This window comes from Janthinobacterium sp. AD80 (assembly GCF_002878455.1).
Classification (GTDB): domain Bacteria; phylum Pseudomonadota; class Gammaproteobacteria; order Burkholderiales; family Burkholderiaceae_D; genus Janthinobacterium.
Window position 1 is genome coordinate 1 of sequence record NZ_NRDQ01000020.1, and the last position, 55,910, is coordinate 55,910.

At 63.6% G+C, this 55,910-nt stretch carries 55 protein-coding genes, 4 tRNA genes and 1 pseudogene (1 of these 60 running past the window's edge); 22 read left to right on the top strand and 38 right to left on the bottom strand.

The features are described 5' to 3' along the window. Positions 1–359 (bottom strand): TetR/AcrR family transcriptional regulator (locus JaAD80_RS04645; RefSeq protein ID WP_146012253.1); only part of this gene is annotated, 359 nt, incomplete at its 3' end. A 126-nt stretch (positions 360–485) separates the two neighbouring features. Between JaAD80_RS04645 and JaAD80_RS04650 the strand changes: the two genes are divergently transcribed. Both JaAD80_RS04650 and JaAD80_RS04655 read left to right on the top strand, forming a co-directional pair. Then, positions 486–1,463 (top strand): SDR family oxidoreductase, encoded by a 978-nt coding sequence (locus tag JaAD80_RS04650; protein WP_102293100.1) that lies wholly within the window; start codon positions 486–488, stop codon positions 1,461–1,463. Between the two features lie 3 nt (positions 1,464–1,466). Continuing rightward, positions 1,467–2,381: a Ku protein gene (locus JaAD80_RS04655; protein ID WP_102293101.1), complete on the top strand. Its 915-nt coding sequence runs from the start codon at positions 1,467–1,469 to the stop codon at positions 2,379–2,381. Positions 2,382–2,396: 15 nt separating this feature from the next. Here the strand turns inward: JaAD80_RS04655 and JaAD80_RS04660 are convergent, their stop codons facing one another. The 3 genes and pseudogenes from JaAD80_RS04660 to ligD all read right to left on the bottom strand — a co-directional run bounded on the left by JaAD80_RS04660 (position 2,397) and on the right by ligD (position 6,359). Next, entirely contained in the window at positions 2,397–3,320 is a 924-nt protein-coding gene (locus tag JaAD80_RS04660) for an NAD(P)/FAD-dependent oxidoreductase (protein ID WP_102293102.1), read from the bottom strand. Positions 3,321–3,336: 16 nt separating this feature from the next. Next, positions 3,337–3,798 carry an Rrf2 family transcriptional regulator gene (locus JaAD80_RS04665; RefSeq protein WP_102293103.1) on the bottom strand — a complete coding sequence of 154 codons (462 nt, stop codon included), beginning with the start codon at positions 3,796–3,798 and terminating at the stop codon, positions 3,337–3,339. Between the two features lie 57 nt (positions 3,799–3,855). Next, a pseudogene (gene ligD / locus JaAD80_RS04670) lies at positions 3,856–6,359 on the bottom strand (DNA ligase D). Between the two features lie 225 nt (positions 6,360–6,584). Between ligD and JaAD80_RS04675 the strand changes: the two are divergent. Further along, positions 6,585–6,908, top strand: coding sequence for a hypothetical protein (locus JaAD80_RS04675; protein ID WP_102293104.1), 324 nt, complete (start codon positions 6,585–6,587; stop codon positions 6,906–6,908). Positions 6,909–7,067: 159 nt separating this feature from the next. Here the strand turns inward: JaAD80_RS04675 and JaAD80_RS04680 are convergent, their stop codons facing one another. Together JaAD80_RS04680 and JaAD80_RS04685 are read right to left on the bottom strand one after the other, a co-directional pair. After that, positions 7,068–7,802: a LytTR family DNA-binding domain-containing protein gene (locus tag JaAD80_RS04680; protein WP_102293105.1), complete on the bottom strand. Its 735-nt coding sequence runs from the start codon at positions 7,800–7,802 to the stop codon at positions 7,068–7,070. Continuing rightward, positions 7,802–9,088, bottom strand: a complete 1,287-nt coding sequence (locus JaAD80_RS04685; RefSeq protein ID WP_180979301.1) for a sensor histidine kinase — start codon at positions 9,086–9,088, stop codon at positions 7,802–7,804. The genes JaAD80_RS04680 and JaAD80_RS04685 overlap by 1 nt, the downstream gene beginning before the upstream one ends. Positions 9,089–9,332: 244 nt before the next feature. Here JaAD80_RS04685 and JaAD80_RS04690 point away from each other — a divergent pair, with 244 nt between their 5' ends. From JaAD80_RS04690 to JaAD80_RS04705, 4 genes are all read left to right on the top strand, one after another. Next, a complete protein-coding gene (locus JaAD80_RS04690; RefSeq protein ID WP_102293235.1) occupies positions 9,333–9,692 on the top strand; it encodes a hypothetical protein in 360 nt (119 codons plus the stop codon). Between the two features lie 51 nt (positions 9,693–9,743). Continuing rightward, positions 9,744–10,076 (top strand): hypothetical protein, encoded by a 333-nt coding sequence (locus JaAD80_RS04695; RefSeq protein WP_102293107.1) that lies wholly within the window; start codon positions 9,744–9,746, stop codon positions 10,074–10,076. 222 nt (positions 10,077–10,298) lie between these two features. Beyond that, a complete protein-coding gene (locus JaAD80_RS04700) occupies positions 10,299–12,446 on the top strand; it encodes a TonB-dependent siderophore receptor (RefSeq protein ID WP_102293108.1) in 2,148 nt (715 codons plus the stop codon). Between the two features lie 15 nt (positions 12,447–12,461). Continuing rightward, a complete protein-coding gene (locus tag JaAD80_RS04705; protein WP_102293236.1) occupies positions 12,462–13,706 on the top strand; it encodes a PepSY domain-containing protein in 1,245 nt (414 codons plus the stop codon). 175 nt (positions 13,707–13,881) lie between these two features. Here the strand turns inward: JaAD80_RS04705 and JaAD80_RS04710 are convergent, their stop codons facing one another. From JaAD80_RS04710 to JaAD80_RS30115, 6 genes are all read right to left on the bottom strand, one after another. Continuing rightward, positions 13,882–14,439, bottom strand: coding sequence for a fasciclin domain-containing protein (locus JaAD80_RS04710; protein WP_374755225.1), 558 nt, complete (start codon positions 14,437–14,439; stop codon positions 13,882–13,884). 309 nt (positions 14,440–14,748) lie between these two features. Beyond that, positions 14,749–16,191, bottom strand: a complete 1,443-nt coding sequence (locus JaAD80_RS04715; RefSeq protein WP_102293237.1) for an efflux transporter outer membrane subunit — start codon at positions 16,189–16,191, stop codon at positions 14,749–14,751. A gap of 68 nt (positions 16,192–16,259) precedes the next feature. Further along, positions 16,260–19,460, bottom strand: coding sequence for an efflux RND transporter permease subunit (locus JaAD80_RS04720; protein ID WP_102293110.1), 3,201 nt, complete (start codon positions 19,458–19,460; stop codon positions 16,260–16,262). Between the two features lie 2 nt (positions 19,461–19,462). Next, positions 19,463–20,707 (bottom strand): efflux RND transporter periplasmic adaptor subunit, encoded by a 1,245-nt coding sequence (locus JaAD80_RS04725; RefSeq protein WP_102293111.1) that lies wholly within the window; start codon positions 20,705–20,707, stop codon positions 19,463–19,465. Positions 20,708–20,978: 271 nt separating this feature from the next. Then, positions 20,979–21,839, bottom strand: a complete 861-nt coding sequence (locus tag JaAD80_RS04730) for an alpha/beta hydrolase (protein WP_102293112.1) — start codon at positions 21,837–21,839, stop codon at positions 20,979–20,981. Then, on the bottom strand, positions 21,836–22,045 hold the full coding sequence (locus tag JaAD80_RS30115) for a hypothetical protein (RefSeq protein WP_146012254.1): 210 nt from the start codon (positions 22,043–22,045) through the stop codon (positions 21,836–21,838). The genes JaAD80_RS04730 and JaAD80_RS30115 overlap by 4 nt, the downstream gene beginning before the upstream one ends. A 148-nt stretch (positions 22,046–22,193) precedes the next feature. Here JaAD80_RS30115 and JaAD80_RS04735 point away from each other — a divergent pair, with 148 nt between their 5' ends. Genes JaAD80_RS04735 through JaAD80_RS04745 form a run of 3 tightly spaced genes read left to right on the top strand, consistent with a single transcriptional unit; the run spans position 22,194 to position 24,585 of the window. Continuing rightward, positions 22,194–23,156, top strand: a complete 963-nt coding sequence (locus JaAD80_RS04735) for a LysR family transcriptional regulator (protein WP_102293113.1) — start codon at positions 22,194–22,196, stop codon at positions 23,154–23,156. Beyond that, on the top strand, positions 23,153–24,133 hold the full coding sequence (locus tag JaAD80_RS04740) for a D-2-hydroxyacid dehydrogenase (protein ID WP_102293114.1): 981 nt from the start codon (positions 23,153–23,155) through the stop codon (positions 24,131–24,133). Before JaAD80_RS04735 ends, JaAD80_RS04740 begins: the two co-directional genes overlap by 4 nt. Further along, on the top strand, positions 24,130–24,585 hold the full coding sequence (locus tag JaAD80_RS04745) for a hypothetical protein (RefSeq protein WP_102293115.1): 456 nt from the start codon (positions 24,130–24,132) through the stop codon (positions 24,583–24,585). The genes JaAD80_RS04740 and JaAD80_RS04745 overlap by 4 nt, the downstream gene beginning before the upstream one ends. Before the next feature lie 13 nt (positions 24,586–24,598). Here the strand turns inward: JaAD80_RS04745 and JaAD80_RS04750 are convergent, their stop codons facing one another. From JaAD80_RS04750 to JaAD80_RS04780, 7 genes are all read right to left on the bottom strand, one after another. After that, entirely contained in the window at positions 24,599–25,099 is a 501-nt protein-coding gene (locus JaAD80_RS04750; protein ID WP_102293238.1) for a DUF1993 domain-containing protein, read from the bottom strand. A gap of 63 nt (positions 25,100–25,162) precedes the next feature. Next, on the bottom strand, positions 25,163–26,050 hold the full coding sequence (locus JaAD80_RS04755; protein ID WP_102293116.1) for a PHB depolymerase family esterase: 888 nt from the start codon (positions 26,048–26,050) through the stop codon (positions 25,163–25,165). Between the two features lie 75 nt (positions 26,051–26,125). Then, on the bottom strand, positions 26,126–27,349 hold the full coding sequence (locus JaAD80_RS04760) for a HAMP domain-containing sensor histidine kinase (RefSeq protein ID WP_102293239.1): 1,224 nt from the start codon (positions 27,347–27,349) through the stop codon (positions 26,126–26,128). Beyond that, positions 27,342–28,046, bottom strand: coding sequence for a response regulator transcription factor (locus JaAD80_RS04765; protein WP_102293117.1), 705 nt, complete (start codon positions 28,044–28,046; stop codon positions 27,342–27,344). Before JaAD80_RS04765 ends, JaAD80_RS04760 begins: the two co-directional genes overlap by 8 nt. Next, positions 28,043–28,582, bottom strand: a complete 540-nt coding sequence (locus JaAD80_RS04770) for a GNAT family N-acetyltransferase (RefSeq protein ID WP_102293118.1) — start codon at positions 28,580–28,582, stop codon at positions 28,043–28,045. Before JaAD80_RS04770 ends, JaAD80_RS04765 begins: the two co-directional genes overlap by 4 nt. 12 nt (positions 28,583–28,594) lie before the next feature. Beyond that, positions 28,595–28,942 (bottom strand): SMI1/KNR4 family protein, encoded by a 348-nt coding sequence (locus JaAD80_RS04775; protein WP_180979302.1) that lies wholly within the window; start codon positions 28,940–28,942, stop codon positions 28,595–28,597. Beyond that, entirely contained in the window at positions 28,939–29,502 is a 564-nt protein-coding gene (locus JaAD80_RS04780) for a GNAT family N-acetyltransferase (RefSeq protein WP_102293119.1), read from the bottom strand. Before JaAD80_RS04780 ends, JaAD80_RS04775 begins: the two co-directional genes overlap by 4 nt. A gap of 137 nt (positions 29,503–29,639) precedes the next feature. Here JaAD80_RS04780 and JaAD80_RS04785 point away from each other — a divergent pair, with 137 nt between their 5' ends. The 7 genes from JaAD80_RS04785 to JaAD80_RS04810 all read left to right on the top strand — a co-directional run bounded on the left by JaAD80_RS04785 (position 29,640) and on the right by JaAD80_RS04810 (position 35,066). Then, a complete protein-coding gene (locus JaAD80_RS04785) occupies positions 29,640–31,217 on the top strand; it encodes a sensor domain-containing diguanylate cyclase (protein ID WP_102293120.1) in 1,578 nt (525 codons plus the stop codon). Between the two features lie 13 nt (positions 31,218–31,230). Then, positions 31,231–31,998, top strand: coding sequence for a CPBP family intramembrane glutamic endopeptidase (locus JaAD80_RS04790; protein ID WP_102293121.1), 768 nt, complete (start codon positions 31,231–31,233; stop codon positions 31,996–31,998). Between the two features lie 42 nt (positions 31,999–32,040). Then, entirely contained in the window at positions 32,041–32,709 is a 669-nt protein-coding gene (locus JaAD80_RS04795; RefSeq protein WP_102293122.1) for a hypothetical protein, read from the top strand. Positions 32,710–32,719: 10 nt separating this feature from the next. Beyond that, positions 32,720–33,526, top strand: a complete 807-nt coding sequence (locus JaAD80_RS04800) for a DUF6624 domain-containing protein (RefSeq protein WP_102293123.1) — start codon at positions 32,720–32,722, stop codon at positions 33,524–33,526. A gap of 206 nt (positions 33,527–33,732) precedes the next feature. Next, complete coding sequence (locus JaAD80_RS04805; RefSeq protein WP_102293124.1) at positions 33,733–34,239, top strand: ATP-binding protein; 507 nt, start codon at positions 33,733–33,735, stop codon at positions 34,237–34,239. Positions 34,240–34,359: 120 nt separating this feature from the next. Then, positions 34,360–34,644, top strand: coding sequence for a hypothetical protein (locus JaAD80_RS30120; protein WP_146012255.1), 285 nt, complete (start codon positions 34,360–34,362; stop codon positions 34,642–34,644). Beyond that, positions 34,629–35,066 carry a hypothetical protein gene (locus tag JaAD80_RS04810; RefSeq protein WP_102293125.1) on the top strand — a complete coding sequence of 146 codons (438 nt, stop codon included), beginning with the start codon at positions 34,629–34,631 and terminating at the stop codon, positions 35,064–35,066. Before JaAD80_RS30120 ends, JaAD80_RS04810 begins: the two co-directional genes overlap by 16 nt. A gap of 40 nt (positions 35,067–35,106) precedes the next feature. Here JaAD80_RS04810 and JaAD80_RS04815 read toward each other — a convergent pair whose 3' ends face one another. After that, a complete protein-coding gene (locus JaAD80_RS04815; protein ID WP_102293126.1) occupies positions 35,107–36,252 on the bottom strand; it encodes an alpha-hydroxy acid oxidase in 1,146 nt (381 codons plus the stop codon). 92 nt (positions 36,253–36,344) lie between these two features. Beyond that, positions 36,345–37,301 (bottom strand): phytanoyl-CoA dioxygenase family protein, encoded by a 957-nt coding sequence (locus JaAD80_RS04820; protein WP_102293127.1) that lies wholly within the window; start codon positions 37,299–37,301, stop codon positions 36,345–36,347. Between the two features lie 115 nt (positions 37,302–37,416). Between JaAD80_RS04820 and JaAD80_RS04825 the strand changes: the two genes are divergently transcribed. Continuing rightward, positions 37,417–38,292 (top strand): AraC family transcriptional regulator, encoded by an 876-nt coding sequence (locus tag JaAD80_RS04825; RefSeq protein WP_102293128.1) that lies wholly within the window; start codon positions 37,417–37,419, stop codon positions 38,290–38,292. A gap of 55 nt (positions 38,293–38,347) precedes the next feature. On the opposite strand, the gene JaAD80_RS04830 is transcribed toward JaAD80_RS04825, so the two are convergent. The 5 genes from JaAD80_RS04830 to JaAD80_RS30560 all read right to left on the bottom strand — a co-directional run bounded on the left by JaAD80_RS04830 (position 38,348) and on the right by JaAD80_RS30560 (position 39,393). Next, positions 38,348–38,424 (bottom strand) — tRNA-Arg (locus JaAD80_RS04830). A gap of 426 nt (positions 38,425–38,850) precedes the next feature. Continuing rightward, positions 38,851–38,927: transfer RNA gene (locus tag JaAD80_RS04835), tRNA-Arg, on the bottom strand. A gap of 78 nt (positions 38,928–39,005) precedes the next feature. Beyond that, positions 39,006–39,082, bottom strand: a tRNA-Arg gene (locus tag JaAD80_RS04840). Positions 39,083–39,164: 82 nt separating this feature from the next. Then, a tRNA-Arg gene (locus JaAD80_RS04845) sits at positions 39,165–39,241 on the bottom strand. A gap of 11 nt (positions 39,242–39,252) precedes the next feature. After that, a complete protein-coding gene (locus tag JaAD80_RS30560; RefSeq protein WP_180979303.1) occupies positions 39,253–39,393 on the bottom strand; it encodes a hypothetical protein in 141 nt (46 codons plus the stop codon). Between the two features lie 326 nt (positions 39,394–39,719). On the opposite strand from JaAD80_RS30560, the gene JaAD80_RS04850 reads away from it, so the two are divergent. After that, positions 39,720–42,215: an ATP-binding protein gene (locus tag JaAD80_RS04850; RefSeq protein WP_102293129.1), complete on the top strand. Its 2,496-nt coding sequence runs from the start codon at positions 39,720–39,722 to the stop codon at positions 42,213–42,215. Positions 42,216–42,517: 302 nt separating this feature from the next. Continuing rightward, entirely contained in the window at positions 42,518–43,501 is a 984-nt protein-coding gene (locus tag JaAD80_RS04855) for a diguanylate cyclase domain-containing protein (RefSeq protein ID WP_102293130.1), read from the top strand. 101 nt (positions 43,502–43,602) lie between these two features. Here JaAD80_RS04855 and JaAD80_RS04860 read toward each other — a convergent pair whose 3' ends face one another. Next, complete coding sequence (locus JaAD80_RS04860; RefSeq protein WP_102293131.1) at positions 43,603–43,998, bottom strand: hypothetical protein; 396 nt, start codon at positions 43,996–43,998, stop codon at positions 43,603–43,605. Positions 43,999–44,316: 318 nt separating this feature from the next. On the opposite strand from JaAD80_RS04860, the gene JaAD80_RS04865 reads away from it, so the two are divergent. Beyond that, positions 44,317–45,030 (top strand): sensor histidine kinase, encoded by a 714-nt coding sequence (locus tag JaAD80_RS04865; protein ID WP_102293132.1) that lies wholly within the window; start codon positions 44,317–44,319, stop codon positions 45,028–45,030. A 12-nt stretch (positions 45,031–45,042) separates the two neighbouring features. On the opposite strand, the gene JaAD80_RS04870 is transcribed toward JaAD80_RS04865, so the two are convergent. Next, positions 45,043–45,639 carry a hypothetical protein gene (locus JaAD80_RS04870; RefSeq protein ID WP_102293133.1) on the bottom strand — a complete coding sequence of 199 codons (597 nt, stop codon included), beginning with the start codon at positions 45,637–45,639 and terminating at the stop codon, positions 45,043–45,045. Positions 45,640–45,796: 157 nt separating this feature from the next. On the opposite strand from JaAD80_RS04870, the gene JaAD80_RS04875 reads away from it, so the two are divergent. Beyond that, positions 45,797–46,312, top strand: coding sequence for a DUF6265 family protein (locus JaAD80_RS04875; RefSeq protein ID WP_146012256.1), 516 nt, complete (start codon positions 45,797–45,799; stop codon positions 46,310–46,312). A 44-nt stretch (positions 46,313–46,356) separates the two neighbouring features. Here the strand turns inward: JaAD80_RS04875 and JaAD80_RS04880 are convergent, their stop codons facing one another. From JaAD80_RS04880 to JaAD80_RS04925, 10 genes are all read right to left on the bottom strand, one after another. After that, positions 46,357–47,655 carry an NAD(P)/FAD-dependent oxidoreductase gene (locus tag JaAD80_RS04880; RefSeq protein WP_102293135.1) on the bottom strand — a complete coding sequence of 433 codons (1,299 nt, stop codon included), beginning with the start codon at positions 47,653–47,655 and terminating at the stop codon, positions 46,357–46,359. A gap of 20 nt (positions 47,656–47,675) precedes the next feature. Further along, positions 47,676–48,179: a hypothetical protein gene (locus JaAD80_RS04885; RefSeq protein ID WP_102293136.1), complete on the bottom strand. Its 504-nt coding sequence runs from the start codon at positions 48,177–48,179 to the stop codon at positions 47,676–47,678. A gap of 92 nt (positions 48,180–48,271) precedes the next feature. Continuing rightward, on the bottom strand, positions 48,272–49,039 hold the full coding sequence (locus tag JaAD80_RS04890; protein WP_102293137.1) for a transporter: 768 nt from the start codon (positions 49,037–49,039) through the stop codon (positions 48,272–48,274). A 73-nt stretch (positions 49,040–49,112) separates the two neighbouring features. Beyond that, positions 49,113–50,768: a methyl-accepting chemotaxis protein gene (locus JaAD80_RS31820; RefSeq protein WP_102293138.1), complete on the bottom strand. Its 1,656-nt coding sequence runs from the start codon at positions 50,766–50,768 to the stop codon at positions 49,113–49,115. A 164-nt stretch (positions 50,769–50,932) separates the two neighbouring features. Further along, positions 50,933–52,315, bottom strand: a complete 1,383-nt coding sequence (locus JaAD80_RS04900; RefSeq protein ID WP_102293139.1) for a multicopper oxidase family protein — start codon at positions 52,313–52,315, stop codon at positions 50,933–50,935. Between the two features lie 2 nt (positions 52,316–52,317). Further along, positions 52,318–53,688: a TolC family protein gene (locus tag JaAD80_RS04905; RefSeq protein WP_258002810.1), complete on the bottom strand. Its 1,371-nt coding sequence runs from the start codon at positions 53,686–53,688 to the stop codon at positions 52,318–52,320. Position 53,689: 1 nt separating this feature from the next. After that, positions 53,690–54,118: a hypothetical protein gene (locus JaAD80_RS04910; protein ID WP_102293141.1), complete on the bottom strand. Its 429-nt coding sequence runs from the start codon at positions 54,116–54,118 to the stop codon at positions 53,690–53,692. A 106-nt stretch (positions 54,119–54,224) separates the two neighbouring features. Beyond that, a complete protein-coding gene (locus JaAD80_RS04915) occupies positions 54,225–54,647 on the bottom strand; it encodes a hypothetical protein (protein WP_102293142.1) in 423 nt (140 codons plus the stop codon). A 41-nt stretch (positions 54,648–54,688) separates the two neighbouring features. Next, complete coding sequence (locus JaAD80_RS04920) at positions 54,689–55,225, bottom strand: hypothetical protein (RefSeq protein ID WP_102293143.1); 537 nt, start codon at positions 55,223–55,225, stop codon at positions 54,689–54,691. Positions 55,226–55,359: 134 nt separating this feature from the next. Further along, on the bottom strand, positions 55,360–55,910 hold the 3' end of the coding sequence (locus JaAD80_RS04925; RefSeq protein WP_258002811.1) for a sensor domain-containing diguanylate cyclase. The gene runs 1,009 nt beyond the window's last position; the window shows 551 of its 1,560 coding nt (coding positions 1,010–1,560); its start codon lies beyond the right edge, outside the window; the stop codon is at positions 55,360–55,362.

The following is a 55,910-nucleotide window of genomic DNA, read 5'->3' on the forward strand; positions in this document are numbered from 1 at the left end:
CCGGGCGACATGCGCGCCACGTCGACGCCCATGGCCGCGGCCGGGCAGCCGCCGCCGGGCTGGTCGCGGTGCCGCGTGGTCAAATAGCTGTCTACGATGGCGGGCAGCGCCTGCTGCGGATCGCGCGCGACCTTCGCGCGCCAGCCTTCCAGCGATTTCTCCAGCGCATGCTGGCACGCCTCGATCATCAAGTCTTCCTTCGAGGCAAAATGGCCATAGAAGCCGCCATGCGTGAGGCCCGCGTTCTTCATCAGGTCCGCCACGCCGATGCCGTCATAGCCCTTTTCGCGAAACAGCCTGGCCGCCGTTTCGACGATGCGCTCGCGGTTCAGCGCCGCCTGCTCTCTGCTCACTTTCATATGGCCTCCCACAATAATGTCAACCATCATATAACTTTACGCCAGATTGTGCCACTCTGTTAGCAAGCGCACCGTATGGCGTCCGCGCCGCGCCGATACTGGCTTTTCGTTTCCAGGGAGGCCAGCATGAACGAAAACAAGGATCAATCCGCCGGCAACTTGCAGCGCAGCATCCAGCAGGAACAGGATCAGCGCGACGCCGCCAAGCCAGACAAACAGCAAAGCCAACAACCGGTGCAAACGGGCAACCGCAGCCAGCCTGGCACGCCCCTGCCCGCCCAGCACCTGGACAAGCCAGGCATCGAGGCGCAGATGCAGCTCAAACCCCGTTTTCTGGCACCCGACTATTGCGGCAGCGGCAAGCTGGCCGGCATGGTGGCCATCATCACGGGCGGCGATTCGGGCATCGGCCGCGCCGTGGCCGTGTTGTATGCGCGCGAAGGGGCCGATGTGGCCATCATTTATCTGAACGAACATGAAGATGCCAACGAAACCAAGCGCTACGTGGAAGCGGAAGGCCAGAGCTGCCTGTTGATTCCCGGCGACGTGCGCGAACAGCGCTTTTGCCAGGAAGCCGTCAGCCAGGTGATGTCCAGGTTCAACCATATCGATGTGCTGGTGAACAATGCCGCGTTCCAGGAACATGCGGAATCCCTGCTCGACCTGAGCGAAGAGCGTTTCGACCTGACCATGAAAACGAATGTCTACGGCTATTTCCACATGGCCAAGGCCGTACTGCCGCATTTGCAGCGGGGCGCCTCCATCATCAACACGGGTTCCGTGACGGGCTTGCAAGGCTCGAAACACTTGCTCGACTATTCCACCACCAAGGGCGCCATCCACGCGTTCACCATGGCGCTGGCCGGCAACCTGCTGGAAAAAGGCATCCGCGTGAACGCCATCGCGCCCGGCCCCGTCTGGACGCCGCTCAACCCGGCAGACAAGTCTCCGGAAGAGATCGAGAAATTCGGCGCCGACACGGACATGCGCCGCCCGGCCCAGCCCGAGGAACTGTCGCCCGCCTACGTCTTCCTCGCCTCGCCCGCCTGTTCCAGCTACATCAGCGGCATCGTCCTGCCCATCACCGGCAGCGTGGGGGAATAAGCGATGGCGCGTGCATTGTGGAAAGGCGCCATCAGCTTCGGCCTCGTGCACATCCCCGTCGAGCTGATTTCAGCCAGTCTCGACCATGAACTGGATCTGTCCATGCTGGACCGGCGCGACTTCGCCCCCATCGGCTACAAGCGCTACAACAAGCAGACGGGCAAGGACGTCGAGTGGGACGACATCATCAAGGGCTATGAATACAAGACGGACGAATACGTGGTGCTGTCCGAGGAAGACTTGAAGCAGGCCAACGTCAAGGCAACGCAAACCATCGATATATTGGCCTTTGTCGATGCGGCGGAGGTGCCGCTGACTTTTTACGAGCACCCGTATTACCTCCTGCCCGCCAAGGGCGGCGAGAAAGTCTATGCGCTGCTGCGCGAAACCTTGCGCAAGGCGAATAAAGTGGGCATCGCCACTGTAGTCATGCGCACCAAGCAGCATTTGTGCGCACTCGTCTGCATCGGTGACGCCATCGTGCTCAACACCTTGCGCTTTGCCGACGAGATCCGCGCCACGGACGACCTGGAGTTACCGGGCAGCACCCTGAAAGCGGCAGGCATCACGGATAAGGAACTCAAGATGGCGCTGTCCCTCGTGGAAGGCATGAGCGAAGCGTGGGCGCCGGAGCAATACCACGACAGCTACCGCGAAGACGTGCTGGCGCTGGTAAAAAAGAAAATCAAGGCGAAACAGACCAGGACGATTACCCCGCCGTCACCCGAACCGGAAGAGGAACGCGGCAGCAACGTGATCGACCTGGTGGCGCTGCTGCAGCAAAGCCTGGGCAAGAAAGCGCCCGCCAAGGCGCCCGCTGCCGCACCGCGCAAGAGCGCGTCCACGGCCAAGACCACGCGCAAAGCCACGCCAGCGACGCCACGCAAGGCGGCGGCGCCGCGCCGCAAGGCGGCCTGACGCTTTTGCGCGGCGTCAAGCAGGCTGCGCCTGCCCTTCCTCCGTGATCAGCGCATGGTGGGCGCCCACGGCCGCCATCACCCCATCGGCCATGGCAAAGCTGATATTGGCCATGGCGCGCGCCGCGTCGCCGGCCGCATGCACGCCCGGCACGGAAGTCATCTTCATGGCGTCCACTTGCACAATGGGTCCCATCATGCCCTCTTCCAATTCGCAACCCAGCTGCTGCGCCAGCGGACTGGCCTGCTGCACGGGGGCGGCCAGGAACAACGCCCGCAGAGGGATCAAACGGCCATCGGCCAGGCGGACGCCGGAGATCGCCGGCGACTCCCCCTCGATGGCGGTGACGGCGCTGCCCTCAATGCTGACCTTGCGCCGCGCCAGCAACGCCAGGGCGTCATCGTCGAGCGGCGGCATGCCTGCCGTGAACAGGGTCACGTCGCCCCAGTCGGCAATCAGACTGGCCTGGTGTACGGATGCGGGCAGCCGGCCCAGCACGCCGATGGGGCCGCCGCCGATTTCATAGCCATGGCAATACGGGCAATGCAGCACGCTCCGGCCCCAGCGCTCGGCCACGCCGGGCAGCTCGGGCAAGATATCGCGCACGCCCGTGGCCAGGATCAGGCGCCGCCCTTGCACCTCCGTGCCATCGTCCAGGGCCACCTGAAAGGCAAGCTTGGCGGAAGCAAGCGGCGCGGCCAGATTCACCGTGCCCGACAGCTGGGTCACGTTCGGATACGCGGCCAGCTGCGCGCGCGCCTCGGCCAGGATGGCGCTGCCGGGCTTGCCATCGTGCGCCAGCACGCCATGCGCGTGGGAGGCAAAGCGGTTGCGCGGCGTGCCGGCGTCGATGATGGCGATGGGACGGCGCGTGCGCGCCAGTTGCAGCGCTGCCGACAGACCGGCAAAGCTGCCGCCGATGATGATGACGTCAAACATGGTGAACTCCTGGCAATTAGGGGTGAGAATGGGGAGGCGGCGGGCCGCCGGCAATAAAAGGCGCGCCTTCACCGATGTCATGCAGCAGCGCCTGCAGGCTGATGTCGCCCAGGCGCGCCACCAGCATGGCTTCGGCATCGCGGTAGACGTCGGCCAGCACCCGCGTCACGGCCCGCTCGACCAGGCATTGCGAATGCGGCGCGCCGATATCGACTTTCAGCGTCACGCTTTCCTGCAAGGCCGCGTAGACGTCGCGCAGGCTGATGGCGGACAAAGGCCGCGCCAGCGACCAGCCCCCGCCATGGCCGCGCAAGGATTGCACGATGCCGGCCTGGCGCAGGCTGGCCATCGTGCGCCGCACCACCACGGGGTTTGTGTGCAGGCATTGCGCCAGGGTGTCGGAAGTCATCGGTTCGACCTGCCCGGCCATGTGCAGCAGGCCGTGCAGGACAGTGGAGAGTCGGCTCGGTGTTTTCATGTAACAAGTATAGTTACGAATAAAAGTAAACGCAAGTTAACTGCGTATGTAATGTGTTCAGGTTTTGAAATCGAGTTTTTTCATGGCCGCATCGATGCCCTTGGCGCTGCGCGCATAGCCCTCCCACGGCGCGTTGCCCACGTCGAGCCGGCTATGCACGTTACCGACATTCCATGCATCGCCCGCCTTCAGCTTGTCCAGTTCGTCCCAGCCCAGCGGCACGGAAATGCCCAGACCCGAGCGCGTGCGGGCCGACCACGCGCACACGGTGGTGGCACCGCGGCCGTTGCGCAGGTAGTCGATGAAGATCTTGCCGACCCGGTTGCTCGGTCCGCTTTTCACGACAAAGCGCTGCGGAATGAGCTGGGCCATGTGCGCCACGATGGCTTGCGAAAACGCCTTCACCGTGTCCCAGTCATGCTTGGGGCGGATGGGCACGACCACGTGCAAGCCCTTGCCGCCGCTGGTTTTCAGCCAGGCGGGCAAGCCCAGCTCCGTCAAAAAGGCGCGCAGCAGCACGGCCGCTTCCTGGATGGCGGGCCAGGCCACGCCCTTGCCCGGGTCGAGGTCGAAGACCAGGCGGTTCGGCGTGTCATAGCTGCTGGCCAGCGCATTTTGCGTGTGAAATTCCACCACATTCCATTGCGCCGCCGATAGCAAGCCTTGCGCCGTTGCAACCTCCAGCATGGGCGGATGCTCGGGATCGAGGCGCGCATCGAGTTGTTTGACGCCGGGCATTTTCGACGTGTCCGCATGCTTCTGGAAAAACAGTTCGCCTCCCACGCCGGCCGCGCGCGCACCAGCGAGACGGGCCGCCCGCGCAGATGCACGAGCATCAGCTTGCTGACCAGCGCGTAATAGCGCACGAGGTCGATCTTGCGCGCGCCACTGTCCCGGTCGATCACCCGCTCCGCATGGCTGACCTTGAAACTGGCCGGCAAGACACTGTCCGGCTCGGTATCCTTTTGCTGCATGGTTTTCTCCTTCTCGATCCGCTGCGCCCGCTCGCGCACGATGGCGGCTGGTTTCTTATCCAGGCGCAAGCCGTGAAATACGCCATGACGGATGGAACCGCCGCTGGTCCATTGCGCAAAGCTGACTTCGGCCACCAGCTGCGGCTTGACCCACAGGGGGGCGCGCACGCCGCCCGCCTTGCCCGCAAACGGACTGGTATCCACGGCCAGCGCGTCGAGGCGGCGCCGCAAATCGCGCAAGGCGGCATCGTCAAAACCGCTGCCCACATTGCCCGCATAGCGCAGCTGCCCTTCTGCATCATGGACGCCCAGCAACAGCGACCCCAGGCCTTCGCGCGCGCCCTGCGGCGCCGTATAGCCGCCGATGACGAATTCCTGGCGCTGCCCGCATTTCAGCTTGATCCAGTCGCCGGAGCGGCGCGAGACATACGGCGAACCGCGCCGCTTGCCGATCACGCCTTCCAGCCCCAGCTTGCAGGCTTGGGCCAGCAATTGCCGCGGCGCGGCGTCGAGTGTGTCACTGAAACGCACAAGCGGCGATGCCGGCAAGCTCTGCAACAACTGCCGCAGCAGCGCGCGGCGCGCCTCGACGGGCTGGCCGCGCAGATCGTGGCCATCGAAATACGGCACATCGAACAGGTAATACACGATCTCGCTCGTCGTGTCCGCCTCGAACGCGCGCTGCAGGGCGCCGAAATCGGGCCGCCCATCGGCGCCAATGACGACGATTTCGCCGTCATACCAGCCCGGCGGCAAGCCCAGCTTTTGCAAGGCCGCATGCAGCTTGGTCAGCTTGTGCGTCCAGTCATTGCCATTGCGCGTGAGCAGGGCCAGCTGTTTGCCATCGCAGCGGGTGAGGATGCGGTAGCCGTCAAATTTCGCTTCAAACAGCCAATCCTGCGCATCGGGCGGCGGCGCGTCGGCCAGGGTGGCCAGTTGCGGCGACAAGGTGGCGGGCAGTTTCGCCGCTGGCGCTACCGGCGCTGCCGGCGGACTTTCGCTCTGCTTGCGCTTCGGCACAGGTTTATGTTTGACGCTGTCGGGAAACTCGTCGACGACGGAAAACTCCAGCGCTGGCCGGGCATACTCGTCTTTTTCCTTGATCAGCAGCCAGGCCGGCTGCTTTTCGCTGCGCTTGTCGCCCTTGCCTTTCATGCGCACCAGCACCCACTTGCCATGCATCTTGTGCCCATGCAAGGTGAATTTCAGCTCGCCGGCCGCCAGCGCCTTGCGCGCGTCCGGCGTGGCCGCCTGCGGCTGCCACGTCCCCTTGTCCCAGATGATGACCTTGCCCGCGCCGTACTGCTTTTCCGGGATCGTGCCCTCGAAGCTGGAATAGGAAATGGGATGGTCTTCCACCTGCACCGCCATGCGCTTGTCGTGCGTATCGTAGCTGGGGCCTTTCGGCACGGCCCAGCTTTTCATCGTGCCATCGAGTTCCAAACGAAAATCGTAGTGCAGGCGGCTGGCCCAGTGCTTCTGGATGACGAAAGTGAGCGCAGCGCCAGGCGCCTCGTCGCCGCCAGCGGGCTCGGGCGTGATGGCGAAATTGCGCTTGGACTGGTAGGTCTTCAAGGCGGCTTTCATGGCGAACCCATGCAGTGAGGATGGCACCGAGTCTAGGCCGCCGGGGCCATCGGCGCGGTACGCCAGCTAACAGAGTGCCGACGAGAGTCCCGGCGCCAGCAAATGTAAGTGTTTGTAATTGCCCGCAATCCATGTCAACGCTATTGCCGCACGGCGCGTTTTTGCCTCAGTGACAGGGGAAATGCATCTCCTGAACTACAACCCCACTTCTCGAGGATCTGCATCATGAAAAAACGCATTGTCAATATCACTGCTACTCTGATCGCCGGCTTGTTCGCTACCGCAGCCTTTGCTCAAACGCCAGCCGTGCCAGCCAAGGCCGAAGCCAAGCACACCAAGGAAGTGGCCAACGCAGAAGCCAAGGAAACCAAGGCCGTCGTGAAAGCCGATGCGAAAGAAGCAGCCGTTGCCGCCGATGCCAAGGCCGATGTCGCCAGCGCCAAGGCTGACGCCAAAGCCACCAAGGCCAAGGCTCACCACAAGGCCAGCAAAGCCAAGGCCAAGGCCGCCGAAGACAAGGCTGAAGCGACCGCGGCAGCAGCCAAGTAATCCACCAGCTTTGCTCCACATAGAAAGACAGCTTCGGCTGTCTTTTTGTGCATGGAAAGCGGGGCCGCTACATCTGCCCAGCAGCCAAGTAATCCACCAGCCTTGCTCCACACAGAAAGACAGCTTCGGCTGTCTTTTTGTGCATGGAAAGCGGGGCCGCTACATCTGCCGGAACTGGCGCGCGAATGCCTCGCTGACCGGCAACGAGCCGCGCCCGCCCTTCAGGCGGATATGCATCGCCGTGCCATCCTTGTCGATGCGCTCGATCGCATGCAGATTGACGATGCTGCTGCGGTGAATCTGCGCAAACTGCCCGGGATCGAGCTGCTCCAGTAACTCCTTCAAGGTCAGGCGGATCAGCCCTTCCCCTGCGGCGCTCGCCACGCGCGTGTATTTGCCATCCGACTGGAAGAAATCGATCTCGCTCACCAGCAGCAGGCGCAAGGTATTGCCGGTCGACGCCTTGATCCATTTCAGGTAAGACGCCGGCCCCGCAAACACCTTCTGCCACACGGCAATTGCCGGCGGCGTGCACTCCCCGCCACGCGCCTGCAGTCGCTTGACGGTCTGCAGCAGGCGCGCTGTCGCCAGCGGCTTGACCAGGTAATCGGCGGCGCCAGCATCGAACGCCGCCAGCGCATGCTCTGCATAGGCCGTGACAAACACCACCTGGCAGTGCGCGGGCAGATGCCGCGCCACTTCCAGGCCATTCAAGCCCGGCATCTGTATATCGAGGAAGACAATGTCCGGCTGCTGTCCAGCGATCAAGGCCAGCGCCGCGATGCCATCGCCGGCCTCGCCCGCAATCTGCAAGCCTGGCCACAGCAGCTGCAGCTGGTCGCGCAGTTCCGCACGCAGTAGCGGTTCATCTTCAACGATCAAGGCGCGCGGCATCACGCACCTCCTGCCGAAAGCGGCAGGCGCAAGATGGCCGTCACGCCGCCCGGACTTGCCTGTGCTACCTCCAGGATGGCAGCCCCACCGTAAAGCAACGCCAGACGGGCATGAATATTCGACAGTCCCAATCCATGACCATGTGCTGCGCTGCCAGCCAGGCCGGCGCCGTCATCGTGCACGGCCACTTCCAGCATGCCAGCCCGCAGCGCGGCGGCGAGGCGCACGCTGCCCGGCTGCGGCACGCCCTGCAAGCCATGCCGCAATGCGTTCTCCACCAGCGAAATGAGCATGGCCGGTGGCATCGGCAAGGCGCGCAGATCGTCCTGCACGTCGATGGAGTAGGACAGGCGCTGGCCCATGCGGATCTGCATGAGGGCCAGGTAATCGCGCGCCAGGTCGATTTCGCGGCCCAGCGTCGACGATACCGAGCGCATGTCCGGCAAAGCATTCTGCAGGTAGCCAATCAGGTGGTCGAGCATCTCCAGAGCCGCAGGCGTATCCGTGCGCACCAGGTACTTCAGGTTGGCCAGGGTGTTGAACAAAAAATGCGGTTCGACCTGTGCCTGCAGCGCGGACAGGCGCGCCTGCAAGGCTTCGCGTTCGGCGGCCTGTTTACGCAATGCGGCATCCTGCGCACGCAGACGCCACGCGAGGCTGGCCTGCAGCTGCGCCGTCACCGCTTCTACGGCGCGCAACGCGCTACCGGTCTGCATGCACAGGCATTGCACGCTCAGGATGCGGCCCACGTGGATGCGTACACCCTGTCCCGGCTCCGCCCACAGGCGCACTTGCGTGGCGCCGAACAGGCAAAAAGGCCGCTGCCGCCCCAGCACGATGATGCGCTTGAACGGGTCATGCGCAAAGGCCGGTGGCCCCGTCAGGCCCAGTGCCTGGCCCGTCCCCAGGCCGGACAGCGCCTCTGCGCACAAATCAAAGCTGGTAAAAATGTCGAATGGCGACACCAGTTCACGCGAGACGCGCGCCGCCACCAGTTCCTCGCTCAGGGCAACACCTTCCTCGCTGAATTTGCGCAGCTGCTGGTGCACCATCGTGCGGGCACAGATGGCTGGCAACAGCAGCATGAACGCGCCATACGCCAGCTGCAACCAGCCCGCCGTGCTGCCTTTGAGCAGGTGCATCAGCAGCAGCAACATCAAACCCATCACTATCGCCAGTATCGGCAGCATCACGCCGTAGAGGCGCAGCACGGTCTGTTTCAGGTACGCGCGCACCAGGCGCGGATCGTGACATGGCGGAGCGGTGGAAAAGGCGATGGCGGACATGGGATGCGCTCGATATGAAGATGGCGCCATTCTAGCGTGCAGACCAGCCTGCCCGGCCAGCATGCGACAGGCGGGCAGCATCGCTGCATGAAGCACCGTCTGTGAAGCATGAATGCGGCATGCGACAGGCAGAGTGTAAGCGTTTGTAATGTCCGTCAACGCGAGCATTCGCAGCCGCGTTTTCTGCTCAGTGACACGGGAATCATCCCGCCACACCAGACAAACCACCACCGAGGACTGCACCATGAAAAACCGCATCGTCAATATCACCGCTACCCTGATCGCCGGCCTGTTCGCCACCGCAGCCTTCGCCCAAACGCCAGCCGCTCCGGCAGCGCCGGCAGCATCGGTACCGGCCAAAGTGGAAGCGGCCCACACCAAGGCAGTCGCGAAAGCGGACGCCAAGGAAGCGCAAGCCGTCGTGAAGGCCGATGCGAAAGAAGCCAAGGCAGTCGTCGCCGCGAAAACGGAAGTGGCCAGCGCCAAGACGGAAGCTGTCGCCACCAAAGCCAAGGCCCATCACAAGGCCAAGAAAACCAAGGCCAAGGCCGACGAAAAGCTGGCATCGGCCACCGCTGAAGCAGCGCCTGCCGTCACCAAATAATCGCCCTCGTACCCGCAATCACCAGCCCACTTTACTACCAAGGATTACATCATGAAAAAAGTCATCGCTACCCTGATCGCCGGCCTGTTCGCTACCGCAGCCTTTGCCCAAACGCCAGCCGCTCCGGCAGCATTGGTGCCTGCCAAGGCGGAAGCGGCCCACACCAAGGCCGTGGCCAAGGCTGAAGCCAAGGAAACCAAGGCCGTCGTGAAGGCCGATGCAAAAGAAGCGGCAGTTGCCGCCGATGCGAAGGCCGACGTGGCCAGCGCCAAGGCCGATGCCAAAGTGACGAAAGCCAAGGCGCATCACAAGGCCAAGAAAGCCAAACTGGCGGCGGACGAAGCGAAAGCGGCGGAAGCCATTCCAGCAACGCCGGCGAAGTAATCCGCCGCGCTTCCAGAAAAAGACAGCTTCGGCTGTCTTTTTGCTTTGCGCGACCACAGCAACACCTGAAAGCACTGGCCCCCCTCTGCCAGGGCCCATGTAAAAGCATGTAAAGAAACGAAAAACAACGCTTTCCAGTCACAAAAAATTTGCCACCCTGACCACCGCTCAAATAGAATTGCGAATTATTCTCATTTGCATTCATCTATCAGGAGCCGTTTCATGCCAGGTCGTACCGTCCCCTCTTCCCGCCCCGCACTGTCGCTGCATCCGCTGGCCCTGGCCATTTCACTGGCGCTGGGCGCCGGCATGGCGCATGGTGCCGAGAGCACCGCGGCCGAAGGCGCCGCCGACGACGCGCCGGTAATGCAGACCATCACGGTCACGGGCAGCAGCGACGCGAACGCGTACACGACGCGCAAGAGCGCCTCCGCCAGCAAGTTCGACCTGTCGCTGCGCGACACGCCGCAAGCCGTCTCCGTCGTCACGCGCGCGCAGATGGACGATTTCAAGCTCGACAACGCCAGCAAGGTGCTGGCGCAAACGACAGGCGTGACGGTGGAAGCGGTGGAAACGGACCGCACCTATTACACGGCGCGCGGCTACGACATCACCAATTTCCAGTTCGACGGCGTGGGCATTCCTTTCGTCTTCGGCAACGTGATGGGCGACCTCGATACGGCGCTGTTCGAGCGCGTCGACATCGTGCGCGGCGCGAACGGTCTGATTTCCTCCACCGGCAATCCATCGGCCACCGTCAACTTCGTGCGCAAGCGACCGACGGCCGGCCTGGCCGCTGCCGCGGGCGTCACCCTCGGCTCCTGGAATACGCGCCGCCTCGATGCCGACGTATCGACGCCGCTCAGCGCCGATGGCAAGGTGGCCGCGCGCTTTGTCGTCGCGCATGAAGAGGGCGATTCCTACCTGGACCGCTACTCGCCGCGCAAGGATGTCGCCTACGCCATCGTCGAAGCGAAACTCACGCCAGCGACAACCGTGGCCGTGGGCCACAGCTACCAGAACAACCTGGCCAAAGGCGGCATGTGGGGCGCCCTGCCCATCGCCTACACGGACGGTACGCCGACCAACTACCCCATTTCCACCTCGACCTCGGCCGACTGGTCGCGCTGGAGCATCCTCAACAACAGCACCTTCGCCGAACTGGCGCACCAGTTCAATGCCGACTGGCGCGTGACCGCCACCGCCACCTACAACCGCTCCAGCTCCGACTCAAAGCTGTTCTATGTTTACGGCACGCCGGACAAGGCCACGGGCGACGGCTTGTTCAGCTATCCGTCACGCTACGGCTCGACCAACAAGCAGCGCCTGCTCGATGTCGCCGCCACGGGAAAATTCACGCTGGCAGGGCGCCAGCATGACCTGAGCATGGGGCTGGCCTGGTCGAAATCCACGCTCGACGATATCTCCTATTATGGCCGCGGCATCGGCACGGCCCTGCCGAACGGCACGGCGTTCGACGGCTCCTACCCTGAACCGGCCTTTGACGCCTCGACCGATGGCAGCGCCTACCAGGACGAACGCAAGAACGCCTACCTGGCCGCCCGGTTCAACCTGGCCGACAGTGCCAAACTGCTGGCAGGCGTAAACACCGTCAAGGCCGACAGCACGGGCAGCGCGTATGGCGTCAGCCAGGCCAAGTCGCAAAGTGACACCACGCCGTATATCGGCCTGGTGTATGACATCGACCGCCATGTGTCGGCCTACGGCAGCTACACGGAGATCTTCAACCCGCAAAGCAGCATCGACAGCACGGGCCAGACCCTGGCGGCAGCCACCGGCAAGAGCCTGGAAGCGGGCCTGAAAAGCGACTGGTTCGATGGCCGCTTGAACCTGTCCGGCGCGCTGTTCAAGACGCGCCAGAAGAACGTGGCCGAAGCGGCCGGCACCACGCCCGACTTCAAGACTTTCTACAAGGGCGTCGATTCGGACTCGCAGGGTTTCGAGCTAGATGCCTCAGGCGAACTGGCGAAGGGCTGGCAAGCCAGCGCCGGCTATTCCCAGCTGCGCATCAAGGGCGACGACGGCAAGGATGCGCGCACCTTCATTCCGCGCAAGCAGTTCCACCTTGCCACCACCTACCATGTGCCGGCCGTACCGGCGCTGAAAGTGGGCGCCAGCCTGACCTGGCAGGACGCCATCTACAACCGCATCGACGACACGACCACCCTGCACCAGGGTGCGTATGCGCAACTGGGCCTGATGGCCAGCTACGCCATCAGCCGCAATGTCAGCCTGTCGCTGAATGTGAACAACGTGACGGACAAGAAGCACCTGACGAGCCTGTACTGGACCCAGTCGCTGTATGCAGCCGGCCGCAATGGCAGCGCCACCCTGAGCTGGAAATACTAGGGAGCCGCCATGCGACTGCGTCCTTCGATGGTGGTTCTGCACCGCTGGTTTGGCCTGGCGGTGGCGCTTTTTCTCTTCGTTTCCGGTCTGACGGGTGCCGTGATCTCGTGGGATCACGAACTTGATGCCTGGCTCAATCCGCAGCTGTTCCACGCCGCCAGCGACACGGAAGCGGGGGTGGCAAAGTCGGGCCTGGAACTGGCGCGCCAGCTCGAGGCGCAGAACCCGCGCCTGCGCGTCAACTACACGCTCACGGCGATCGAGCCTGGCCACACGGCGCTGCTATCGGTCGAGAGCCGGCTCGACCCCGCGACGGGCAAGCCTTTTGAGCCGGGCTTCAATCAGGTGGCCATCGATCCCGTCACGGGCGCCATCCAGGGCACGCGCCAGTGGGGCGTGGTCTCGCTGACGCGCGAAAACCTGCTGCCCTTCCTGTACAAGCTGCACTACACCATGCACATTCCCGATGGCTGGGGCATCGAACTGGGCGTGTGGTTGATGGGCATCGTCGGCATCGTGTGGCTGTTCGATTGCGGCATCGCGCTGTACCTGTCGTTCCCGAACTGGCGCAGCTGGCGCAAATCGCTGGCCTTCCGCTGGCGCGAAGGCGGCCACAAACTGAACTTCGACCTGCACCGCTCGGGCGGCGTGTGGGTCTGGTTGCTGCTGCTGGTGCTGGCCGTCACCTCTGTCTCGATGAATCTGCAAACCCAGGTGATGCGCCCGCTGGTGGCGAAATTTTCCACCCTCAGCCCGAATGCTTTCGACAGCCGCACGCCGCAGCCGCCGGAAAAACCCATCGAGCCGCTGCTGACGCGCGAACAGGCGGTGGCGCTGGCAAAAACGGAAGCGACAAGACGCGGCTGGACGCTGCCCGCTGGCGGCGTGTTTTACTCATCCAGCTACGGCCTGTACGGCGTGGGCTTCTTCGAGGCGGACAACGACCATGGCGACGGTGGCCTGGGCAATGCGTGGCTGTATTTCGATGGCCGCGACGGCAAGCCGGCCGGCGGCGTGGTGCCGGGCACGGGCAGCGCGGGCGACATCTTCCTGCAGGCGCAATTCCCGCTGCATTCGGGGCGCATCCTCGGCCTGCCGGGACGCATCCTGATTTCCGCCATGGGCCTGGTGGTGGCCATGCTGAGCGCGACGGGACTGGTCATCTGGCTGCGCAAGCGCCGCGCGCGCATGCGGCAAGCGGAAAAAACGCCGACGCAGGAAGCGCCAGCACACCCGCTTCATGCAAACTTCAGCAAATAAACCAGGCGGATCGCCACACGGCGGCGCTATTGGGCGACACTGTCCGTCCGACCCATCGCCACGAAAGCTGTMCMKGCGGCAGCTGCGGAACCAGCTCCTGCGCCTGCACCAGCCAAGTAAGCAGCACGGCATCAAGCAAAAAGACAGGGTTTTCCCTGTCTTTTTTTTCGCCCGCTTATTTAGGCATCAGCACCGTGTCGATGACGTTGATCACGCCATTCGACTGGTACACGTCATAGGTGCTGATGTTGGCGCTATTGCCGCTTTCATCCATCACGACGATGTTGTGCATGCCGTTCATGGCGAACATCAGCTTGCCGCCGCTGGCCGTCGGCAGGGTTGCCTTGCCGTCGTGCATCTTGATTTCCTTGGCCAGCGCCTTGAAGTCGTATTTTCCCGGTACCACGTGGTAAGTGAGGATCTTTGTCAGGGTGGCCTTGTTTTCCGGCTTCACCAGGGTGTCGACGGTGCCGGCAGGCAGCTTGCCAAAGGCCGCATTCGTCGGTGCGAACACGGTAAATGGCCCCTTGCCTTTCAGGGTATCGACCAGGCCGGCCGCCTTGACGGCAGCGACCAGGGTCGTGTGGTCGGCTGAATTGACGGCGTTATCGACAATGTCCTTGCTCGGGTACATGCTCTGGCCACCCACCATGGTGGTCATGTCGGCGGCAAAGGGAGCGCTGGCGGCCAGCATGGATGTAACAAACAGTGCTGCGGGAAGGAAGGTGCGCATGATGGATCTCCTGGATGACTGCGTGTGCATGATTGCAGGAGTACTTACGCGGTGGGGCGGGGATTGGATTCAACTTATTTTTTTGATTTTGTCCTGATTTAGGGCGGGGCTGGTGTCGGCTTACGCGCCATGCGCTAAGCCGACCTACCGCGCCATGCGCCTAGCCTACCTGCCGCGCCGCGCGCCAGGCCGACCTGCGGTGCGGGCAGACGCAGGCATAAAAAAACGGCGCCATGCTGTGCACGGCGCCGTTTCAGGCAGGCTCCCTTGTCGCGGGCCGGAAAGGTTCCAGCCCGCGGTGCCGGGAAACTAGTTGGCCGCCACTTGCGGCTCCGTCTCGCCCCAGCCGCCGCCCAGGGCGCGGATCAGCGCCACGGTGGTGACGGCGCGGTTGCCGCGCAATTGCACGGCATTGCGCTCGATGGTCGCCAGGTTGCGCTGCGCGTCGAGCAAATCAAGGTAGCTGGAGCGGCCGGCGTCGTACAGCTTTTGCGCCAGGTCGGCCGAACGGCGCGCCGAAACGACGGCTTCGTCGATCTGCTGCGTCTGGCCCGACAGGATGCGCAGGCCGGCCAGGTTGTCTTCCACCTCGGCGAAGGCCACCAGCACGCTCTGGCGATACGTCGCCACCGACTCTTCCAGCTGTGCTTCGCTGCGGCTCACGGCCGCCTTGTTGCGGCCACCGTCGATGATCGGCATCGACATCAGGGCGCCCAGCAGCCAGGAGCGGCTGCTCCACTTGAAGATGTCCGAGAAGGTGTCGGACGCGCCGCCACCGGACGCGTTCAGGGTCAAGGCCGGGAACATGGCCGATTTCGCCACGCCGATGCGCGCATTCGACGCTTCCATGGTGCGCTGCGCCGAGGCGATGTCGGGACGGCGCTCAAGCAGGGACGACGGCATGCCGGCCGGGATCACGGGCAGGAAGCCGCTGTCCTGCAGCGGGTTGACGGTCGCCGTGAAGCTGGCAGCCGGTTTGCCCAGCAGGACGGCCAGCGCATGTTCGCTGGTGGCGCGCTGGCGCTGCAGGCCGATGGCTTCGGCGCGTGTCGTCGACAGCTCCGTGCGGGCACGCGACAGGTCGAATTCACCGATGTCGCCCAGGTCGTAGCGGCGCTGGTTCACGTGCACGCTTTCCTCGCGCAGCCGCACCGTCTGCTCCAGGGTCGCCAGTTCCGCATCCGTGGCGCGCAGCTGGAAGTAGGTCTGCGCCACATCCGCCTGCAGGGACAGCAGCACGGAACGGTAGGTCGCTTCCACGGCCAGCGCATCGCTGCGCGAAGCACTGACGTTCGATGCGACTCTGCCGAACAGGTCGACTTCGTAGCTGGCCGTCAGGTTGGCCTGGTAGACATTCGTGGCCGCCACCGGCGCGCCATTCGGCAAGCCCAGCGACACGGCGGAGGCGCGATTGCGCTGGCCGCCCACGTTCACGCCCACTTGCGGAATGCGGTCCGCTTCGGCGATGCCGGCAATCGCCCTCGCCTGCTTGACGCGGGCGGCGGCGACGGCCAGGTTGGCGTTGGCCTGCGTGGCTTCGCCAATCAGGCTGGTCAAGGCCGGATCATTGAAGGCCAGCCACCATTCGCCGCGCGCCTGGCGTTCGGCTGGCACGCCCTGCTTCCAGCGCGTGCCGTCGGCTGCCGTCTGCACGGCAGGCACTTGCGCTTCCTTGAACGCGGTTGGCGTTTCGATCTGCGGCTGCTTGAACTCGGGCGCCGCGCAGGCGGCCAGCAGCACGGCCGCTGCCATGGCCGTCAAGGCCGTGCGCAGGGCCGGAGCCGCGCGCCGCGCGGCGGTCCGCGCACTCAGATTGGTTTTCAATATATATCTCCTTCCAGGTCCAGCGCTGGCGCAGCTGTTGGCTTGGCGGCAGCGGCGGCTGGTTTTTTCTCAAAACGCTGCGCCAGGGTGCGCAGCAATACATAGAACACGGGCGTCAGGAACAGACCGAAGAAGGTCACGCCCAGCATGCCGGCGAACACCGCCACGCCCATCGCATGGCGCATTTCCGAACCGGCGCCGTGCGAGAACACCAGGGGCACCACGCCCATGATGAAGGCGATCGACGTCATCAGGATCGGACGCAGACGCAAACGGCACGCTTCCAGCGCGGCTTGCACGACGCTGCGGCCATGGTCTTCCAGCTCGCGGGCAAATTCCACGATCAGAATCGCATTCTTCGACGCCAGCCCCACCAGCACGAACAGCGCGATCTGGGTAAACACGTTGTTGTCGCCACCGGTCAGCTTCACACCCAGCAAGGCGCAAAGGATGGACATCGGCACGATCAGGATCACGGCCAGCGGCAGGGTCCAGCTTTCGTACTGGGCGGCCAGCACCAGGAACACCAGCAGCACGCACAGCGGGAAGACATAGATCATCGTATTGCCGGACAAGATGTCCTGATAGGTCAGCTCCGTCCACTCATACGAAATCCCCTGCGGCAGCACTTCCTTGGCGATGCGCTCCAGCGCGACTTGCGCCTGGCCGCTCGATACGCCAGGGGCTGCGCCGCCATTGAAGTCGGCTGCGGCGTAGGCGTTGTAGCGCTGCACGCGGTCCGGGCCATAGCTGTCCTTGACACGCATCAAGGAGGACAGCGGGATCATCTCGCCCTTGTCATTGCGTACTTTCAGCTGCGCGATATCCTGCGCATGCGAACGGAATGCCGCATCGGCCTGCACGCGCACCTGGTAGGTGCGGCCAAACTGGTTGAAGTCATTCACATACAGCGAACCGAGGTTGATCTGCAAGGTCTGGTAAATCGTTTGCAGCTGGACGCCCATCTGCTTGGCTTTCACGCGGTCGACGTCGGCAAACAGCTGCGGCACGTTGATCTGGTAGCCCGAGAACACGCCCGCCAGTTCCGGCGTCTGGTAAGCCTTGGCGGCCAGCGCCTGCGTGGCGTTGTACAGCGCGTCGTAACCGAGGTTGCCACGGTCTTCGATCATCATCTTGAAGCCGCCGATGGTACCCAGGCCGTTGACCGGCGGTGGCGGGAAGACCATGATGAAGGCGTCCTGGATGCCGCCCAGGCGCTTGTTGATCTCGGCCGCGATGGCGCCGCCCGACAATTCCTTGCTGGTGCGCTCATCGAACGGTTTCAAGGTGGCGAAGACGATACCGGCGTTCGGCGCATTGGTGAAGTCGTTGATCGACAGGCCGGGGAAGGCAATGGTCGACTCGACGCCAGGCACCGACTTGATCACGTCCGACATGCGGCGCACGACATCTTCCGTGCGGTCCAGCGAAGCGGCATCAGGCAATTGCGCAAAACCCACCAGGTACTGCTTGTCCTGCGCTGGCACGAAGCCGGCCGGCACGGACTTGAAGGTGAAGATGGCGGCGACGACCAGCAGCGCATACACGCCCAGCGAGGCGCTCTTGCGGCCCAGCACACCTTTGACGCCCGCTTCATAGCGGTGCGAAGCACGGCCGAAGAAGCGGTTGAACCAGGCGAAGAAGCGGCCGAAGACCTTGTCCATGCCGCGCGTCAGCGCGTCTTTCGGCGCATCGTGCGGCCTCAGGAGAGCGGCCGACAGGGCGGGCGCCAGAGTCAGCGAGCTGAATGCGGAAATCACGGTCGAAATGGCGATCGTCAGCGCGAACTGGCGATAGAACTCGCCGGACAAGCCTGGCACGAAGGCGATCGGCACGAACACGGCGCACAGCACCAGGGCGATGGCGACGATAGGACCGCTGACCTCTTTCATGGCCTGGATGGTGGCGTCGCGCGGCGACAAGCCCTCTTCGATATTGCGCTCGACGTTTTCCACCACCACGATGGCATCATCGACCACGATACCGATGGCCAGCACCAGACCGAACAGCGACAGGGTGTTGATCGAGAAGCCAAAGCCCAGCATCACGGCAAAGGTGCCGACGATGGAGACGGGCACGGCCAGCAGCGGAATGATCGATGCGCGCCAGGTTTGCAGGAAGATGATCACCACCAGCACCACCAGGGCGATGGCTTCGAGCAGCGTATGGATCACGGCTTCGATCGACGAGCGCACGAACTGCGTCGGGTCGTACTCGATGCGGTATTCCACGCCTTGCGGGAAGTCTTTTTTCAGTTCCTCCATCTTGGCGCGCACGTCGGAAGACAGTTGCAGCGCGTTGGCATTCGGTGCCTCGAAAATACCCATGCCGACGGCCGGATTATTGTTCAGCAGCGAACGCAGCGAATAGCTGTTGGCGCCCATTTCCACGCGCGCCACGTCCTTCAGGTGCGTCACGGCGCCGTCGGCATTGGTGCGCACGATGATGGCGCCAAATTCCTCGGGCGTCTGCAGACGGCCCTGGGTATTGACGGTCAGCTGGAAGTCCGAGTTTTTTGCCGGCGAGGCGCCGATGACACCTGCGGCCACCTGCACGTTCTGCTCGCGGATGGCGTCGACGACGTCATTGGCCGTCATGCCGCGCGCCGCCACTTTCTGCGGGTCGAGCCAGATGCGCATGGCGTAGTCACCCGCGCCAAAGATCTGGATATCACCCATGCCGGACAAGCGCGCCAGCTGGTCCTTGACGTTGAGCACCGCGTAGTTACGCAAGTACATGTCGTCATAGCGCTTGTTCGGCGACACCAGATGCACCACCATGGTCAGGTTGGGCGACGATTTGACGGTCGTCACGCCGATCTGGCGCACTTCTTCGGGCAGGCGCGGCAAGGCGCGCTGCACGCGGTTCTGCACCTGCGTCTCGGCCTGCTCGACGTTGGTGCCGATCTTGAAGGTCACGGTCAGCATCATGGCGCCATCGGAGGTGTTTTGCGAGGACATGTAGAGCATGTTCTCGACACCGTTGATCTGCTCTTCGAGCGGCGCGGCGACGGTTTCGGCGATCACTTTCGGGTTAGCGCCCGGATACTGCGCGCGCACCACCACGGATGGCGGCACGACGTCGGGATATTCGGAGATGGGCAAGCCGAAAATCGACAGTAGCCCGGCCACGAATATGACAATCGACAGTACCGCCGCAAAAATCGGCTTGTCGATGAAAAAGCGGGAAAAATTCATGTTTATTCCTTGGAAGTCGATGCAGCTTTCGCGGCGATCTTGGCGTCTTTTGCTTCAGGTTTTGCGGGGGCGGCCGGCGCGCTCGGATCGAAATCCATGGCTACCATCTGCGGCGTCACCGGGGCGCCGGGGCGCACGCGCTGCAAGCCGTTGACAACCACTTTTTCGCCTGCCTTCAGGCCTTCGCGCACCACGCGCAAGCCGTCCGAGTTCGGGCCCAGCTTGACGGCGCGGTACTCGGCCTTGTTGTCGGCGCCCACCACGTAGACGTATTTGCGGCTTTGGTCCGTGCCGACGGCGCGGTCGCTGATCAGGAGCGCCGTGCTTTGCGCCTGCGGGCCATTGCCGCCATCGAGCTGGATGCGGGCGAACAGGCCGGGCACCAGCTGGCGGTCCGTGTTGGCGAAGGTGGCGCGCATGCGCACGCTGCCGGTTGCCGGGTCGAGCTGGTTGTCGACGAATTCCAGCTTGCCCTCATGCGGGAAGCCCGTTTCGTTGGCCAGGCCTACCTTGACGGTGACGGGCGTGCCCTTTTGCGCCGTGCCGGCCACGCGCAGATAAGTATCTTCATCGCCGTCGAAGCTGGCGTAGATGCGGTCCGTCGACACCACGGAAGTGAGGATGGCGGAAGCGTCGATCAGGTTGCCGACGGTGATTTCCGCCTTGCTGACACGGCCGCTGATCGGCGCCTGCACCTGCGTGTACGACAGGTTCAGCTTGGCCGCTTCATACGCGGCTTGGGCCGAGCGGGCGTTGGCGTCCAGCTCTTTCAGGCCCGAGGCTTTTTCATCGAATTCGCGCTGGGCGATGGCTTTTTCGGCCAGCAGCTTTTCAGCGCGCGACAGTTCCAGCTTGGCCAGTTCTGCCTTGGCGCGGGCCGATGCGGCCGTGCCTTCGGCGCGCGAGACTTCCGCCTGGAACGGGCGCGGATCGATGACGAACAGCACGTCGCCCTTTTTCACTTCGCTGCCCGGCTTGAAGTTGACGGCGGTGATGAAGCCGCCGACTCTCGAGCGGATTTCCACGCGCTCGATCGCTTCCAAGCGGCCCGAGAATTCCTGCGTTTCCGTGATCTGTTTTTCCACCACGGCGGCGGCCGAGATGGGCGGGCCGCCGGCCGCTGGCGCGTCGGGCACCTTGCTGTTGGCCGAATCGCAGCCGGCCAGGCTCACCGCCACCAGTCCTGCCAGCGCGAGCGAGGCGGCCAGGGGCTTCAGTAGAGTGGAAAATTGTTGAACGTTTTTCATTTTATTTCCCTGTTTTATGAAAATTTCTAATGGTATGGGCGGCAGGAAGCAACCCAGCTAAAAAGAGTGAATGGTGGTGCCATGGCGCCCGACGGCGCTCGATCAAAGGTAAACAGGCCGCCAGCCGGTTAAAAGCAGACGGGGACGACGAAGCTGGCTGTGCGAGCGCACAACGCAGACAAGATGGGAACTACACTATGCAGTGTAGCAACCGAAACTCAAAAAGTAAACTGATTAGTGTAAATTTTTTATGGCGCCGCAGAAAGCGGCTTCATGACTCGGGTTCCTGGCCCAGTCCGGCAACGAAACTGCTGATTTCGCTCAATACCTGCACCTTGCAGGCACACTCATTGCGGGCGGTAGCATCTTGCAGGGGCGCGGCGGCCATGCGCCGCACGGTGGTCTTGATGCCGCAGGCAATTAATTTGCTGCCGTATTGTTCAGCTTCATCGCGTAATGGATCATCTTCGCTCGACAGGATGAGCGCCGGCGGCAGGTTCTTCAGACGGCTCGACTGCAATGGCGACGCATACGGATGGGTACGGTCAGCGGCATTCGGCAGATAGCCACGGTAGGCGGCGGCGCATTGATCGGCCACTTCCGCCAGGTCCGGGCAGGTCGGCAAGGAACGCATCGAGCACGTCGACAGGCCGGGATCGAGCATGGGCATGATCAGCACCTGGCCCGCGAGGGGCGGGCCGCCCCGGTCGCGCGACATCATGGCGCACACGGCAGCCAGGTTGGCGCCCGCCTCGATGCCCGACACCAGCATCTGCTTGCCCGTCCAGCCCAGCTTGGACTTGTTCTTTTTCGCCCACAGCAAGACGGCATGCGCGTCTTCCACGGCGGCGGGGAATGGCCGCACCTTGGCCAGGGTATAGTTCGAAGCCAGCACCACGTGGTCGGGGTTGCTCAGCACCAGGCAGCGCAGGAAGTCGTCAGCATCTTCCAGGTCGCCATCGACAAAGCCGCCGCCATGGAAGAAAACGATCAGGCTGGCCTGCTTGGCGCCTGGCACGCCGGCCGTGTAGAGACGCGCAGCGAGCGCATCTTGTGCGCCCTGCACTTGAATGTCGCGTATCTTCAGCGCCTGCCCTGGGGCAAGCTCGGCAGCGGTGCCGGCAATGCTCATTGCGCCACCACCGGCTGCACCGCAGCATCGATGACCGTGTCGTTCAGGCACAACAGGGTACCGCCTACTTCATGGGTCAGGGCGCTATAACCGCTGGCTTCGCTTTGCGCCGCCAGTGAATATGCATCCGTCGATACCATCGCGGCCAGAGCCAGCACACTCGCCACGAGGGCGAATACTGCAAAGTTTCCATTCCGATGAGCCATGATCTTTCTCCTGTTGTGCTTCCTGCGGCATCACATTTATGCTGCAGTACAACAACTATAGACTTGTTCTACAATCTGATAAAGAGTGCAATGCCGAATTGATTGTTCAGGATTTTGAATAATCGCGCATAAAGTGATAGGAATTCAAGTGAACAAGCTGCAAGCCATGGAAGTTTTCATTCAAGTCGTCGACGCGGGCGGCTTTACGCGCGCGGCGGAAAACATGCAGCTGCCGAAAGCCACCGTCTCGACCCTGATCCAGTCGCTGGAAGCGAGCCTGTCGGTTAAGTTATTGAACCGCACCACGCGCCACGTCAGCATCACCTCGGATGGCGCCGCCTATTACGAACGCTGCGTGCGCATCCTGTCGGACGTGCGCGAAGCGGAAGAATCGTTGTCGCGCACGCGGCTGAGTCCCAGCGGGCGCCTGCGCGTGGACGCGCCCACGGCGCTGGCCAGCGAGCTGATCATCCCTGCCCTGCCCGACTTTTTTGCCCGCTACCCGGATATCTCGCTGGAACTCGGGTGCAGCGACCGCCCCGTCGACCTGATCGAGGAAGGTGTCGACTGCGCCGTGCGCGGCGGCGAACTGGGCGATTTGAACCTGATCGCGCGCCGCGTCGGCGTGCTGCACTTCATGACCTGCGCCTCGCCCGGCTACCTGGCCTACCACGGCACGCCGCAGCATCCGAACGACTTGCCGCGCCACCGGGGCGTGAATTTTTTCTCCGCCAAGACGGGCAAGACCTTCGAATGGGATTTCACGCGCGCCGGCGAACGCATCCAGATTGCCATGCCCAGCCATATCGCCCTGAACGACTCGAACGCCTACACGGCCGCCGGCCTGGCGGGCCTGGGCATCGTGCAAATGACGCACTTCATGCTTGCGCCCCTGATAGAACAGGGCAAAATGGTGGAATTGCTCAGTGAATGGGAATCCGACCCCTTGCCCATCCACGTGATCTATCCGCCCAACCGCCACCTGTCCGCCAAGGTGCGCGTGTTTGTCGAATGGGTCGCCGACATGTTTACCAACCACCCGGCCACGCAACTGAAGGGCAAGAGCAGCCTGCCCGGCGCGCGCGCCAACCTGACCGAGGCACAGCCATGACCGTAGCAGCAAGCATATCGCCGCACCCGCACCGCATCGTCTTTCTCGACCGCGACAGCCTGATCGCCAGCGTGCGCCGGCCCGCCTTTTCCCACAGCTGGGAAGAGCATGCGCACACCAGGGGCAGAGAGCAGACGGTGGCTCGCCTGCAAGGCGCCAGCATCGCCATCACCAACAAGGTGCCGCTGCGCGCGGCCGAGCTGGCGCAACTGCCGGACCTGCAAATGATCGCCGTGGCCGCCACCGGCACGGATATTGTCGACCTGGCCGCCTGCCGCGAACGGGGCATTGTCGTGGCGAATATCCGCGACTACGCGCGCGCCACCGTGCCCGAGCATACCCTGGCCCTGATGCTGGCCCTGCGGCGCCAACTGATCGCCTACCGCGCGGACGTGGAAGCGGGCCTGTGGCAGGCGTCCGACCGCTTCTGCCTGTTCGGCCACCCGATCCGCGACCTGGCGGGCAGCCGCCTGGGATTGCTCGGCTACGGCGCGCTGGGCAAGTCCGTGGCGCAGCTGGGTCGCGCCTTCGGCATGCAGGTACAGGTCCACAACCGTTCCCCCATCCAGGAAGGCGGCGTGACGCAAGTGAGTCTTGACGACTTGCTGGCCACCTCCGACGTGCTGAGCCTGCACCTGCCGCTGACGGAGGCCACGCGCAACATCATCGGCGCGCAAGAACTGGCGCGCATGCAGCCGACCGCCCTGCTGATCAATACGGCACGCGGCGGCCTGGTCGATGAAGCGGCGCTGGCCGATGCCCTGACACGCGGCGTGATCGGCGGCGCCGGCTTCGACGTGCTCTCCAAGGAGCCGCCCCTGCCCGACAACCCGCTGTTAAATTTGCGCCTGCCCAATTTCATCCTCACGCCGCACACGGCCTGGGCCAGTGGCGAAGCCATGCAGAAGCTGGCCGACATCCTGATCGGCAATGTGGAAGCGTTTGAGCGCGGTGTGCCCGTGAACGTGGTGGCATGAGCGTCTTGCGCGAGCTGGATGAACTGCTGTGCGGCGACGAAGATGACTACGCGCGCCTCGACCTGTTTCACGAAGCGGACGAGCTGATCGGGCAACTGCAGCCTGGCGAGGTGCCTGCCCTGCTGGTCCTGTGGCAGCGGCGCGGGGCAGGCTGGCAGCAACGTTTTACCCAGGCCAGCAGTTCCATCGACGGCGCCGTCTTGCGCGCGCTGCTGGCGGGCTTGCTGCGCCTGGGTGACACCGTGCACGGCATCTGCGCGCTGATGACGCGCTTGCCTGCGACGGCCGATTCCTCGCCCCTCAGCGACGCCCTGCTCGATTACGCGCAGCGCGCCTGGCAGGCGAACCCGGCGCGCCAGCGGCAAATCCAGATGAGCTGCTGGAGCTGCGGGCTGTCGGGCCGGCTGTTGAAGCGGCTGGGACTGGCTTCGTGGAAAGAAGCGGGCCTCTAGCCCTTCAGGCGACTCAAGCCGCCGCCGGCCGCTCGAAGGAAAACCCCGGCGCATATGCGTGATAGCCATCGAAATCGCCCTTGCCGATGGGTGCGCCATGGCTGCGCGCAATCGCATACGCCATGCTGAAGTGAAAGTAAAAATTCGGCAGAATATACAGATTCAAATACGCGTCGGCTGGCAGGGCGATGTCGGCAAAGCCGGCGCGGTCGCGGCAGATGCGCTCCGGCGCGCCATCGAAGCGCGCGGCGGGAATCTCCTGCAAGTAGCGCATGGTCTGCGCGATCTGCTCCTGCAAGCTGGCGGCGGCGCTGAAATCGGCCACGGCCAGCCCCGCCAGCGGGCAGCAGCCGCGCAGGGAAAAACTCACGGCCGCGCGCACTTGCTGGGCGAACGGCAGCATGTCCGGGTGCAAGCGCGCCGCCAGGATCTGCGGCTGGCCATCAAGCTTGTCGAGCATGGCGGAGAGCTGGGCCAGCGAGCGGCAAAAGACGGGAACGGGGTGGCTGTTCATCAATTCCTTGTGCAAGATTCAAGATAACTGGAGTGTGCCACAGCCACCCGCGTCCCCATAGTGCTAGCGCCGCTGCCTGCTGAAAAATTCCCAGATGATGTCATTCGCATCGATGGCGCGCGTCGTCTTGCCGATCGGCAGGCCCATATTGAACGCATCGGCACCGGGCCACGTATGGCCGCCGTCCTTGACAGTGATCAATGCCACCTGTTGCGCACCATTGCTTTGTTCCACCTGCGTCACCTGCGTATCGTCGCCGGGCACGCCAGAAAACAGGCGCGCCGGCGGTACAGCGCCGTCGATGCCATTGTGCTTGCGCCAATAGGCAAACGTTTCCTCGGCGGACAGATAGCCGCTATCCTTGCCTCCGTTCTTGCCTCCATACAAGACCACCTTGTCGGCCGTGCCGTGTATCAGCAGCATGCCCACCGGCGAAGGCGCGGCATGGTGATCGATGACGGGCACGGGCATCGGCGCGCCCACGGAGGCGACGGCCGCGAACTGCCTGGGCAATTCAGCCGCCAGGCGCAAGGCAAAGAAGCCGCCGCGCGACAGACCGGTGGCATAGATGCGCTTGTCATCGATGCGGTAGTCCTGCCTGAGCTTACTCAGCATGGCTTGCGTGAAACCGACGTCGTCCGTGCCCGCCAGGTAATCCATGCCGAACCCCACGTTCCAGTCCTGCCTGATGCCTTGCGGATAGACGACGATGAACCGGTGACGGTCGGCCGCCCTGTTCATCTGCGTGTACAGCATCTGCTCGGCCATGCTCATGCCGCCGCCATGGAAATTGAAGACGACGGGAAACGCTTGCTGCGGCCGGGATTGGTAAGACGGCGGCGTGTAGACGATGTAGCGGCGCTTGTCATCTTTATGGACGAGGCTGCTCACCTGGGCCAGCGCGGGGAAACTGCCAGCGGCCAGTACCAGCAGGCTGATCAGAAATTTCATGCGGTGCTCTCCTTGGGTCAATGGAGAACACAGCTTACGCAGACGCCGGTGAAATCGCGGTGAAATCCAGCCGCTTTATGCGCGCAGGCGCGGCAGGATATCGACCCGGTAGTGCGTGACGCCAGGATGGAAGGCGATGCTCCACTGCATGGCCTGCGCCACGCGGGCCAGCAGGCTTTGTCCATGCGCAAAACCCTGGATGCGCCGCGGCTGGCCCGCCGCCACGGTATTGACGATGCTCAGGCAGCCTTGCGCATACGCAATTTTCAGCTGGCAATCCGGACCGCCGTGGAACAGCGCATTCGCCAGACAGTTATTGACGAGCAACATGGCCAGCTGCGGATTGCCGACAGCGTCCAGCCGCCCGGGCAAGTCCAGGGCCAGCCCGCTGGCATCCCAGCGGTGCTCGTCGAGCAGGCGCAGCAGAGATTGTTCGATGCAGCCGCGCAGCTCCAGCGGCTCGCCCGGCAACTGTTCCGCGCGCGCCAGCGCGAACAGCACGTCGATGGTGGCGCGCATCTCGTCCGTAGCTTGCCGCAGCTGCGCCTGCGCCTGGCTATCCAGGGTCTGCGCTTGGGCCAGTGCCAGGGTGTTGTGCAGCAAGGTCAGCGGCGTGCGCAATTCATGGCTGACGTCGCGGGCGAACGCGTGTTCGCGCTGCAGGGCTGCCTGCAGTTCCATGAACGTGGTTTCCAGGCGGCGTGCCAGGAAACCGATCTCGTCAGGACGCTCGCGCTCGCTGAAGCGCACCGTGGCGCCAGGCGCCAGCAGCCTGGCTTCCTCTGCCAGCCGCTGCAACGGCCGCACCAGGCGCCGTGCCAGCCAGTACGCGAGCAGCAGGGCCAGGGCCACCAGCGCCAGCGCGACACCGGCCACGACACCGCCCACCTCCTGCGCCAGCCGCTGCACCACCAGCACGGGCGCCACGTCGGCCAGCAGATAGGCGCGCACCGGCTTGCCACCGGTCACGAGGTCGAGTGCCAGCGCGTGATAGTGCTGGCCCGTGCCGGTAAATACTTCGGCGCGCGGCGCTGCTGGCGACAATTGTTCACGCACCACTTGCGGCAGGTCGGCGTAGCTGGCGCAAGTCTTGATGAGATCGTTACCGGATGGCGTCAGCTTGCCGTCCTGCTGCCAGCGCGCGCTAACGGCCACCGCTTCGCGCTCGAGCAGGCGCTGCACCAGCATGTCTTCCGTCACATAGGCGATCACCAGCGCCAGGCCCGTGTAGCACAGGCACAGCAAAACAGCAAAGCCGGCCAGCGCGGCAAACAGGCTGCGGCGGATCGTTTTAGCCACCGTCGCCACCTTCCGCATCGAAGGCCAGGCGGTAGCCCAGCTGCGGTATCGTCACCAGCACGCCTGCGCCGCCGGCCAGGTCCAGCTGCTTGCGCAGTGCGTAGATGTGCGATTTGAGGGCGTCGCTGTCCGGCGGCTGGCTGCCCCACAAGTGTTGCAGCAAGGCCGAGCGCGAGACGGCGTGCGGATGTTCGCGGCACAGCAGCAGCAGGATATTGAAACCCGTCTGCGTGAGGGGCAGCGCCACGTCACGGTACAGGGCGCGTCCTTCGCGCGTCAGCAAGGTGACCACGCCCACGCGCATTTCCTGCCGCACGTGCAGCTGCCGCCGCCGCGCCAGCGCCTCGCAGCGCAGGGCCACTTCGCGCAGGTCGAACGGCTTGGTCAGATAATCGTCGGCGCCATCGCGAAAGCCGCGCGCCTTGTCTTCGTACGCGTCGCGCGCCGTCAGCATCAGCACGGGCACATTGATGGGCGCACCGGCCTTGATGGCGCGGCACACTTGCAAGCCATCCATGTCGGGCAGGTTCAGGTCCAGCAGCACCACGTCATAGCTGTTCTGCGTTGCCAGCTGCACGCCCAGCGCGCCCGTGGCAGCATGGTCCGTCTGCCATTGCAAGCCATCAAGAAAATCAAGCACCTGGCGCGCGATGCCTGCATGGTCTTCCACCAGCAGGATGCTCAGGCGGCGTGTCATGCCAGGCTGGCGATGCGCGCATACAGCCAGAAGTTGCCTGGCTTGCCGCGCACCAGGCGGTAGCTGCGCAGATAGCCTTCGCGCGCGAAAGCGCAGCGTTCCAGCACGCGGATCGAACGCAGATTGCTGTCCAGCACGGTGGCCTGGATGCGCAGCAAGCCAAGATGTTGCATGCCCCAGTCCGTCACGGAGTCGACGAGGGAACTGGCGACGCCCCGGTTCCAGATGGCCGGCGCCAGGTCGTAGGCGATTTCCGCCGTGCGGTTTTGCGGGGACACGGCATTGAAGCCGACGGTGCCCACCAGCTGGCCGCCCTCGCGCAACACCACGGCCAGGCGGATCGGCGACGCCGGGTCGTTGGCCTCGTAGGCATCGAAATTGGCTTGCAGGTCATCGATGGAGCGCAAGTTCCAGCTCGTGTGCTCGACGACAGCGGGCTCGGCCAAGTAGGCATACCAGGCAGGCGCATCGCCGCGCACGAGGTGGCGCAGCGTTACCAGCGGGTGCTGGCAACTGGGCAACTTGTCAACGATCATCGCTGTCTCCTTTCAGTCAACCGGGCAATCGGCGGCCAGCCAGGCGTGGAAATCCTCGGCGGCCAGCTCGAAATCGTCGCGCTGCATGGAACCGTGGCCAACCAGGTACACGGCGCGCTCATCCTCGTCCAGCGCCAGCATCACGGCGCGCCCGCCGCCATCGTCGCCGATGGTGATGAAGCCGGGACAGAATTGCCGCGTCTCATAGGTTTCGTTGCGCTCCATTAAGCTCTCTGCGCCGTACAGAAATACCTGCTCGCCGCGCATGTCTTCGTCCCAGTCCCTGAGGAAGGCCACGTAGTGAGCGGGCAAGGCGTGGCCCAGCCATTCTTGGAACGCCTCGACCGCCTGCTGGCTCACGCCACTCCCTTGCGCCGCGCTTCCCACGTGCGCCGCAGCAAACCGTACAAGGCCGAGTCGCTGACGTGGCCGCCGACGATCCAGCGTTCGGGCAGGAAACCTTCGCGGTTGAAACCCTGGCGCTCCAGGGCGCTGGCCGAGCCGGCGTTGAGCGGGTCGATGTCCGCTTCCAGGCGGTTCAGGTCGCGTTCGATGAAGGCGTATTCCAGCAGCGCCGACAAGGCTTCGTGCATATAGCCCTTGCCCCAGTACGGGCGGCCCAGCGCATAGCCGATCTCGGCGCGGCGGTTCAGGCGATGCTCGGAAAACAGGCTGCAGCTGCCCAGGCATTCCCCGGTTTCCTTCAGTTCGATGGCGAAACGGAAAAATTCCTCTTGCTCGAAGGCGGCGATATCCTCGGCGATCTGTTTTGTGGCGCGGCCCGCATCTTCCCATGGCGGTTCACTGAAATAGCGCATCACCTCGGGATCGCTATGCATGGCGAACAGGGCCGCCTCATCGGATGGCTGCGGCTTGCGCAGGATCAGGCGGTCGGTGGTAATGGTTTTGGCGTAAGTCATGAATGCGAATCCTGGTTGAAACGGACAATCCTTATTATTCCATGCAACTATAAGAATGTGGCAACTTTGTGACGGTGCTTTTAATGTAGTATGGCAACATTTTTACCCTATCTTTGACCCAACTTCATGATTCGCCCATGCACGCAGTAAAGACCGCAGCAGACGCTGGCCCGCCCCAGCCCGACGACTTGCACAGCCACAAGCGGCCTGCGCTCATCTGGTCCAGCATCGCCTTTTTCTCCATGTGCGCGCTGCTGCTTGGCATGACCGTCTGGATCGTCTGGTCCTCGCACACGGTGCGCCTGCGCGAAGCGGGCGCGACAACGGAAAACATGGCCCGCGCCCTGGCCTCGCAAGCCTACATGGAACTGGAAGTGGCCGACGTGATGCTGGAAGATATCGCCGAACACGTGCGCAACGAAGGCAATAACGACCATACGGGCGAGCGCCTGGAATCCCATCTGGTGCAGCTGTCGCGCAATATCGTGGAAATTGCCGGCATCTTCATTTTTGACAGCCAGGGCGACTGGCTTGCCACCTCGGCCGGCACGGGACAGGAAGGCAACAATGCCGACCGCGACTACTTTATCTATCATAAGACACACAAGCAGCTGGGCAGCCGCATCAGTGCGCCGGTGCTCAGCAAATCGACGGGTAAATGGGTCTTGCCCGTGTCGCGCCGGGTCGAGTCGGCGGACGGTTCTTTTGCCGGCGTGGTGCTGGTCACGCTGGGGCTGGCTTCCTTTGAGCGCATCTACGACAGCCTGAACCTTGGCAATACGGGCACGGCATTCTTTGCCCTCGATGACGGCACGCTGATTTACCGGCGCCCGTTCCAGCCCGAGATCATCGGCATGGATATTTCCTCCGGCGCCCTCTTGCGCGCCTACCGCGAGAAAGGGCCGGTCGGCACGGCCATGATGACGGCCAAGGTGGACGAAATCGAACGGCTGTACAGCTACCGCCACCTGGAGCGCTTTCCCGTCATCGTGGCGGCGGGCTTGTCGAAGGAGGACATTTTCGCCGAATGGCAGCGTCTGAGCATCCAGATCGTGCTGGCCTCGCTGGTGGCGGGGGCGGCATTGCTGTACCTGTTCCGCAAGCTGATGCTGCAGTTCGCGCTGCGCGACCGCATCGAGGCCAGCCTGCGCCTGGCCACGGCCGAGCTGCAGCACGCGAATGCCGACCTGGCGGCGCACGCCTCGCAGGACGGCTTGACGGGCCTGGCCAACCGCCGCTGCTTCGATGAAAAACTGGCAGATGAATTGCACCGTGCGCAGCGCGGCGGGCATGACGTCTCGCTGATCATGATGGACGTCGATTTCTTCAAGAAATTCAATGACCAGTATGGCCATGTGGCGGGCGACGCCTGCCTGCAAGCCGTGGCCGGCGCCGTGGCGCGCAGCGTGGGACGAGAAGAAGACCTGGCGGCCCGCTACGGCGGCGAAGAGTTCGCCGTGATCATGCCGCAAACCGATGCCGCCGGCGCCCTGCAAGTTGCCGAAGCCATCCGCATGGCGGTGGAAGCCTTGCAGATTGCGCACGCTGCCAGCGCCAACGGCGTCGTGACCATCAGTCTGGGCGCCGCCACGCTACGGCCGAGCCAAGACCGGCAAGCCACCAGCAGCGAACTGATACGCCAGGCCGACGCCCTGCTGTACCAGTCGAAAAACAGCGGGCGCAACCGCGTCAGCAGCCACATGCCACCCGCATAAAGCCAGCCACTCCATGCCAAGAATCCATATCACCTTGCCCGTCGCTATCGCCGCACTGGCCGTCTGGCTGGGATTGACTTTGGGCGTGCGCTGGTTCGCCTCCGCCGGCCACCTGACCGTGGAGGCGGCCGTCAGCAACGGCATCGGCCTGTCGTGGACACTGGCCGCGCTGTTCTCGCTGCTGCTGGTGCTGGCGTCCGACCGGCGCCGCGCCGTAGGCCTGTACCCACCGCAGCCCTTGAAAACCTTCTGGCTGGTCTGGCCGCCCTTGGTGTATGCGCTGCTGATGCTGTTGCTGGCCTGGGCCGGCGGCTGGCCCATGCCGCGCGTGCTGCTGATGGTGGCGTGCAATGCGGCCCTGGTGGCCGTGTCGGAAGAGCTGATGTTCCGTGGTATCTTGCTGCAAGGCATGCTGGAGCGCCATGCAGTCTGGCCGGCCGTGCTGATATCTTCGGCGCTGTTCGGCGTGGTGCACACCACCAATGGCCTGGCCACGGGCGACTTCAGCGGCGCCTTGTGGCAGGCCGTGGCCGCCGCCTTGCAGGGCGTCGGCTATGCGGCCATCCGCCTGCGCACCCGCTCGGTCTGGCCCATGGTCCTCGTGCATGGCGTCTGGGATTTCGCGCTGGTGACGGCGACCTTGTCCGATACGGCCGAGGACAGCATATCGATCCTGCCATATGCGGCCCTGCTGGCCGTGCTGCCGCTGTGCCTGTACGGCGTCTACCTGCTGCGCCCCAGCCAGCGGGCCGCCCTGGCACCGGCCGATGCCGCCGCGTAGCAGCAAGATTTTTCCACTGTCCCTGCCTGAAAGGATTGCCGCGTGACGTACTTTGCCCGTGATTATGCTGTCTACCTGCTGCTGGCCGCGCCCGATGCGCCGGGGCTGTGGAACGCGGCACAATGGATGCCGTTCGCGGTTGCCATCACGCCCGTCGTGGCGCAGGCACGCGGCGGCAAGGCTGCCGTGCGCAGCCATCAATACAATCCCAAGGGCAGGTCGATCCCGTTCGGACGCCTGGGCTGGAATGATAAATCGCATGCCAAGTGGGCGCACACGCCAGCGACCAGCGACGCGCGCTTCATGAGCCTGGAAGCATGGGCGCCCGCCTGGACCGTCTGTGAAAAGGAGAATCAGGCGCCCGACCTGTTCCTGGCCCTGGCCAATGAATCGCTGCTGGGCCTGCCGGGCAAGACCCTGCAGTTCAGCCAGCGCCTGGTCTGCGCCATTGCCACGGACATGGGCGACGATGCCGCCGCCACTTTGCGGCTGGCGCTGGCGCAGCTGGCCACGCAGCAGCAGGCCGTCCTCTTCGCCCACACACGGTGCCAGTGGGGCCACCCCTCTGGCTACGGCGGTTTCACGCGCGCCATCCAGGACATGCTGATTGGCGGCCTGTTCCGGCAAGACGACCCGCATGCGCAGCCGCTTGATGCGGCGGCGTTCCAGCAGACGTGGACCCGCATCGACCTGTCGCCAGAGCAATCCTGAGGGTACTGCCATGCAACGCCTGTCACGCCTGCTCTTCATTCCCCTGCTCTGCATCAGCGCCCATGCGGGGGCCGTTGAGCTCAGCGGCATCATCCGCAGCAACGGCGCGCCGCTGCCGCCCGCCATCATCATCACTGCCGAACTCAGCCCTGGCAAGACGTACAGCGTCGGCCAGGCCGAGAACGGCCGCTACCGCATCGACGTGCCGGAACGCACCCGGCTGGCGCTGCTCGTGCGGGCACCGCAATGGGAGGCGGAACCGAAGATGATTCATGCTGCGTCAACGGCCGGCGCGCCGGACTTCCTGCTGTATCGCACGGCGGTGCCGGAAGCGGCGCTGGCGCAGGAGTTGCTGGCCATGGAGAAAGACGACCGGGCAGCCCGCGCGGACTGGCCGGCAAGCGGGCCCGACCTGCCGGCGCGCCAGCGCATGCGCGAAACGGACGCGAGGAACGAAGCGCGATTGCGCCACATCATCGCCAGCAAAGGCTGGCCCACGCAGACGATGGTCGGCTACAAGGCGGCGGCCAGCGCGTGGCTGATCGCCCAGCATGGCTCGGACGCCTTCCTCAAAAGCAGCCTGGCGCTGATGCGCGCGGCGGCCGCGCAAGGTGAAATCACGCCGTCCAGGCTGGCCCTGGCGATCGACCGTGACTTGACCAATGACAAGCTGCCGCAGCTGTACGGCAGCCAGTTTCAGACGGGCAGCGATGGCAGGAGCGTCGCTTTCCCCATCGCCGATCCGCAGCACCTGGAGCAGCGCCGCGCCAGCATGGGCATGGAGCCGTATGCGCAATACCGGCAGTCCTTCGAGTAAGCACGCTGGCATTGACAAGGCCAAGTCCGCATGGCATCGTTACCCCATGCACGCGACCACCACTTCCCTGCCCGCCATTATTGCCGCCATTTCAACGCTGGTGGCTTAGCAGGATAGTCGTTGCCAAAGCCGCCTGAGAGGCGGCTTTGATGTGCAGCACCCGTCAAGACGTCTCGCAGGTTTTATTTCTTTTCTAGCGAGCGAACATGACCTCTACTTCCAGCACCAGCGCGTCCCCTACCCTGCACCTCGTGTGCGGCAAGATTGCCTCCGGAAAATCCACCCTGACAGCCCGGCTGGCCAGCGCGCCACAGACCGTGCGCATCAGCGAAGACAGCTTGCTGGCGCAGCTGTATCCGGGCCAGATTGCCAGCCTGGCCGACTACCTTGCCTGCGCGGCGCGCCTGCGCGCGGCCATCGCGCCACTGGCCCTGCAGCTGCTGCGCGCGGGCGTGTCCGTCGTGCTCGATTTCCCTGCGAATACGCCGGCCAGCCGTGCCTGGATGCGCGAACTGTTCCAGCAGGCGGGCGTGCCGCACGTGCTGCATTACCTCGACGTGCCGGACGAGGAATGCAAGGCACGCTTGCGCCAGCGCAATGCAAGCGGGCTGCATCCGTTCTCCACCAGCGATGCTGATTTTGACGCCATCACGCGCCACTTCGTGCCGCCCGCTGCTTCGGAAGGTTTTTGCATCGTTCAACCTGGCAGTTAATCCTTGCCGGCGGCCTGGCGGCGGCAGCTTGTGCAATTTCGACCAGGATGCTTTTTTTGACATGTCTTCGTTTCGGCTGATACTCTGCATGTCTCACAATAAGAAACAGGACAGCATTCCGTGAAAATAATAAAGTTCGCCGGCAGCGGCCTGGCCATTCTGCTTGCCTTGCTGGCTGGATCTGCCCAGGCGCAATATGCGCCGGTCGATGCCGAGCGGACAAAGAACGAGGCAGCGGCCAAACTGATGCTTGAATCCTTGAAAGAGACCAGATATTGGATCGTTCCCAATCCACAAGCCATCTCGCGCTATGAGTTCCAGGAATTGGACGAGGACGGGAATCCCGCTGAAAAAAAAAGTTTGTCGTCACGGAAACGACGAGTTTCACCGTGCATAGCTATGTAGATAAAGACTTCCGGCACTATGCGCGGATCGTCTTCGAAGATGACAAAGACGCGGCGCTGGAGATCTCCAACTATCTATTCGATTCCAGGCCGGGACCGCTGACGCTATTTCGCAATGTGTACGATCCGGCCAAACGCTCGCGGTTGGATTTTGTCGAGTATCTTTTCACCTCGCCGCCCAAAGATATCGAGATAGCAGAGGCGAAAGAAGGCATCCTGGAAATTATCTTCGAGACCTCCCTGCGAGCAAAAGGCGACGTCAACATTGGCATGAGCGCGAAGCAGGTACGCGCCTCCGGCTGGGGAAAACCTGTCAGCATGCACAAAATATCCGATGCGGCCGGCGCGCACGAAGAGTGGTTATACGAAAGCAGGCGTTCCTTGCTTTTCACAAATGGCAGACTGGCCTCCATCCGGCGCTGAGACGCGACAGCAAGGCCAGGCCATTGCCGCCGCACCGGCCTTAAAACGTGCCTGGCAGCAGGATTTTCTTGTCCACCTGCTGCAAGTCGCGCAAGCCGCAAAATGCCATCGTCAGGTCGAGTTCATTACGCAGGATATCCAGGCATTTGGTGACGCCCGGGCCGCCCATGGCGCCCAGGCCGTATAAGAACGGGCGGCCGATGTACACGCCTTTCGCGCCCAGGGCCACGGCCTTGATCACGTCCTGGCCCGAGCGGATGCCGCCATCCATGTGCACTTCGATCTGGCTGCCGACGGTGTCGACGATGGCCGGCAAGGCTTCGATCGACGATTGCGCGCCGTCCAGCTGGCGCCCGCCATGGTTGGAGACGATCAGCGCGTCGGCGCCGCTTGCCACGGCCAGGCGCGCGTCTTCCGCATCCATGATGCCCTTGATGATCAGCTTGCCGCCCCAGCGCTGCTTGATCCATTCCACGTCGGCCCACGACAGGCTGAGGTCGAACTGCTGCTGCGTCCAGGCCGACAGCGACGACATGTCGGAGACGGAAGTGGCATGGCCGACGATATTGCCGAAGCCGCGGCGTTTCGTGCCCAGCATGCCCATCACCCAGCGCGGCTTGGTAGCCATGTTGATGATGTTGGGAATCGTCAGTTTCGGCGGCGCCGACAGGCCGTTGCGCAAGTCCTTGTGGCGCTGGCCCAGCACCTGCAAATCCAGCGTCAAGACCAGCGCGCCGCAGTTGGCCGCCTTGGCGCGGTCGATCAGGCGGTTGATGAACTCGCGGTCTTTCATCACGTACAGCTGGAACCAGAATGGTTTTGTCGTGTTCGCCGCCACGTCCTCGATCGAGCAGATGCTCATGGTCGACAGGGTGAACGGCACGCCGAATTTTTCAGCGGCCTGGGCCGCGAGGATTTCGCCATCCGCATGCTGCATGCCCGTCAAGCCCGTGGGCGACAGGGCCACCGGCATCGCCACGTGCTGGCCTACCATGGTCGAAGCGAGGCTCCGGTTTTCCAGGTTGACGGCCACGCGCTGGCGGAACTTGATCTTGGCGAAATCGCTGTTGTTGGCGCGATACGTCGATTCCGTCCAGGAGCCGGAATCGGCGTAGTCGTAAAACATGCGCGGCACCCGTTGCTGGGCCAGCACGCGCAAGTCTTCGATGCAGGTGATGATACTCATGCGTTTCCTCGGTCGATGGCAAGTCGGACCATGATCGTGCATTTGCCCGCAATTGTCTATCCGGCAGGCAAGTCTGACTGGCAAGCCGTGGCTTACCAGTCGCGCGCGCCAAGGATTTTCTCGCCCAGCTCGCTCAAACGCGCCTGCGGGTAGCGCAGCTTTTCCTTTTCCTGCGGGTCGCCAGGGAACGCATAGCCTTGCGGCGCACTGCGTTCGCGCCAGCTTTGCACGCGCCAGTCGCGCAACGACTGATTGTCTTGCTGGGCTGGCGTGAAGGAAATGTATTGCGCCAGGCGCACCTGGTCCGTGGACGTATTCGGGCGGATGCCATGCGCCAGCAGGCTGTTAAAGATCAATAACTCGCCTTTCTTCATGGCGATGAATTCCATCGGATACGGCACCGTCGCCAGATCCGGCTGCCACGGGTTGCGGTCAAGCGGCACCGTCTTGCGCCAGGCCAGCAAGTTGTTGAACAGTTCCGGATAACATTGAAAGCCGCCGCTTTCTGGCGAGGTATCGGACAGGGCCAGCACGCCCTGCACGTTGACGGGCAGCGGGTCGAGCGTGGTGTCGGCATCCCAATGGATGAAGCCGCCAAACTTGCGCTTGCCATTGTTCGGCGTGTTCAGGTTGGCGCGGTCGATGGTCACCCACAGGTCTTCGCGGTCCCAGATATCGACAAAGGCGTCAACCACGCGCGGGGTCTGGCGGTTATCCCACAGGGTCTGGTTGTGATAGGCCTCGACCATGCCGGAACCGTTGAGTTCCTTCATCGCGTGGTCGCGCAACTGCTCCTGGTTCCAGGTGGCGGGGTCGTGCTGGTCGAGTCCCTGGAATTCCCACAGAAAATCGGTGGTGCGCCGCACCTGTTCCGGCGGCACGGCATCCTTGACGATGACGTAGCCATACGTTTGCCAGTGTAAAAAATCGCTTTCGGACAATACGCGCAGCGGCAGCTGTTTTTGAATGTCGCGCAGCTGGGTTTGTTCCATGTAGGCCACGGAAGGGTTGCCTGGACGGTCTTCGCCGTACTGGTATTTGTCTTGCATCGCTGTCTCCTGTGTTGATGTGAGACAGATTGTGCACTGCCTGTGCGGGGCAAAATGCGCCGCTGGCGGCCAATACTGGTACTATCCTGACTATTCAAACGCAAAAAACGTCACAATGACGCCTTTATTTGAACAAGTCACGATACCGTCAGGCCACTCCTGGGGCTTGTTGTGGCGCGAACTCGAGACCATTCCCTTCATCTGGCACTACCACCCGCAATTCGAGCTGACCCTGACAGTCAATGCGCGTGGCCAGCGCTATATCGGCGACCATCTCGGTGATTTCGAACCGGGCGACCTGGTGCTACTGGGACCGAATTTGCCGCATACCTGGTCGGCCAGCGAACGCATCGACAGCAGCCGGCCCATGCTGGCCGTCGTCGTGTGGTTTTCCCTGGAGTGGCTGGAACAGCTGGCGGCCTGCTTTCCCGAATTGCAGGGCTTGCGGCAACTGGCGGGCCGCGCAGGCCCGGCCCTGCACTTTTCGCCGGAGACAAGCGCGCGTTGCGCCGCACAGTTGCTGCAATTAAATACGCTACCCGTGCCACAGCGCTTGCCGCTGCTGCTCGACGTGCTGCTGGCGCTGGCCGCCGATGGGCACGCGCAGCCGCTGGCATCGGCCGCGCAGGCGCCCGTGCATGGCGATGGCCAGCAAAAACGCATGGCCAGCGTGCTGGACTTCATGCATGCGCATTTCCGCGAAGAGATTGCACTGGAGACCCTGGCGCAGCGAGCCGCCCTGTCGCTGGGCGCGTTCCACCGTTTTTTCAAGCGCCACGCGCATTGCACGCCGGGCGAGTATCTGGCGCGGCTGCGCATCGGCCGCGCCTGCCAACAGCTGATCGAAAGCGAACTGGCCATCGCCGTCATCGCGCAGGAAGCCGGCTACCGCAACCTCGCGCATTTCAACCGCCAGTTCCGCGCCGCCAAGGCGGCCACGCCGCGCGCCTTCCGCCGGCACTACCGGCGCGGCGCCAGAGGCGCAGCGTAAATCCTTCCGGAAACGAAAAAGGGGATCAGATTTTACAATCTGACCCCCGATATTCTGGTGCGGCTGGCAGGAATTGAACCCACGACCCCTTGGTTCGTAGCCAAGTACTCTATCCAGCTGAGCTACAGCCGCCTAAGACAAGATTATAGCAGGGCTTTGCAGAATGGCAAAGGGCGTAGCGTGGAAATGTCACAATTGAGACGGCAATATGGCACCGACCTGAAATCGACTACCTAAAGCAATATCATCATCATCATCAGCAGCATTTACGAAGGCCGCTTTGCCGGTGGCGGCGTGCCGGGCAATGCAGGCAAGTACACGACGGTGCCGGGCACCTTGCTGACGACGGGCGGCATGATCTCGGGGCGCTCGGCATCTCGAATCACGAAGGGAAATTCCTCTCGGTCAACAGAGACGCCAGCCATCGCGCGAATAGCGCCGCGCCGGGCAAAATCCTCAGCCTGTCCAAGCTGGTCAACGTCACGCCATCAGTACGCGGGCGGAAACGAAAAAAACCCGGAAAGCGAACTTTCCGGGTTTTTTCACTACTGCTGATACTGGTGCGGCTGGCAGGAATTGAACCCACGACCCCTTGGTTCGTAGCCAAGTACTCTATCCAGCTGAGCTACAGCCGCAAACTCTTACATACTTCACCGAACGGCGCGAAGCTTGAAACTTTCGTCAAAACGAAGCGGACTTCATTTTGGTGATACTGGTGCGGCTGGCAGGAATTGAACCCACGACCCCTTGGTTCGTAGCCAAGTACTCTATCCAGCTGAGCTACAGCCGCAAAACTTCTACAACATCTCCGCTACTGCATGGAGGTCAAACTTTTTACAACAAAACCAGACAAAGTCTGATTTCCAGTATTCTGGTGCGGCTGGCAGGAATTGAACCCACGACCCCTTGGTTCGTAGCCAAGTACTCTATCCAGCTGAGCTACAGCCGCGCAGGCAAACATTATAGCGTATTCATTTCGCTTTGAAAAGTTCGATTTTTCAATCGCTTAGCTGATTTTGCAGAATGACGCCCCGCTCCATCCACCATCTTTTCATTGCCAAAAAGCTTGCGCCTTGCATCGATGAACACTTCTGCTTTCACAGTGGCATCCAGCGAATCGAGAAGTTGCTGTCTCGAAAGAAGCGGGATTATAGGGACTGCTTTCCAGCCTGTCCAGTGCTATCTGCAGCAGGACAGAAAACAGCTGTCGCGCCATGGCCGCACGCAAACGGCAAGCGTGCGGTGGCGCCTTGCCGCTTGGAGCTACAATACCAGCCATGCAGGGAGCGCTTGCGGCGCGCGACGATGTGCGGCGCACGCTCCCCGCCATGACCACTCACTAACTGAACTCAGCGACGGCACCACGGCCTGCCGCCCCGGCATGAGACGGCGGCCCGTGCGGCAGGCCCATTGTTGCAGGAGTCCCGATGGCCAAGCATGAACGCAAGCAAGACCTGCTACCGCCAGCGGCGCCGCTGGGCCTGTCGGAAGAGCGCCTCGCCAATCTGCTCGAGGGCATCACCGACGGTTTCAGCCTGCTCGACCGCGACTGGACCATCCGCTATATCAATACGCGCGGCGCCGACATGCTCGCGCCGCAGCGCCCGCTGGGCGTGAGCCTGGCCGGCAGCAGCCTGTGGCAAGCCTGCCCCGCCCTGCTGGGCACGGAAATGGAAACGCAGTTCCGGCGCGCCATGACCTCGCAGCATAGCTGCAGTTTCGAGCTCTACTATGAAGCGCTGGGCTGCTGGCTGGAAATGCGCATCTTCCCTTCCAGCGACGGCTTGACCACCTACATCCAGGACATCAGCCAGCGCAAGGCGGCCGAAGACCACTTGCGCCAGAGCGAGGAAGACTTGCGCGCGCTGGCCAATTCCATCCCGCAACTGGCATGGATCGCCAGCTTCGACGGCACCATCGCCTGGTACAACCAGCGCTGGCACGACTACACGGGCACTACCGCCCAGCAAATGGCGGGCGACGGCTGGAGCATCGCCTACGATCCACAATATCTGCCGCAAATGCTGCTGGACTGGAAAGCCGCCTTGCGCGACGGCACGCCTTTCGAGATGGAGTTCCCCATCCGCAGCGCCGACGGCCAGTACCGCTGGTTCCTGACGCGGGCCAACCCCGTGCGCGACCGGGGCGGCCAGCTGCTGCGCTGGTTTGGCACGAGTACCGACGTCGACCAGGTCAAGCGGGCCCAGGAAGCGCTGCGCGACGAGACGCGCGTGCTCGAATTACTCAACAGCACGGGCGCCACCCTGGCCAGCACCCTCGACTTGCCGTCCCTGCTGCAAGCGGCCGTCGACGCGGCCACGCGCATCACCGGCGCGCGCTTCGGCGCCTTTTACCATGACGACGAGAGCGATCCCGAGATCCATGGCGACTTGCCGCCGGCGCGCGCGGTGGCCGGCATCCGCCTGGAACAAGCCGACGCCATCGCCGCCGAACTGCGCGGCGGGCCGGCCCTGCGCAGCAATGAGCTGCAGGTGGCACCGGATGCCAGCGACGCCGAACTGCCGCTGCGCAGTTGCCTGAGCCTGCCCGTGCCCGCACGCACGGGGCAGCGGCCGGGACGCTTGCTGCTGGGCCACCCGCAGGCGGGCATGTTCAGCGCGCGCAGCGAACGCATCGTCTCGGCGATTGCCGCCCAGGCCGCTGTCGCCCTCGACAATACGCGCCTGTATGCGGCCGCCAGGCGCGCCGCCGAGGAACGCAAGGTGCTGCTCGACAGCGAACGCGAGGCGCGCGCCGAGGCCGAACGCACGAACCAGCTGAAAGACGATTTCCTCGCCACCTTGTCGCACGAACTGCGCACGCCGCTGTCGGCCATCCTGGGCTGGGCCCAGGTGCTGCGGCGCGGCACGCGCGACCAGGCCGACCTGCACCGTGGACTGCAAAGCATCGAGCGCAATGCGCGTGCGCAGGCGCAGCTGATCGAAGACTTGCTCGACATGAGCCGCATCACTTCCGACAAGGTCCTGCTCGACTTGCAGACCATCGAGCCGGCCGCCATCATTGCCTCGGCCATCGACACCTTGCGCCCGGCGGCCGACGCCAAGCACATCAGCCTGAACACGGCCATCGCCGACGACGCGGGCACCATCACCGGCGACCCCAGCCGCATGCAGCAAGTCATCTGGAACCTGCTGTCGAATGCCCTGAAATTCACGCCGCAAGGGGGGCGGGTGACTATCGACGTACGCCGCGACGGCGCGCGCCTGGCCATCACGGTGACCGATAACGGCGTCGGCATCCGCAGCGACTTCCTGCCGCACGTATTCGACCGTTTCCGCCAGGCCGATGCCTCGACGACACGCAAGCATGGCGGCCTGGGCCTGGGGCTGGCCATCGTCAAGCACCTGGTCGAGCAGCATGGCGGCACCGTCACGGCCAGCAGTGCCGGCGAAATGCAGGGCGCCTGCTTCAGCGTGCTCCTGCCGCTGAGCATGCCGGCCGCGACGGCACGCAAGCTGGGCAGCGCAGCGCCCGCCTTGTGCGACTTGCGCGGCATCAAGATACTGCTGGCCGACGACGAAGCGGACGCGCGTGAACTGACGGAGCGCATCTTGCGCGACAGCCATGCCGAAGTGCACTGCGCCGCCAGCGCCGAACAGGCGCTGCTGTTGCTGCCCAGCGTGCAGCCGCATCTGCTGGTGAGCGATCTCGGCATGCCCGGCACCGACGGCTTCGCGTTACTGGCGCTGCTGCGCGCCCGTCCGCCCGAACACGGTGGCGCGCTGCCCGCGCTGGCCCTGACGGCGCTCAGCCGTCCGCAAGACTGCCAGCGGGCGCTCGACTGCGGCTTCCAGGCCTGCCTGTCGAAACCGCTGGATCCCCTGGCCCTGCTGGCCGCCGTGGCGCAGCTGGCCGCCTCCGGCGCACTGATTCCTGAGCATGGATGCAATGTAAATACTTAATGCAAAGAAATAAATAATTGAGTACAAAATGACCATCCACAGGGGTTGGCCTTCCTACTTTCAGACGCGGCACTGTCCTACAAGCAACATCCAATAAATTTGCTACACTGAAATGAAGAAGTACACCTGTACGGCAGGCTGGAGACAGGCGACCTTGGCTGCCAGGAGAGGCTAGCAGCGGCCTCGTGCGCTGTTGTGCGCCCTATCTTATTGCAAGGCGCTACTATCGTCCCCACCCGACGTAAGCCGATTATTTGCGGTAGTAGCCAGCATTGCATAGACCGTATTCACCGAGACCACACATGCCCAGCCAAGATGAGATTTTGAAAGCCAAAATTTTGGTCGTCGACGACTCCCCCGACAATGTCGACCTGATGCTGGAAATCCTGCGTGATGCCGGTTATAGCAATGTCACGGCCACCATGCGCCCGGCCCAGGTATGCCCCTTGCACAAGGAGCATTGCTACGACCTCATCCTGCTGGACTTGCAAATGCCGGAATTGAATGGTTTCCAGGTCATGAAAGGCTTGAAGGAAATCGAACATGGCGGCTACCTGCCTGTGCTGGCGCTCACTGCCCAGCCCAGCTTCAAGATCGCCGCCCTGGAAGCAGGCGCGCGCGACTTCATCAGCAAGCCGTTCGACCTGATGGAAGTACACAAGCGCATCCACAACATGCTGGAAGTGCGCCTGCTGTACAAGGAACTGGCGCAATACAGCAAGCAGCAGCAGGAACTGGCCTTGCACGATCCGCTGACGGGCCTGCCGAACCGGCGCCTGCTGGAAGACCGCATCGAACACACCTTGCAGCAATCGGCCCGCAACCGGGGCAAGTCGGCCATCCTGTACCTGGACCTGGACGGCTTCAAGGCCATCAACGACAGCTACGGCCACGGCTATGGCGACGACATCCTGAAAATGGTGGCGACCCGCCTGGTGGGCGCCTCGCGCAAGGAAGACACGGTGGCGCGCATCGGCGGCGATGAATTCGTCATCGTACTGGGCAACCTGGCCGGCAAGGGCGACGCGCGCGAACCGGCCGCCAAGCTGATCGAAGTCATTTCCGAACCGTATTTCATCAATGACCTGACCCTGCGCCTGTCCACCAGCATCGGCATCGCCATCTATCCGGACGACGCCACCTCCGTCGAATCACTGCTGGGCGTGGCCGACACGGCCCTGTACGAAGCCAAGCGCGCCGGCAAGAACCGCTATTGCTGCTCGCCCCACGAAGTGATCGTGCCACAAGTCAACATGCAAAAAAGCAGCATTCCCTCGATCGCCTGAGGCGATGCGCACTGACGGTCGCGCCCTGCCATGCATCGGCAGGCGAATAAAAAAACCGGCACGCCCCGCAAGGCATGCCGGTTTTTTAATGGCCGAGCGGATTACTTCTTGCCGGCAGCGGCGGCGTGCTGGCCCGCATGCTGGTGATCCGTCTGCGCGTCGACAGTCTCGGGCGGCACCTCGATGCGCGTGATGCCCGCATCGACGGAAATCGGATCGCTGGCGGGGAAGGTCATTTCCACGGCGTCATCGAGCAGCTCTTCCTTGGCCCGCTCTTCGCCGCTCATGCCCTCTTCATCGGCCAGTATCGCCAGGGCGCTGGCCCACTTGACGAAATTGAGGTTGGACAATTCGCGCACGGTGGTCACGCCAAACGCCTGCTGCAAGGCCTTGGCATCCTTCGGGCTGACGCCACGCAAGGCGCTGATGGGGGCGTTGACGATGTCGCGGAAGCTTTTGTCGGCATATTCCTGGTCGACGATGGTATCGATATTCATGGCATGTCCTTTCATTACGGTAAAGGGCCGGGGGCACCCTGCGCCAGATGGCGTCTTTGCTGCATGGAGATAATGCACGCCCCCACTATGGCAGGGCCGCGCGGGCCGGTATGTGCGCAGCCGTACGTAGCACGCGCAAAGCCTGGCGCCACCCGCACATGACACGATGATTAATATTGTGCATAGCACAAAAAAGATGGAAGGAGATTAAAATTGCCTAAAAGACAGAAATTTTCCATCCATGCGCCCTGTGATGAAATCCTCATGTATGATCCACCACTTGAATTTGGTCTTTCCTTTCACCATTCACGGGGCGCTATGTCCGCACAAACAGATCCGAACAAGGAAACGGCCCAGGCCGATGCGGAACGCGCCGCCGACCTCAGCGAGCTGCTGGGTCACGTCAATACCAGTTGGGATAACGAACGGCGCGCCCTGTCGCGCCAACTGCATGACAGCCTGGGCTCGTCGCTGACGGCGCTGACCATGCACCTGTCGCTGCTGACGCAAAAGATGCCGCAGGAAGCGGCTCTGCTCGACCGCGCGGCAACCATGAAGCAATTGCTGCTGAATGTCATCGAAACCAACCGCCAGATGCAAATGAAGCTGTGGAATGACAAGCTGGAGTTTCTTGGCGTGAATGTGGCGCTGGGCGAACTGGCCGCGCAATTTGCCGAGCAGCACAAGATCACCGTGCGCTGCAGCCTGCCTGAAGATGAACTGATCTGCCCGCGCAACGTGGGCGTGGCCCTGCTGCGCACCCTGGAAGAAGCGCTGAGCAACATCGCCACGCACGCCCAGGCCAGCGAAGTGGACATCATCATCGATGACAACGACGACGCGCTGATGATGACCATCAAGGATAACGGCGTGGGCTTGCCCGCCAGCGAGCCGGTGGAAATGAGCAAGCACGGCCTGCGGTCCGTGCGCGAAAGAGTCCACTATCTGGGCGGCACCCTGAGCCTGACAGCCAACCCGCAAGGCGGCACGGCCCTGACCGTCATCCTGCCGCGCGTGGCCCCCAAGGAATAACCGCTGCCCCGCTCAGCGCGGCAGCGGCGCCAGCCCTTCAGGCAATACCAGCAGCGCGCCCAGCACGGCACGGCGTTCGGCGTGGCCGGCCAGGCTGCACAGGCCGCCATCGAGCACGCGCAGGAAGTGTCCCACACGCAGCACATCCGTCAATTGCAGCATCAGTGCCGCCTCGGCCAACTGGCCCGACGTCAGGGTCAGCGCCAGCAGGCTTTGCCAGATATCGGCTTGCGCCGTTTTCCAGCCAGTCGAAGCGAGGAAAGCGTGGAGCGGCTGGCCCAGCGCTCCCTGCACGCGCTCGAGCAAACTGGCAGCAGGCAGGTCGCCGGGCAAGCCTTCCAGTTCCGTGCGCCACAAGGGGAAACGCGCCAGCGGCGCCGGCAGCGCGTCCAGGCGGGCGACGAAACTGGCCCTGCCGCAGCCATTCATGCGGAAATGCATGGCATGGCGGTGCATCTGCGCGGCCGCATCCTCACCAGTACACGACAGCAGCAGCTGGTAAAAATCCAGACTGGCCGCCTCCAGGCCCAGGCTTTCCAGGGTCAGATAGTGCCATGGGGGCGTGCCCGAAGCGGATTCTGGCGGCAACTGCGTGGAAGTGTCATGCATGGCGGACTTTCGGCAAGTGGGTCAGTGGAAAAATGCGTGGAATGTTGCCGTGAGTATAGAGGCTTTTGCATGCCGCGCCCCATTGCCGTGCTGGCTGGCGCCACCCGCGACGCGCATCGGCTAGACTTGCGCGATCTGAACGACAAAGGGAGATGGCATGCAACGAACCGCAAGCACCTTGCTGGCAGCGCTACTGGCCATGGGCGCCGCGCAGGCCGCCGACAAACCCGTGCCACCGCCCGACACGGTCGACAAACTGGCCTGGCTGGCCGGCTGCTGGCTGGTCGATGGCGCCGAGCCCGGTTCCGGCGAGCAATGGAGCACGGCCGCCGGCGGCACCCTCCTCGGCACCAGCCGCACCGTCAAGGGCGGCAAGACGACGGCCTTTGAATTCGTGCAGATCCGCATCACCGAGCCGGGCCAGCTGGCCTACATCGTGCAGCCGTCGGGACAGCCGCCCGTCATCTTCAACCTGCTGCGCCAGGACAAGCCGAACGAGTTTATTTTCGCCAACCTGGACAATGATTTTCCCAGCCGCATCATCTACCGCCACGACAGCGAACGCATCTTGCACGCCAGTATCGTTGGCACCTTGAAGGGCAAGTTCACCACCATCGACTTTCCCATGACACGGGGCCGCTGCGAGGCGGCGCCCGTCGCGCGCAGCAAATAAAAAGGGGCCTCGCGGCCCCTTTCAGCGGTGAAACAATTGATTGCTTAATGCAGCTTGACCTGCGGCGTGCTGCGCTTGATCAGGAAACGCCCCATGGCCATGACGGCCGTGCGCACGCTGCCCAGCACGGCATTGTGGTGCATCAGGTGCAGGCTCACATACATCATGCGCGCGACAAAACCTTCGACGAACCAGCTCAGGCCCTTCAGCGAACCCATCAGGGTACCCACGGACGTGGTGCGGCCGAACGACACCAGCGAGCCGTAATCGAGGTATTCATACGCTTTGGTTTGCGGCGGCTTGCCCTTGGCTTGCAGCATAAATGTTTTCAGCAGGTAATCGGCTTGCTGGTGGGCAGCCTGGGCGCGTGGCGGCACCAGCTTGCCATCCGGCCCGGCGCAGGCGGCGCAGTCGCCCAGCGCAAAGATGTTCGCATGGCCCTGCACATTGAGCATGCCCGTCACTTCCAGCTGGCCGGCGCGGTTGGTCGGCAAGCCCAAAGTCGACAGGAATTCCGGCGCGCGGATGCCGGCCGCCCACACGCAGATATCGGCCGCATAGCTGGTGCCGCTGGCAACCGTCACCTTGTCGCTGTCGATGGCCGTCACGCGCGTGTCCGTCACCACCGTGATGCCATGCTTGTGCAGCAGTTTCGAAGCGGCGAGCGAGACGCGTTCAGGCAGCGGCGCCAGGATGCGCGGCGCGCCTTCGAGCAAGGTGATGCGCACGTCCTTGATGGCATTGAGGTTCTGGAAGCCATAGGCGGCGTAGACGCCGCTCGCTTCGCGCAGCTCGGCCGCCAGTTCCACACCGGTGGCGCCGCCGCCGATGATGACGATATCGACGCCCGGATGGCCCGCGTCGCCCTGGCGCTGCTCGGCCATGGCCAGCAGCTTGAGCAGGGTCAGGCGAAAACGTTCCGCGTCTTCCGTGGCATTCAGGGAAATCGTGTTTTCCTTGGCGCCGGGCACGCCGAAGTAATTCGAGGTGCTGCCCACGGCCAGCACCAGCTGGTCGTAGCTGACAGTACGCTGCGGCAAGAGTTGCTCATCCTTGTCCGTGGCGATGGCACCCACGGTCAGGCTGTTCGAAGCGGCGTCGAGCGCGATCAGGGGTCCGTAGACATAGGTAAAACCATTGTCATGCGCCAGCATCTGGTATGACAGCCCTTCCTGGTGGATGTCCAGGGTGCCTGCCGCCACCTCATGCAGCGAGGGTTTCCAGATATGGTAGAGACGGCTATCGACCAGGGTCACCTGGCCGGCGCCGAGCTTGCGGCTAAGTTTGCAGGCCAGCTCCAGGCCGCCTGCTCCGCCACCGACGATTACGATTTTACTATGCAAATATCCTCCTGATTGCTTGTTTAGTCCCTGTGCCCGTTGCCGTTACCTTTGCCGTTGCCGTGACCATTGCCATTGCCCCTGCCCGGCTTGTTGTCATGCTTGTCGCGCTTGTCGTCATGCTTGTCAAAGTGCTTGTCATGCTTGTTGTCATGACGGCCGCGGTCACCGTAATCGGGACGGCCATGGTCGCCATGCTGCTGGCGATAACGGGGCACATACTGGTTGTTATACCAACTATCCTGGACGAAATATACCTCTTGGTTACAGGCATTATACTTGCGGCAGTGCTTGGACCAGTTTTTCGCATGGCCAGGCGGCACGCGCAAATAGATGGGACGGGCCGAATAGTATTGCGGGCGCTGCACGATGACAGGCTGGGCATAGATCAGTTGCGGCGCGGGATAGTCGCCGATGTCGAGGCGTCCGTAAAAGCCTGGCTGGCCGACGGTAACAGAGACGCCGACCTGGGCGACGGCAGCGGTGGCTGCCGACAGCAAGGCGGCAGCAAGGATCAGGGTTTTCATGAGGACACTCCTTTTATCAGTTATGCCGCAATTGTAGACCTTGTTCGGCCTGCCGTTTGTGCGCAAGGACACATAAGGAAAGTGTCACACGCTCACCACAATTTGCCTAAAGGCACGACAAAACCGCTGAACAGCGACCAGTCCGGCGAGGCGCCTGTCAGTCCTCTGGCCATGCCGAGATCGATGGCCAGGCGCGGCGTGGGACTGTAGCTGGCCGCCAGCAAGAGCTGGGCCGTGGCCGGCGCGCCGCGCAAACGCGTGCCCGACACTTCCACCGTGGCACCCCAGCGCGCACTGACAGGTGTGGAAAATGACGCCGCCCAGCCCGTTTGCACGCTGCCCGTGCCGGGGTCCGGCGCGCCCAGGCGCGTGGCGTTCAGGTTGGCATCCATGTGCACGGCGCCCAGGTCGCGGCTGAAGATGCCATTCAACGATACATCGCTCTTGCCGCTGCCGATCGTCTCCCTGGCTGTCGGCGCCTTCCAGCCCAGCTCCAGGCCCAGGGCCGTGGCACTGTCGAGCAAAAACGCCCGCTTGAGCACCACGGTGGTGTCGCCCACGCCACTGTCGCGCCGGCCGGTATCGTCGCGCGCCCGCACATAGCCCTCGCCTTCGAGCAGCAGGCCCCATTCCGGCGTGAACGCCAGTTTCAAGGTGTACGGCAGGCTGGCGCGCCGTGATTCGTCCGTTTTGGTCGACAGGCCGCCCAATTCGAACTCCAGCTGGCCCGGCACGGGCAGCTGCGCGGGACTGGCAACGGAGGGCCGATAAGGCAGCACGGGCTCGCCATCCTGCGCCTGCGCCAGGGGCGCGAGCAGCAGGGATAAGCTCAGGAGCGGCAAGGCCAGGGACGACGGCATGGGTAACTCGGCAATAGTAAGCAACGGCATCAGCCTACCACCACCGCGACTGTCTTGCTGGCGGCGGCCCTGGTCAGGCCAGGCGCCGCACGCCTTGGTGCACCACGCTGGCAGGCCGGCGCAGCGGCGTCACATTGCTGGCCGGCGGCACGGCGATGCGCTCGACCTGGGCATGCAGGCGGAACACGCCCACCAGTTCCGTCAGGGTCTGCGCCTGGTCCTGCAGCGATTCGGCGGCAGCGGCCGCCTCTTCCACGAGAGCCGCGTTTTGCTGCGTCACCTGGTCCATCTGCAGCACGGCCTGGTTGACTTGCTCGATGCCGGCGCTTTGCTCGGCGCTGGCGGCCGTGATTTCCTGCATGATGTCGGCCACCTGGCGCACGCTGGTGACCACTTCGTCCATGGTCTTGCCCGCGTCATGCACGAGCCTGGAGCCGATTTCCACCTGCTCGACGGAGTCGCCGATCAGGGTCTTGATTTCCTTGGCCGCTTGGCTTGACCTCTGCGCCAGGTTGCGCACCTCGGCCGCCACGACGGCGAAACCGCGCCCTTCCTCACCCGCCCGGGCCGCTTCCACTGCCGCGTTCAAGGCCAGGATATTCGTCTGGAAGGCGATGCCGTCGATGACGCTGATGATGTCGACGATCTTGCGCGAGGAGGCATTGATCGATTCCATGGTCTGCACCACCTGCCCCACTACCGCGCCGCCCTTGCCCGCCACTTCCGAGGCGGCGCCGGCCAGCACATTGGCCTGGCGCGCGTTATCCGCGTTCTGGCGCACGGCCGAGGTCAGTTCTTCCATGGACGATGCCGTTTCTTCCAGCGAACTGGCCTGCTCTTCCGTGCGGGAAGACAGGTCCAGGTTGCCCTGGGCAATTTCGCCGGACGCCGTATTGATGGTGTCCGTTCCCGAGCGCACCTGGCTGACGATGCCCACCAGCTTGTCGCGCATGGTTTTCATCGCGAACAGCAGGCTGGCGCTGTCGTGGCTGGCCGTGCGGATATCCACCGTCAGGTCGCCCTCGGCGATGGCGCCGGCGATCTGCACGGCGTACGCCGGTTCGCCGCCCAGCTGGCGCGTCAAGCCGCGCGTGATCAAGGCGCCCAGTGCCAGCCCCGCCGCCACGCTGCCGAGCACCAGCGCGATCATGAAAGTGCGGCTGGCCTGGTACACGCCGGAGGCCTGTTCGGCTGCCGCCTTGGCCCGTTCTTCTTTCTGCAGGGATAATTTATCCAGCACGCCGTCCAGCTCGTCGGCATGCTGGCGCGTCTTGGTCAGCAGCGCCGTCAGCTGCGCGCTGCGCTGCGCCAGCGGTTCGGCCGCCGCCAGCACCAGCGACTGCTGCAAGGTACTCACGTATTCCGCTTCGACGGTGGCAAAGCGGGCAAACAGTTCCTTGGCCGCCGGCGTGACGAACAGCGGCTGGGCCTTGGCCAGGTTGCTCTTGTTCTGTTCCAGGTATTTGGCGATGTCGGCCTGGCGCCCCGCGCGCTCCTCGTTGCTGGTGGCCAGCAGGAAATTGCTGCGTGCGCGGCCCACCTTGATCAGGGCGATATTCGCTTCCTTGATGTACGACAGGCCCAGCAGTTCATTGTTGTACATCTGCCCCGCCATGGTGTCGATCTTGCCCATGTTGAAGATGCCGATGCCGGCCACGATGGCGCCCATCAGGGCCACGCAAAAGAAGGCCGCGAGCAGGCGCGTGCCCACTTTCATTTGATTCAACATGTTTCCTCCCAAGCCAGGTGGTGGCTGATAAACACAGCGTATGCCTTGAATATAGGGAAAAAACAGTTAAAAAAATGCTCGAATTGTCACTAACCAACAATTCCTTGATGTAAAGCAACATGCGCAAGGGCTTGCCATGCTAGGCAAGCCCTTGAAGAAAACGATCAATGCCCGCTATGACCTGCCGGCTTGCGCACCGTCATCTCGACGCCACCCTGGGCCGCCGGCTTGCCCGCGCCCTGGCCGCGCACCGGTTCCGGCAAGGCGCCCGTCCATTCATAGGCCACGCTGCCGGCAGGGTGCTTGTACCAGCCCGGGTCGCGGTAGTCGCCCGGTTTCTGGTCCTTGCGCACTTTCACCGTGGTAAACATGCCGCCCATGCCGATGGCGCCGAAGGGGCCGTCGCCGGCCATCATCGGCAAGGTATTGTCGGGGATAGGCATCTGCATTTCGCCCATGTCGGCCATGCCCCGTTCGCCCATCACCATGTAGCCGGGCACCAGCTGGTTGATCTTTGCCGCCACGCCCTGGTGGTCGACGCCGATCATGGTCGGCACGTCATGCCCCATGGCATTCATCGTGTGGTGCGACTTGTGGCAATGGAAGGCCCAGTCGCCCAGGTCCGTGGCCGTGAATTCCACGGCACGCATCTGGCCCACGGCCACGTCCGTGGTGACTTCGGGCCAGCGCGACTCGGGGCGCGTCCAGCCGCCATCCGTGCCTGTCACCTCGAATTCATGGCCGTGCATGTGGATCGGGTGGTTTGTCATGGTCAGATTGCCCACGCGCACGCGTACCTTGTCGCCCTGGCGCACGACCATCGGGTCGATGCCGGGAAAGACGCGGCTGTTGAAGGTGAACAGATTGAAATCCGTCATGGTCATGATCTTCGGCGTGTAGCTGCCGGGGTCGATGTCGTAATTGCTCAGCAGGAAGACGAAATCGCGGTCCACCTTCATGAAATTCGGGTCTTTCGGGTGCGTCACCCAGAAACCCATCATGCCCATCGCCATCTGCGTCATTTCATCCGCATGCGGGTGGTACATGAAGGTGCCGGGCCGCTTGGCCACAAACTCGTAGACAAAGGTTTTACCGGGGGCGATGCCGGGCTGGGTCAGGCCCGTGACGCCATCCATGCCGTTCGGCAAGCGCTGGCCATGCCAGTGCACGCTGGTGTGTTCCGGCAATTTGTTGGTGACAAAAATGCGCACGCGGTCGCCCTCCACCACTTCGATGGTCGGGCCTGGCGACTGGCCGTTGTAGCCCCACAGATTGGCTTGCATGCCGGGCGCCAGTTCGCGCACGACGGGCTCGGCCACCAGATGGAATTCCTTGACATTGTTGTTCATGCGCCAGGGCAAGGACCAGCCATTCAGGGTGACGACGGGGTTGTACGGGCGCCCGTTCGGCGGGGGCGGCGGCGCTTTCGTCTCCGCGCCGGCCATGCTGACAGCTTCCGGCAGCGACGCCGCACCCACGCGGCTGACGGCGGCCGCACTCAGGGCGACGGCGCCCGCGTTCATGAAAAAGTTTCTACGTGTGATCATCATTATTCCTTTGCCGCAGTGGCCGCACCTGGGCCGCTGCCATTGATGGCCGATTGCAATTCGGTTTGGGCGATCCAGAAATCGCGCTGGGTCTCGATGGCGCCATTCACGCTGGCCACCTGCTCGCGCGCGTCGGCCAGCAGCTCGAAGACGCTGGCCAGCATGCCGTTGTAGCGCAGCAGCACTTCATGCGAGATCGTCTTGCGCAGCGGCACGACTTCATCGCGGTAGTGGCGCGCCAGGTCATACGCCGTGCGATAGCTGGAATACGCCTCGCGCACTTCCGAGCGGGCTTTGACGGCCGTGCCCGCCGTACGCTGCAGCGACTGCTCATACAGCGCTTGCGCCTTCGCATTGCGCGCCGAACCCCAGTCGAACAGGGGCAGCTCCAGCGACACCTCATAGCCGTTCTCGCGCGGTGCCTCGCTGCTGCTCTTGTTGGTGTAGCCCACGTCGAGCACGTTGACGAGCCCCGTCACCTTGGACAGACCCAGCGCATCGGCCGTCGCATGCGCGTCAAGTTTCGCTGTTTGCACGTCGAGGCGCTGCTCCATCGCCTGCGCCTCGATATTGCCTGCCTCCACGGCCTGGGCCGGCAAGTCGGGCAGGCGCTGCGGCAAGGTAAACGCCGTCTGCCGGCCCCACAGGCCCAGCAGCCGCGTCAGGTGTTCGCGCGTGGCGGTGGCCTGGTGGCGGGCGCGCGCCAGGTCGCTCACGGCATCGGCGTAAAACACTTGCTGGCGCGCCTGGTCGAGGCGGCTCCAGTTGCCCGCCTGCTGCAAGCGCGTGGCCAGTTTGGCGCCCGCCTCGGCCGATACGAGCGCCCGCTGCATGAACTGTTCCGTCTGCACGGCGGCGACGGCGTTGAAATACGCGCGGCGCGTGTCGGCCGCCAGTTGCACGGCGCTGCCGGCCGCCTGCAGTTTGGCTTGCTCGAAACGGCCGCGCTCGATGTTCAGGCGCATGGGCATGGTCAGCAAGCCGGCCAGGTCGAAACTCACGCCGCGGTCGATTTCATTGCCGTGGCTGCCGTGCGAGCGGCCAAACGACAGGCCCGGATTACGCAAGCGCCCCGCCTGCACCAGGTCCGCTTCGGAAGCGCCCAGTTCGGCCAGCGCCACTTTCAGGCCGTGGTTGTTCATCAGGGCGATGCGCACGGCGCTGTCGGCATCCAGGGGCTGGGCCAGCAGCTGCGCCAGCTTGTCATCCGTATCTTTGGCGGCCAGCGCGTCGGGCGCGCCCGTGCGGGCGTCCGCCAGCGCGGACACGGCCTGCATGCCGCCATCCTGGCTGAAGCTGGCGCAGCCGCTCAGCAGCAGGACGGCCGCCAGCGCCAGCGGCGTCAAGCACGTTGATTTGTTGAAACGGCCCATCTCAGTGTCCTTCATGGTGGTGTTGCGGGGCGGGCTGGCCGGACGGCTTGGCGTCGGGCTGGGGCATGGCGTGCTGCGTCGGCATCTTGTCCATCGGCATGGCGTGCGCGTCCCTCTTTTGACCTTCCATCTTGTGGCCATCCATCTCGTGGCCTTCCATCTTGTGACCGGGCATCGTGTGGCCATCCATCTTCATCATGCCCATGTGGCCGCCGGCGTCGCCGACTTTCTGGTTCAGCGCGCGCCAGGTCTGGTCGGGCGTGGCGTCGTCCTCGGCGGCGGGACGGTAGCCATCGAAGGCGGAACGGTACTGGGTGGCGGGCACGGGCGCTTGCGCCTCTTGCGGGGCGGCAACGGATTGGGCAGAGGCCGGCGCAGCGGCGGCCAGCGCAACACCGGCAGCCAGCGCGAGGCTGAATATTTGCTTCATGGTCTTCCTTGAATGACAGGTATGGCGCGGCGGGCGCGCGGTGGAACGCTGGCATGCAGCAGCGGGCGTGGACGCACGGCTGCAGCACCGCCGGGTTCACGGGCGGTCAGGCGGAGTGCGTGCTTCTGGGGGGACGTTCAGGGCCGGACGGAATGTGTCCGGCAAACAGGGAGTCGGGCGCCAGCGCCGGTGGCGGCGCGCGCAGGGTCAGGGCGTGCAAGGCGGGCATGCCGGGCGGTGCCGTGGCGCCCACGGTACACGCGCCATGGTTGCTGCAATCGTGGCCGTGATGGCTGGCGCCACCATCGTCCATGGCCATGTTCATCGGCATCGGCTGCTCATGCGCCAGCATGTCGGCCATGTCATGGCACATTGGCGCTGGTACCTGTGCATGCACGGCCGTCACCGCCACCGCAAGCTCATCCACGCAGCAGCTGCGCATGGCCGACGCAAAGCCCTGCAAGGCCAGCGTCAGGGCCAGCAGGCACAGCAGCGAGCGGGCAAGAGAGCGGAAAAAGGCACGGTTCATGGCACAACTATAAACCTTCCCACATGAGGAAGGTCAAGTCCCTATTTGCGCCGGCAGCCGTGCGTCAGCCAGATGACGTAGACACCGTAGTAGCCCTGCCCTTCGAATATGACCTGGCCATCGGCGAAAGAGACAGTCTCCACTTGATTGACGATGAAGTACGCGCGGTTGTCCGCCGCCTCCACGTCGCCCCAGTAGCGTGGAACCTGGCTCCGGTAGCCGCTGGCGCGCCCGATCGCGTCCATCAAGTCGCTGATCATGAAGTCGACCAGCATGCCGGCCAGCAGCGGCCGGTGGCCCGCCAGCATGGCCGTGATGTCGGGATAGCCGGCCTGCATCAGCTCGGGCAAGTCGCTTTCCTCGTCCTGCAGGTCGTCTTCGCGGCAATCCTGCACGAAACTGTTGAACGGTTCGTCGAGCAGGCACGCCAGCGCCGCTTCCGGCACGCTCAGGCGAAACGGGTGCAGCGGCAGCACGCTGTGCTGACCATAGTTGAGTCCGCGGCAGCCGAGGAAGGCCAGCGGGTGCAACTGGCCAGCGACCTCGCAGCGGATGCCAAGTTCTTGCTCAAACGTCATTAATTTCCAACCTTGCCATGTCCATGGTTCCCGTTATGCTTCTCAAGGCCACATGGTAAGCGCTGGCGGGCAAACCGGACAGATTCAGATGCAACAGAAAACAGCGGGTCAGTTTATGCCGCACGGCACGCCTGTCAGGCCGGCTCCGTGATGCCCACGCAATTGCGGCCATTTTCCTTGGCCACATACAGGGCCGCATCGGCCGCCAGCAGCACGGCCTCCGCACCGCCAGCCTTGCCGGCATCTTGCTCCGACGACACCACGCCCAGCGAGACCGTGACGGCGCCCGCGCCGGGAATCACGGCGGCCGCCACCTTGGCGCGCAGGCGCTCGGCCACCTGCAGGGCCACGTCCAGGTCGGCATCGGGCAAGAGCATGATGAATTCATCGCCGCCGTTGCGGCACAGCACGTCGGCATCGCGCGAGCAGGCGCGCATCAGCTGGGCCAGGCGCAGGATGACATCATCGCCCACGGCGTGGCCCCACTGGTCGTTGACTTGCTTGAAATGGTCAATATCGATGGCGATGACGGAGAACGGCCGTGCGTGCGCCTGCCAGGCATCAAGCGCCGCCGCCATGCCGCGCCGGTTCGACAGGCCCGTCAGCGGGTCCGTCTGCACGTCGGTCTTCAGCTTGCCGATCTTGTTCTGCAGCAGCGCCAGGCCTTTCAGCAGGGCTTTCTTGA

Excerpts from the sequence above, each read along its gene's own strand:
- JaAD80_RS04650 (WP_102293100.1), top strand. The coding sequence starts at position 486 with ATGAACGAAAACAAGGATCAATCCGCCGGCAACTTGCAGCGCAGCATC.
- JaAD80_RS04655 (WP_102293101.1), top strand. The coding sequence starts at position 1,467 with ATGGCGCGTGCATTGTGGAAAGGCGCCATCAGCTTCGGCCTCGTGCAC.
- JaAD80_RS04660 (WP_102293102.1), bottom strand. The coding sequence starts at position 3,320 with ATGTTTGACGTCATCATCATCGGCGGCAGCTTTGCCGGTCTGTCGGCA.
- JaAD80_RS04665 (WP_102293103.1), bottom strand. The coding sequence starts at position 3,798 with ATGAAAACACCGAGCCGACTCTCCACTGTCCTGCACGGCCTGCTGCAC.
- JaAD80_RS04675 (WP_102293104.1), top strand. The coding sequence starts at position 6,585 with ATGAAAAAACGCATTGTCAATATCACTGCTACTCTGATCGCCGGCTTG.
- JaAD80_RS04680 (WP_102293105.1), bottom strand. The coding sequence starts at position 7,802 with ATGCCGCGCGCCTTGATCGTTGAAGATGAACCGCTACTGCGTGCGGAA.
- JaAD80_RS04685 (WP_180979301.1), bottom strand. The coding sequence starts at position 9,088 with ATGTCCGCCATCGCCTTTTCCACCGCTCCGCCATGTCACGATCCGCGC.
- JaAD80_RS04690 (WP_102293235.1), top strand. The coding sequence starts at position 9,333 with ATGAAAAACCGCATCGTCAATATCACCGCTACCCTGATCGCCGGCCTG.
- JaAD80_RS04695 (WP_102293107.1), top strand. The coding sequence starts at position 9,744 with ATGAAAAAAGTCATCGCTACCCTGATCGCCGGCCTGTTCGCTACCGCA.
- JaAD80_RS04700 (WP_102293108.1), top strand. The coding sequence starts at position 10,299 with ATGCCAGGTCGTACCGTCCCCTCTTCCCGCCCCGCACTGTCGCTGCAT.
- JaAD80_RS04710 (WP_374755225.1), bottom strand. The coding sequence starts at position 14,439 with ATGCGCACCTTCCTTCCCGCAGCACTGTTTGTTACATCCATGCTGGCC.
- JaAD80_RS04715 (WP_102293237.1), bottom strand. The coding sequence starts at position 16,191 with ATGGCAGCGGCCGTGCTGCTGGCCGCCTGCGCGGCGCCCGAGTTCAAG.
- JaAD80_RS04720 (WP_102293110.1), bottom strand. The coding sequence starts at position 19,460 with ATGAATTTTTCCCGCTTTTTCATCGACAAGCCGATTTTTGCGGCGGTA.
- JaAD80_RS04725 (WP_102293111.1), bottom strand. The coding sequence starts at position 20,707 with ATGAAAAACGTTCAACAATTTTCCACTCTACTGAAGCCCCTGGCCGCC.
- JaAD80_RS04730 (WP_102293112.1), bottom strand. The coding sequence starts at position 21,839 with ATGAGCATTGCCGGCACCGCTGCCGAGCTTGCCCCAGGGCAGGCGCTG.
- JaAD80_RS30115 (WP_146012254.1), bottom strand. The coding sequence starts at position 22,045 with ATGGCTCATCGGAATGGAAACTTTGCAGTATTCGCCCTCGTGGCGAGT.
- JaAD80_RS04740 (WP_102293114.1), top strand. The coding sequence starts at position 23,153 with ATGACCGTAGCAGCAAGCATATCGCCGCACCCGCACCGCATCGTCTTT.
- JaAD80_RS04745 (WP_102293115.1), top strand. The coding sequence starts at position 24,130 with ATGAGCGTCTTGCGCGAGCTGGATGAACTGCTGTGCGGCGACGAAGAT.
- JaAD80_RS04750 (WP_102293238.1), bottom strand. The coding sequence starts at position 25,099 with ATGAACAGCCACCCCGTTCCCGTCTTTTGCCGCTCGCTGGCCCAGCTC.
- JaAD80_RS04755 (WP_102293116.1), bottom strand. The coding sequence starts at position 26,050 with ATGAAATTTCTGATCAGCCTGCTGGTACTGGCCGCTGGCAGTTTCCCC.
- JaAD80_RS04765 (WP_102293117.1), bottom strand. The coding sequence starts at position 28,046 with ATGACACGCCGCCTGAGCATCCTGCTGGTGGAAGACCATGCAGGCATC.
- JaAD80_RS04770 (WP_102293118.1), bottom strand. The coding sequence starts at position 28,582 with ATGATCGTTGACAAGTTGCCCAGTTGCCAGCACCCGCTGGTAACGCTG.
- JaAD80_RS04780 (WP_102293119.1), bottom strand. The coding sequence starts at position 29,502 with ATGACTTACGCCAAAACCATTACCACCGACCGCCTGATCCTGCGCAAG.
- JaAD80_RS04785 (WP_102293120.1), top strand. The coding sequence starts at position 29,640 with ATGCACGCAGTAAAGACCGCAGCAGACGCTGGCCCGCCCCAGCCCGAC.
- JaAD80_RS04790 (WP_102293121.1), top strand. The coding sequence starts at position 31,231 with ATGCCAAGAATCCATATCACCTTGCCCGTCGCTATCGCCGCACTGGCC.
- JaAD80_RS04800 (WP_102293123.1), top strand. The coding sequence starts at position 32,720 with ATGCAACGCCTGTCACGCCTGCTCTTCATTCCCCTGCTCTGCATCAGC.
- JaAD80_RS04805 (WP_102293124.1), top strand. The coding sequence starts at position 33,733 with ATGACCTCTACTTCCAGCACCAGCGCGTCCCCTACCCTGCACCTCGTG.
- JaAD80_RS04815 (WP_102293126.1), bottom strand. The coding sequence starts at position 36,252 with ATGAGTATCATCACCTGCATCGAAGACTTGCGCGTGCTGGCCCAGCAA.
- JaAD80_RS04820 (WP_102293127.1), bottom strand. The coding sequence starts at position 37,301 with ATGCAAGACAAATACCAGTACGGCGAAGACCGTCCAGGCAACCCTTCC.
- JaAD80_RS04825 (WP_102293128.1), top strand. The coding sequence starts at position 37,417 with ATGACGCCTTTATTTGAACAAGTCACGATACCGTCAGGCCACTCCTGG.
- JaAD80_RS04850 (WP_102293129.1), top strand. The coding sequence starts at position 39,720 with ATGGCCAAGCATGAACGCAAGCAAGACCTGCTACCGCCAGCGGCGCCG.
- JaAD80_RS04855 (WP_102293130.1), top strand. The coding sequence starts at position 42,518 with ATGCCCAGCCAAGATGAGATTTTGAAAGCCAAAATTTTGGTCGTCGAC.
- JaAD80_RS04860 (WP_102293131.1), bottom strand. The coding sequence starts at position 43,998 with ATGAATATCGATACCATCGTCGACCAGGAATATGCCGACAAAAGCTTC.
- JaAD80_RS04865 (WP_102293132.1), top strand. The coding sequence starts at position 44,317 with ATGTCCGCACAAACAGATCCGAACAAGGAAACGGCCCAGGCCGATGCG.
- JaAD80_RS04870 (WP_102293133.1), bottom strand. The coding sequence starts at position 45,639 with ATGCATGACACTTCCACGCAGTTGCCGCCAGAATCCGCTTCGGGCACG.
- JaAD80_RS04875 (WP_146012256.1), top strand. The coding sequence starts at position 45,797 with ATGCAACGAACCGCAAGCACCTTGCTGGCAGCGCTACTGGCCATGGGC.
- JaAD80_RS04885 (WP_102293136.1), bottom strand. The coding sequence starts at position 48,179 with ATGAAAACCCTGATCCTTGCTGCCGCCTTGCTGTCGGCAGCCACCGCT.
- JaAD80_RS04890 (WP_102293137.1), bottom strand. The coding sequence starts at position 49,039 with ATGCCGTCGTCCCTGGCCTTGCCGCTCCTGAGCTTATCCCTGCTGCTC.
- JaAD80_RS31820 (WP_102293138.1), bottom strand. The coding sequence starts at position 50,768 with ATGTTGAATCAAATGAAAGTGGGCACGCGCCTGCTCGCGGCCTTCTTT.
- JaAD80_RS04900 (WP_102293139.1), bottom strand. The coding sequence starts at position 52,315 with ATGATCACACGTAGAAACTTTTTCATGAACGCGGGCGCCGTCGCCCTG.
- JaAD80_RS04905 (WP_258002810.1), bottom strand. The coding sequence starts at position 53,688 with ATGGGCCGTTTCAACAAATCAACGTGCTTGACGCCGCTGGCGCTGGCG.
- JaAD80_RS04910 (WP_102293141.1), bottom strand. The coding sequence starts at position 54,118 with ATGAAGCAAATATTCAGCCTCGCGCTGGCTGCCGGTGTTGCGCTGGCC.
- JaAD80_RS04915 (WP_102293142.1), bottom strand. The coding sequence starts at position 54,647 with ATGAACCGTGCCTTTTTCCGCTCTCTTGCCCGCTCGCTGCTGTGCCTG.
- JaAD80_RS04920 (WP_102293143.1), bottom strand. The coding sequence starts at position 55,225 with ATGACGTTTGAGCAAGAACTTGGCATCCGCTGCGAGGTCGCTGGCCAG.